Genomic DNA, 57,671 nt, shown 5'->3' on the forward strand with positions numbered 1-57,671 from the left:
TAAAAGGGATCTTAATTGGCGCACCAACTTCGATTACATATGGTCAGGATGGTAGTGTTAAAAGTAGCGACAGTGAGTTAGTACGTAACCTAAAGGCGTAGCCACGCCAATCATATTTCAGTATTGAAGAACAACCGAAATGCAGCATATTAAGTAAGCGACATGTGATGAGTGCTTACTTAAAACTATAAGATATCTTCTTAATTTTCTGCGGCTTGACTTGAGTAATATACAAATCATAAACGCGTTTCATATCAAGCTCTAATTCCGTCGTGTAAGTATCACCAACAGCGTAACTTTTCAGCACCTTAGCCCCTCGAACGAGTCCATTTACTTGGCTCTTAAGGCCGTCGTTTTGCGCAACCGCCCCTTTTACCGTAATAGTGGATGTCAAATTCTGGCCATACAGTTGCTCAGCCAATTCACGATACGCTTCTAATTTTGAGACTTTAATAGCCATTAGTTGCTTCTCACCCGCAGTTTTACCCGGCTGAGCACTCAAAGGCGCGTACCCCACAGCCCGTAAAACAGGAAAGGTTTCCGGTTGCACCGTTTCATATTCAATGTGCTTGTCAACGAGGCTTGAACAGCCACTGAGTCCCGCTAACGAGCAAACCATAACAACTGCACTGATAGAATTAGTGATACGCATTTCACTACACTCCGCTACAATAAATACCAATCAAAATTTAACGCTTCCCCAGCATCTTGGTCTCGCAAGGGTTGTTGTGGTTTCATCGAGTATTGGCAATAAATAAGATTAACTTTCATAAAATATGATTATGCACGAACCTTGCCAAAATTTGGCACAGGTATTGCTGAGTTAAAAGGTAGTTTTTGATCTGGGCATTTAAACATGAAAAAGCAATTCACGATCAGTCTATCACTGTTGTGTATCACCTTAACTAATCCTGCTTATGCCGAATGGTTTGAAGTTACCGGCATGGCTGACGTTAAAAATGGCGATCATCAAAAAGCCAAAAGAAAGGCCGTAAACGACGCCATCACACAAGCATTGCTGTTTTCTGGTGCTTCTGTGAGTAGTGTACAAACCGTCACCGATGGTGTGCTCACCCAAGATCAACTTAAGATCCGCTCAAATGCCGAAATCCAGAGCGCCAACGTGATTGCTGAAGCAAAAGTCGGTGACTCATGGCAAGTAACATTGCATATCGATATTACCCCACAAAGTGCTCAGTGCCCAACTAGTGCATACAATAAACAGGTTGCAGTCACACAAAGCCAGTTAAAAAATAAACATCAAGCAACTTTAGGTCAAATTTTTGACGTAAATAAAGCGGTGAGCGAGCGCCTATACCAGACTATGACTGAACAAAAGTCGAGCTTAGAACCCGTTCCCTATTTTGCACAGACCATAGATGTTAGCCGCTTTTTCAGTCAACGTTTTGATTATAATGAACAGCTAATCGAGACCATTACAGCAAATACCAACAGCCAATTTGTACTACTGAGTCAAATTACTGATGTTGCTAGTGTCGATAAACTTAATAGTGACCTCGCATTTTGGCAAAGCGATAAATACTTAAGAAGCTTCAAGGTAGACTTTGCGCTGTTTGATGCACTTTCTCATGAAAGGGTGTGGCAAAAACAATATGCCACTCAAGGCGTGTGGCCGTTTAAGAAAACCAAATTAATTGATGTGTACAGTGAGCGCTTTTGGCAGACAGATTATGCTGATGAGATCCAAACCACGCTGACACAAATCGCAACTGATTTAAACGCAGCGGTCGCCTGCTTACCTACCAATGGCAAAATCCTACATATCGATGATGAACAAGTCGTTATTAATTTGGGCCGCATGCATGGCTTAGAGAATGGCCAGATCCTTAACGTAGCACATAGTAATCCGCTGACTAATGTCGATGGTAAAATATTTATGCATCAAATTAAAACCATTAATAAGCTGCAAGTGATCCAAGTGAACGCTCAAAACGCCATTGCGGTAAATATCAGTAATCGCCCACTTCACAATGTGCAAATTAATGATTTGGTTGAAATTCAAATAGAAAATGAAAATGAGTTTGAATTGTAAGGCAGAGCCTTCCTGCAGCAAAAGGCAAGAATTTCGATGACTTTACCCCCTCTGCATCATGCTTCCACCTCCCATTTACTTTGGTCATTCCACACAGAAATGATACCAATGGCGTCCCCAGTAGGAATCGAACCTACATCTAAGCCTTAGGAGGGCCTTGTTTTATCCATTAAACTATGGGGACAATCTCTAAAGTCAGATAACAATCGCCTTTTTTGACCTTCACTAGCGGGATCTACATTACTTAATACCCATGAAAGTCTGGAGTTGTCGATTCTCTGTTGTACTGCATCTCAGTGACTTCGCTTTAGTATACTGATCTTAATGAACTTTTAAAGATTAATAGTCAATTTATTCGCGATAATAAATGAGGTGGTTCAGTAGGTGAATACGCAGCAGTTAAGACCCACTACTGCGCTATCAGTTACTTCGCTTGAGGTGTGAGTAAGAAGTAGGATAGTTCTTCGTTTAATAAAACCTAAACGGTATTTCTTCTAAAAACGCTATTTGAAGTACTACCTTGAAGCGGTTGCCTGATCATCAAGGATAAAATACGGGATGGTCACCACCGTGCTTGCGATCACTAAGTTAGTGTTAAACTCTAACAACCTTGCGTTCACCTCCACGCCTCGTGGACGATAAACCATAGTGCCTGTCAGCAAATGACTGGGCGATTGCGTGTTTTTCAAGCGGCTTGCGTTACGCGAAAAAGTCAAATCACCACTGGATGTCACTTCAATTTTCCCCAATGCTTTAAAGTCTAATGCTTGATAACCCAGCTTTTGCATTTGATGCATTAAAGACTCAGCCAATTGGTTTCCTAGCTGGTTTGTATCCCTTAATGATTCATTAAAGTTAACAAAACTAGCTACCGCTATCGACTCAGGCTTTTGCCCTAACACAGTATCTGACAGTTCCAACGCAATTTGATTGGCGTAGTTAGCAATTTCTTTGCGATGACGATAGCTAACGAAGCCAATATCTTGCGATATCGCCGCTTGTGAATCTTCATTACGCTCTTGCTCTTCCATCATGGCATATAATATTTCCATATCGGATTGCTGCGTTTCTGTAGATTCAGGAGTCGCCTGATTTGTCACTTCGCAACCACCGAGTAATGCGAGTGTCGTCGCGAATAGCACTACGTTTTTCATCATCGCCTCCGAATTAGTTCGCACGCTCTATACGAATGCCATCGTATGCCGCACCATCTTGTAGGGCGTTAACTACGTTCTGCGGTAAAAAGCCTTGAGCAGAACCCACGACACTTTTACTTCTAAGCCCAACCACTCTGGCATTAACCATAACTCCACCCTGATGATTCACCAAAGTACCACCTAGCACATACAAAAAAGGATGGTCGTCAGATAGCTCTAAAAAGTCACGACTAAAAATAAAATCGCCTTCAGGTGTCACCCGGATATAGTCTGTTGTTTTAAAGTCCACAACAGGGATCCCAAACGCATGAAGCTCATGGATAAAGCTTTCAGCCAACTGGTTACCCAGCAAGGAACCTTTATCAAATTCTTTATCTAAAAATACAAAGCTTGTCACTGCTACCGGTGTTTTCTCATTCACGTGTTTCAAGTTTGCAACCATGTCTTGCATAATAGATTGGACATAGTGAGTGACATTTTTACCAGCCATTTGCTGAGAAACAGAAAATTGCTTCATACCGTTTGGGTTACTTTGATACATCGAAGATTTTTCAAAGCCATTACGCACGGGCTCAGCCTGAGCATTATCCACCGCAAAAAAGTTACTCTGAGCACAGCCAACCATCAATGAAAGCGGCAAAACCAAACTTAATACTTTTTTCATTACTTTCATCTCCACTAATATTGGCTTCGTATAATCTGACCGTCACGATTTGTGACACGCTCCGTACCCCACATCACAGCTTTAGGTATGCTGATTGATGCGGCTGAGACGGCTCGATTATGTAACGTATCAACCAGCCGCGCATTGACCAAATAGGTATCTCGACTTTCTACGATTGTCCCAACCACCACGAGGTCAATTTTCTGGCGCTGATTCAGCACATTCAATTCTCGACTTAACATACTATCGGCAGAACTTTGTAAAGATAAAGCGTTTCTGAGTCGATATTCCACGACATCTGCCCCCATTTGACTTAAATGGGTCATGAGGGATTCTTGCAAGGCCACGCTCAAGCCTGAACCTTGCCCAGCAACGGTATCATCCAGCTGATTTGCTTTAAAAAAGCTCGTCACAGCAAGCGTTGAATTCGGCTTGAACGGCCGTACATACTGCCCGAGTTCCGCGGCTAACTGAGCGCCAAACCCATCTAAGTCAGGTAAGATTTCTTGCTGCTGGGTCGCTTCTCTTTTGCCGACCAGTTGGCTGTTTGTACACCCCGCCAACAACATAATCACTATGAGTGCTAGATATTTCATTTCACCAAGCCCACGATAAACTTATTGGATAAAATGCAAAATACGCACCAAGTTTTAAAGTCGATGACTGGTGTAATGACTAACCAAACAGATTAAACCTGCACGCTTAAGCTGCTGGCAACCTTTGTATGCAGAGGCCTTATCTGCAAATGCACCTAATTTGAGCCGATAATATTTCGTATTTTGAATATCTATTTGCTCGATATTCACTTCGCTTGTTGCAAAGTCTTGCGGTAACTTATCCTTGAGTTGCTCGTAGGTTTGCCTAAGCTTGGTATATTCCGTTGTAGAGGCCAATTGAATTGCAAATTCAGCTATCTCTACAGGCTGTTCTTGTTTCTCGGTGGGCTTTGTTTTTTGCTCTATCACTTGCTCGGGTTGCTCTGCTAAAAGCTCAGCATCCTTTTGCTTTGCAAGCGAATTTGATAGCTGCATCGCAATAACATCTAAATCTTCCTGCACTTCTTCAAACCTAGCAACCTGCTGTTTTAGCGCTCTGAGCTGCTCTACTTCTTGTTGTAAGGTGCTTACCTGCTGTTCCAATAAAGATATCTGCTTCTTCATTTGTAATGAGTCAAGTTGACTCTTGCTCGCAGTTGCTTGGCAACCACTTAACGCAACGAAACTGAGCATAATGAGGTGCCACTTAATTGATTGCATTGTTTTCTCTTTCATAAATAGTTAAGGCTTCCACTGTGCAAGAAACTTTGAAGGGAAGTAGATTTTGGCAAATATTTGCCGCATTTTGTGTGGCGTCATCTCTTAATATAAGTAAATAAGTGGCGTCGCCTTCTTTTTGCGCATACCCAAAACCACCGCTTAATAACGCGGGATAACGCTTAGCCAAAATCGCCGCATACACTTTTAATATCGTTAATGTCTTGAAGCGTCCAGCTACAGCAAACTCTTGCGTGGTTGCGCGCTGTCGTTGTAGTTCGTGATTTACATCAAGCAGTAAGTCTCCCTCTGCACTTAACTCCACTTCTATCTGTTGAGTACTGGCTACCGCGAGCCTTTTCGCATCACTTATCGCTGTACGGTAAGTCCCAGGCTTCAAACCAGTAAATACATAGTAGCCGTCATATGCCGTCTGAGTGCGCGCGACTTCGTTACCCGTTTCATCAAGTAAACTCACGGTGGTGAACCCTGCAGGTCGGCGCTCAGTACCCTCATTGATTTCAACAATACCTTCAACTTCCGACGAGTTTACAAATGGTATTTCAACATATTCAATATGACCGGGTCTTGGAGTGAATGAAAAGCCATCGTTAGCGGGAATTAAAAAGGGTTCGGGGATCGTTTCTTTGTCAACAATAATATCTGTTCGTTTGTAATTAACCATTGCGGGTAATAGAGCCACACCATCGTCGTTAGTTTTACCTTGTGCAAAGTTTTGTAATGCTTTTATAGTTACCCCCTTCAGCGGTAACTCCCCATCGTCAAGATAGCCGTTATTATTTTGGTCGATAAAAGCACGAACCATCAAAGAGCCAAACTGCGACAAGCGTTTGCCAGTTAAAAAAACCTGATCTATGGATTCGCCCGCTCCGATACTTACTTGTCCAGAGAGGCCTACTTGCCAGTTATCATCGTTATCGTATTGCAAGTCTGTTAACAACCTAAACTTCTCATGGTTCCAGCTCAATCCAAGTTCAGTTTTATTGTAATCGGCAGCAAAGTCTTTGTATAAGGTAATGCCAAGATCAAGCTCAGGACTTAGTTCTTTGCTCAACTCTAGCTCTGCGGATGTAATTTCATTAGAAGGTTTTATGTCATACCAAGTAGTAAAGCGACTATATATCCCAAACACCCTGCGCTGCCAGCGCAAGTAGCCACTCACATCGCTGGCTTGATTTGTCTGCTCTTGCCACACAAATTGGTTACTGAAAGTGCCCCAATAATTACCCGTACTAAACAGTAGCGACGCTTGCTCGGTGGTGTCTATATTAGCTCTATTAAGCTGAAAGTATTCAGCACGATAGTAAATCTTAGCGGCATCAAAAAGAGACCAATCTCCCGCCGCCGTTAATTTTATCTCGGTCGCATTTTCATCCCGTTCTAAATCTTCCTTTAGCTCAAATTTAGCACCTACCTGCTGGCCAAATAGACGGGTTCGAGTATTTGCAGATAGACGTTGGTTCGCTTCGCTCTTACTATAGTCAACATCCAGTAATAGTCGTTTATTAATATTGGTGTTAAACCCTGTAGAAAAGTACTGTTCCGAGGCGCTATTTTTCACACCTTGACGATGCTGCAAACCTGCATACACCGCAAAGTTTTTAGTAAGACCGTAGTCAAATCGACCATTTACTTGCCAGCTTGATGCTCCTGATTCCGCAGTCTTGTCGCCCAGTATACTTTTGCCCGTCTCAGTAATTGATACGGCAAAAAAGCCTTCACCTTCATTTACAGTGCTCTGTTCAACATAATAGGTCTGCACTTCTTTTGATACTTGACCTTGGCCTCCATACATCACCAGTTCAAAGGTATTTTCACCAAATAGTAAATCAATATTTTCAAACTCATAGCGCCCAGATTGGACATTATTTTCTTGTCCTATTAGCAATCCATTTCGATAAAGCTCTACGTCCCACCCTACCTGAACAGGACCTGAGATGACAATGCGCTGACGGTTCGTACGCCTATCTAACGGCGCGTTACTGAAGCTCACTCCTCGCCCTTCTTCATTTAGCGCATCAATTCCAACTTGAACACTCTGGACATCACCGAGCGATACCTTGGTAAAGTTGCCAAACGGTAAAACATCGGCTTTTTTAGAAGCACGGTTGAGGGATAATCGCGAACGATTAATCACATCCCCTTCTCTACCAGCAATAAAGTACTGAGCTTGCCAATAGGCGATGTCTTGCGAGCCAATAAGGGAATAAGACATCTGGCTAATGTCTTCAGTCACCTGCGCATTTATCTGAGCATCCAACACTGGTTTACCGATGCTTTGATAAGGACTTGACCGCCACGGTAATGTTGCGCTGGCATTGCGGTCAAAGCTAACAACCTCTCTTCCTAATCGCTGTTGCTGCGCTTCTATTGGCAGAACTTGCCTACTTTTAACCGTAAGAGATAAATCCTGTATATCGGTAAACAGGCTCACATCGAATAAGGTCGCAACGATATAATCGGCGAGAAATACCTCACCATTGATAACCTGAACGTCCTTATCACTCAATTGTGTTCGCTGTCCTTTGCTCTCAACTAAAAGCGCTTTGGCATTAAGACTAAAAGTGTTTTCAGGTGTGAAGAACCAGCCATCAAAAGTTCCTGACACATCTTCTGATACCACAAACCCCAAAGCTGAAAACAAGCTCAAGAGTTCCACATTGACGCCTTGTTCCGACGTCACCGCGATCACTTCACCTAAATATAAATTCCCTTTATAGGCGGATAAAAACAGTTCCGTACCAACATCAACCCGAGAGACCACCCGCTCACTTTGCTGTATCGCAAGTTTTGCTTTCACTCGTTCAACCCGTTCAAATAGCTGTTGCAAAGTATCAACCTGCGATGCCATAGCAGGTTGATAGCATAGTATGCCTATTAGTAACGTGCGCCAAATAGCGGGGGCTCTCATTACGTTCGCTTACCCTAAACTACAAAGATACCGAATCATCTACAAAGGTGCGGTCAGTGTACTCCTCATCACCCACATACTTGATTAAGACCTTGCCTGATGGCCCGAGCTTGATTGCAGGGTCTATCGAAAATTCTACACTCCTTTGATTAAGCTCTGGATATACGGCAAACTTATTTAATACTCCGATCCGCACTGGTTTAACGTCATTTTTCCCCTGCCAATAAGCGGATAGTTCGCCAAAGCTACTATATTTCCCAGTTCGATTCAGTAGTACCGTAATTGCCTGACGACCATTTTTCGCGTTGCTTACAATGACATCCTCAAGCTGTACTTGCGGGTTCGCATCGCCAACTCGTAGCATCACCGGAATGCTATAGCTCATCAGCACGTCAATATTGATACCTTCTTGCAGCTTGCCTTTATTATTCGGCAGCTCCCTAAAAAGCAAATGTGAGCGATACTCTCCTTGTTCCATATTCGCCTTTCTGCGCACAGCCAGCTTTATTACCTGACGCTCACCAGGCCCTAGTGTTACTTGCCTAGGTGAAATACGGATGAAATGGCTTGCAGCCATAGGGTTCATTTTTTGCTCGGCAAAGTTGGCATAACCACCTTCTTTAAGTGCTAGCTTCTCTTGAAATTCAAGTCGATAAGATTTGGTCACATCACCATTATTAATGATTGTAACCCTCTCAATTCTCTGACGCTCTTCGAAAGCAACCCGTGTTGGGGTGATCATCAGATTGGCGCTTACTTTACAGCAACAAAACAAAAGCAGCGTTAATATTAATTTATTCATAATTTAGTAAGACAAAGTTATTTCAACGTTCAAGGTTTGCACCCCATCCGATAGCGATTTACCGTTGCCAGCAAAGCGCAATTGACCACCGACCTTAAACCCACCAGACCCAACACTATCGGTGTAAATCGCCTTCTCGTGATACAGCTCAGTCAATTGGAAGGCATCGGATGCACCAAGATTCCAATAGCCAAACCAGTCGTTGTAAATGGTAGATTGGACGCTAATTTGGCGATTGTGAGGAAAATCGGTCAAGAGGATTTCTGCCGCATGACCAAACTCTACGAATAGAATATTGCTTGAGGTTTGTGGCCTAACATTAGGTTCTATTGTCACAGTGCCTGCGCTATTTTGGTCAATAATCGCAATAGTGCCAAAGCTCAATTTCTTAACGACCGATATATCTTGAGCTTTGGCCAAGTGACTGGCAAAAAGCAATGCCAGTACCATGTAACGCCACATGTTTTAGTAAGCGATTTCGATATCAACTTTACTGGTGTATACACCACCACCATACGTATCTGTTCCAGAAAGTGCTTTCGTACTTAATGTCGCACCAACGGAAAGCGTTGCGGCACCATTTGCATCAACCCTAAACTTGTTGTTTGTCACTTCACTATTAGGCTGTGCACCACTTACCACATAAAACTCAAAATCCTTTAAATCAAAAGAGGCATTACCCACGCTATCAACCGTAGTTGCGGCCGGAACCGTAATCGTTAGCTCAGTGTTTGGCGCTGCATCAGTGATATTGATAGAGCCTGCTCCACCTGTACTAATAAGGTTTATTACTGCGTCACCAGTATTCTTAATTTCAGGATCGGTCAGTGTTGGATCCGCCTCAATCTTCATCGTGGCGACATCAGCTGCATCGCCCTGCACTCGAATGATACCGAAATCAAGCGGATCACCAGCTTCCGCTGAAAATAAGTTTTTAACTTCTACTTTAACTTCAAGACGGGCAGTATCTTTAGCAATTGCTGAAGAAGTAAGTAAAGCAGCGGAAATAGAGCTTGCAACAAGCGCAGATTTAATCAGTGTTTTCATCTTTAAATTCCTTTAGGAGTCATTTTTATCATCACCGCAATGCCATTTTTTTGGTGACTTATTGTTTATCGTTCCCAAATGGGAAAACTTTAGTAAAAATTAAAGCATTAATCTCCTACAATCAATGCTTTGGATAGAAAATAGTCTACAGTAGATTTTTGCTTCTTGAGTTGATCTTAATCCAGAAACTGTTGCCCAATCCCGCATTTCAAATGCTTGAATTCGAAATTCGGCCTCAGAGAATATACTAGGAAACTTTCGCTTTACTGCCGCTAATAGCGCTTGATGTTGCTCAACTTGAGGCATGGAATTGATAGATAGGGGAAACAACTTAAGTTGAATTCCAGTCGTTTGATTCGCCTTTTGTTTACTGGCGGAATAACGCTTAACCTCTACGTCAGTAGTCGATGCTGCTTGGATATTATCGACGCTAGCTTGAGACTCTAACAAAGTCAGCAGGTTTGAGAGATCCTCTTCTAACGAGCTCAATCGCTTAATACTTTTGAGCTGTTGCTCACTTAACTGCGAGGGCTGCTGAACTGAATGACTACAGCCACCTAAGGTGATTACAGAGCCGAGTAGTAAAAGTTTAAAAAACTGAATATTCACAATAAGTTATAACAAAAATCCATTTTCTGCTATGGTACATAAATCGCGGTAAATAACCAAATGCTTTTACCGCAAATATCGGTACATTTAACTTTTTGCAATAGAATCGATAAGAGAAGCAAGCTCAGTCGAATACTCTTCTCTTCGCATCGCGTGCTCAACTATCGCTTTTAAATAGCCAATTTTACTTCCGCAATCATGGCTTTTTCCACGTAGCGAGTATGCATCCACTTGCTCTCGCTCCATCAACATAGCAATCGCATCGGTCAGTTGAATTTCACCACCAGCACCTAACGGTGTTTTTGCCAAAAGTGGCCAAATAGATTTGTTAAGTACGTAACGACCAACAACGGCTAAGTTTGAAGGTGCACTTTGCAGTTCAGGCTTTTCGACAATAGACTGCATGGCGCCCGACTCTCCTTGCGCGAGCGCTGCTCCTCCCAAGTCCACAATACCAAACTGGGAGACAAGTTCAGGCGCTACCGCTTCTACCATCACTTGGCTATTACCTGACGTTTTAAAACGCGCGATCATGTCAGCAAGATTATCTTTTGTTAGATCGCATGCAGCATCATCAACCAATACATCGGGCAGCATAACCACAAAGGGCTCATCGCCAATCACAGGGGCTGCGCAATTGATGGCATGACCAAGGCCACGAGCCTCACCTTGACGCACATGGATCAGCGTAACGCCTTTGGGGCATATAGATTGTACTTCTTCTAGCAGTTGACGCTTAACCCGCTTTTCCAGTGTCGCTTCCAGCTCAAAGCTCTTATCGAAGTGATTTTCAATTGAGTTTTTACTTGAATGAGTTACCAGTACAATTTCTTTGATGCCAGCCGCAGCTGCTTCATCTACTACATACTGGATCAAAGGCTTATCGACAATTGGCAGCATTTCTTTGGGAATGGCCTTCGTCGCGGGTAACATGCGGGTGCCAAGACCCGCCACTGGAATAACGGCTTTCATAAATGCTCCTAAATCGCGACCGGTGCCTTTATATGCGGGTGACATTCGTAGTTCACCAACTCAAAGTCCTCAAACTTAAAACCAAATATGTCTTTTACTTGAGGGTTGATCTGCATTTGTGGCTTCGCAAACGGCGCTCGGCTTAGCTGCTCTTCAACTTGTTCCATATGGTTGAGGTATAAATGGGCATCGCCGAAAGTATGTACGAAATCACCCACTTCTAAGTCACAAACTTGTGCAATCATCATCGTTAACAGTGCATAGCTTGCGATATTAAAAGGCACGCCTAAGAAAATATCCGCGCTGCGCTGATAAAGCTGACAAGAAAGCTTGCCATCAAGTACATAAAATTGGAATAACGTGTGGCAAGGTGGCAACGCTTGTTTGCCCATCGCTGCATTTTCTTTGGGTGAATAGTTAGTATCAGGCAAAAGCGCAGGGTTCCAAGCACTCACAATCAGGCGACGAGAGTCAGGGTTGGTTTTGATTTGCTCTACAACGTCTTTGATTTGATCTATAACTTCACCATTTGGCCCCGTCCAAGAGCGCCACTGGCTGCCATAAACTGGCCCTAAGTCCCCTTCATCCGTTGCCCAGCCATCCCAAATGCTAACGCCATTTTCCTTTAGGTATTTGATGTTAGTATCGCCTTGCAAGAACCAAAGTAGCTCGTGAATAATCGAGCGTAGATGACACTTTTTCGTCGTTACAAGTGGGAAGCCTTCTTGCAAGTTGAAGCGCATCTGGTATCCAAAAACACTCACAGTGCCAGTGCCCGTGCGGTCTTCTTTTTTTGTGCCATTATCACGCACATGGCGCATCAGTTCTAAATATTGCTTCATTGTTCGCTACTCTTTAACTTTTAACTTGCCCGGTAGATGGGTTGCTACCTTCTCGCTTATATGCCCACACCATAAGGATAGCGCCTGCAATCACCATAGGGAGGGATAAGATCTGACCTTGAGAAATAAAGCCACCATATAAGCCAATATGTGCATCTGGTTCACGGAAATACTCGATTGAGAAGCGGAACACACCGTAGCCGGCTAAAAATAGACCAGCTACACTGCCCGCTGGGCGCGGCTTTTTCCTAAACCATACCAACATCACAAACAATACCAACCCTTCAAAAAACGCTTCATAAAGTTGTGATGGGTGGCGCGGCTGTGGTCCGCCCGTTGGGAAAATAAATGCCCAAGGAACATCCGTTACGCGACCCCATAATTCGCCATTAATGAAGTTACCGATACGACCGGCAAAAAGCCCAACAGGCACCATAGGAACGACAAAGTCGCCTACCGATAAAATCGAACGTTTGTTTTTAAGCGCATACACGATAATCGCCGTGATAACGCCTAATGCACCGCCATGGAAAGACATACCGCCTTGGTCCACCCTAAACAAATAAAGCGGGTTTTCAATAAAGTGAGAGAATTGATAAAACAACACGTAACCAATTCGCCCGCCCAAGATCACGCCGAGCATACAGTAAAAAACTAGGTCGCCAACTTGGTCTTTATTCCAACCAGAGTTTGGTTTTTTTGCTTCTTTCCCTGCCCACCACATGGCGAACATAAAGCCGATCAAATACATCAATCCATACCAACGAACACTTAACGGTCCGATGGAGAAAATCACAGGGTCTATCTGTGGAAACTGCAAAGCCATAGCCTTTCCTTAATTCATTAACATATTGCCAGCGATAACAATGAGTAACGCCGCAAACACTTTCTTAATCGTTGTGACTGGTAAGTGGTGCGTAGCTTTAGCACCAATAGGCGCCATAAACCATGAAGTTGCCACTATACCAAACAAAGCCGGTAAATAGACAAAACCTAAAAATCCATGTTCAATGTCCACATGTTGGCTGCCTGAGGCGATATAGCCAAAGGAGCCAAAGATAGCGATAACGATACCACTGGCAGACGCACATCCTATCGCTTTTTTCATATCAACAGAGAAAAATGTCAGTAGTGGGACGATTAATGCTCCCCCGCCGATACCAATCATTGCAGACAGCGCCCCCGTTACAGAGGTTAGCATCGCAAGTATCGGTCCTTGCGGTATAACTCTGGTTGATTGTGGCGGTCTTCTGGAACTCCACGCCATTTTCAATGCAATGCCCACAACACTAACCACAAAAATAATTCTGACGAGTTTTTCAGGCAACATCACTGCGGCAAAACCACTGCCCAACGCGCCGACTGCCACACCTAACATCACCCATGGAGCAATGTGCCATGGAACATTGTCATTTTTATGATGCGCTTTGGCTGAAGATGTCGAAGTGAAAATAATGGAGGCGAGAGACGTCGCAATTGCAACCAACACCACTTGATCTGTGGGTATAACATTAAATTTGGTCAAGATAACAGATAAAATAGGGACTATCAGCAGCCCGCCGCCAATACCAAGCAGACCTGCCAAAAAACCAACTGCACAGCCAAGCAAAGCGCAAAGTACAACGATGAGTATAATAGTTTCCATCAACAAGCTCTTATTCTTATAGCGCCGTAATGGTAGCGTAAATAGCTTTAAGAAGCACCCTTTGCTTGGTGGCTGGTATAGAGTAATTCTGCAAAATGATGTTCTATCATAAATTCTTTAATAATCCGGCGCACTTGCTTAGATGAAGGTTGTGCTAAACAATTTTCAAGTAGAGCTTCCATATCCGTTACTCTCAGTCTGCGCAGCACCCATTTTACTTTGTTCAGTGATGAAATATTCATGCTCAAACGGCGATACCCCATTGCAATAAGCAAGATTGCTCCCTCAGGCTCACCGCCTAATTCTCCACACAGGCTAAAAGGCAGCTCGTGTAATTCACACTGCTGTGCAATCTGGTTTAACACTCGCAATACACTGGGATGATAAGGGTCAAAAAGATCTGCCACTTGTGCGTTGGTTCTATCCACTGCTAATAAATACTGCGTCAAATCGTTACTGCCCACAGAGCAAAAATCGATTTTTTTCGACCACTCAGGTAACAAGTACACGCTAGACGGTACTTCAAGCATTACGCCGATTTCTGGCCGGTCGATGGTATAAAAAGGATCAGCCCATTCATCTTGCAGCTCAAAACAAGCCTGCTCAATGAGTGCCATCGCTTCATCTATTTCCTCACTATGACCCACCATAGGCAACATGATCTGTAAATTGCCAAGACCTGCGTTTGCTTTGATCATCGCTTTGATTTGATCCAAAAAAAGCTCGGGATGATCCAACGATACACGAATGCCTCGCCACCCTAAAAATGGGTTTTCTTCTTTGATATCAAAGTAATCTAGAATTTTGTCGCCACCGATATCTAAAGTCCGCATTACTACGGGCTCAGGGTGATAACGTGATAGCACCTCGCGATACCAGACTTCTTGCTCCGATTGTGTTGGGAATTGGCCTTTTTGCATAAACCAAGACTCAGTACGATAAAGACCAACGCCATCACAATAACTGGCGCTTAATGTCTCGGTCGATAGATCAAGCCCAGCATTTAAGAGTAAATTTATACGCTCACCATCGAGTGTAATAGGCGGCAAATCATGTTCCGCCTCAAACTTATCATGCAGAATGTTGTCTTTACGTTTAATTTCAACGTACTCATTGACCAACATTTGCGAAGGCGAAATATAAAGCCGTCCAGAATACGCATCCATGATCATAGACTTACCATCAAACTGTAATAATGGAATGTCTTCTATGCCCCAAATAGCGGGGACGCCCATCGCGCGAGTGAGAATGGAAGCATGAGAGTTGGCCGAGCCATGCACACTGACTACCCCTTTGAGCTTTTCTTTTGGTACTTGCGCTAACATAGTTGGGGTCAAGGTATGGGCGATTAGAATCGTATTATCTGGATAGTGTTTAACAGCTTGCTCAGTTGAGACTAAATGCTGGAGCACGCGCAGGCCAATATCATTAACATCAATCGCACGCTCTTTGATATAAGGGTCGCTCATCATATCAAACTGAGCCACTAGCTTTTCGATAACAAGCTTTAGCGCGGTTTTTGCGTTCCAGCCTTGTTGTATTTCAGACTCCACTTGTTTACCTAAACTCTTGGCATCCAAAAGCTGTTGGTAAACCTCAAACACAGCTACCGCTTCTTTTGGAATATCATCACTCAGAGTTTTGGCTAAAATATGAAACTCTTGCCGAGTCGCGGCCACCGCTTGATGAAACAGCTGAATTTGCTGCTGAATATTGTCACTATGCTGCGGTTCAATACTCGCAAAATCAATATGGGGTAACACCACATAACCATCACCTAAGGCAATACCTGGTGCACTCGATACCCCTTTTAACACTGAGGTTCTGTGACTGCTTGCATCTTGTTGAAGTAAAGTTTGGATCTCGGTGTTGGCAAGCTGTGAAGCCAATTGCGCTGAAAGCGTAATAAGAAAGGACTCTTCATCATGGCTAAATACACGAGCAATCTTTTGCTGCACCACAATAACCCCAAGCACTTTACGCTGGTGTACAACGGGCACTGATAAGAAAGCATTGTAGCCTTCTTCATTGACCTCAGGTGACAGTTTGAATCTTGGGTGTGATTGGGCGTGGGCAACGTTAATTGGCTCTTCACGCTGGGCAACAAGACCGACAAGGCCTTCGGTAAATCCCATTCGGAATTTTCCGATTGCTTCAGGGTTTAAGCCATCCGTTGCCATCAGGATAAAGTTATCTTGACTGTAATCGGCAAAATAAACTGAGCAGCATTCAGTGTGCATGGCATCTTTGACCATAGTAACAAAGCAATTTAACGCGCTTTGTAGGTCACTTTGCTGTGCCACTGACTCAGCAATCGATCTTAACGTTGCTAACACCTGCTGCTCCTATTTTTATCGTTTTGTGCGCCAGAAATCCTTCTGCCCTTGCTGTTCACGTTTACCAAATGGCATCGCAAACGGAGCGAATTCCTTCATCACTCGACGATAGACATCACGCTTAAACGATACAACTTGACGTACTGGATACCAATAGCTGACCCAGCGCCAATCATCGAACTCAGGGTGATGCGTACGTAATAAGTCTACGTCTTCATCTTTACACCTAAGTTTCAATAAAAACCATTTCTGCTTTTGCCCAATACAAACTGGGCTTGAATCTCGTCTAATTAACCTTTTTGGTAGTTTGTAACGTAACCAATGTTTAGAACTTGCTACTATTTCAACATCTTCTGGCCTAAGTCCAACTTCTTCATGAAGTTCACGATACATCGTTTGCTCAGGTGTTTCCCCTTGATCTATTCCGCCTTGAGGAAATTGCCAAGAGTGTTGTCCGTAACGACGGGCCCAAAAAACCTGCCCCTGATTATTACAAATCACTATTCCGACATTGGCACGAAACCCTTCGGCATCAATCACCTTAGTGCCTCATTTATAAGTCGATTTTTAATGATTGTTCCACAACTCCCGCGTCACGGCAAATTTAATTCCATTCTATACCTAAATTATCTCAGCATACTCTCAAGTTACCCACAACTTGTGCATAACTAAGTATTTTCCAGTTCAAATTACGAACAAATCCACAATTGCACACTTCAAACCTCAGGTTTTCCACATATTCTGTGGATAATTATGTTTATAGTCTTGTATTTATCCAAAGCCATACGTTTTCCAAACCGCTCTGACTGTAGCAAAATAAAAATAACCTCATATTTATCATATAGATAATAAAGTTATTACTTTAACCATATGTTGAAATAACAAGCCACACTTAAGTTGAGTGTAAAATAACCAACTTACTTCACCACATGATTTCTTTTATAATCGTGTTTTTAAGGGATAGACTCAGGAGTATCGCTTGCCATCAGTTACACCACCACGCTCTGTGGGCGAACTTATGCAACGTGTTGAAAACATAGCCGGTTTAACATTGGGAGAACTCGCTCAGCAGCTCTCGTTTAAAACACCACAAGATTTGCTCAAAGAGAAAGGCTGGGTAGGACAACTCATAGAAGCAGCCTTAGGTGCTACCGCGGGCTCAAAGCCTGTACCTGATTTTGAGCATATTGGCGTTGAACTCAAGACTTTGCCAATAAGCTATCAAGGCAAACCGCTAGAGACCACCTATGTTTCTGTCGTGCCGCTGACTCAGTTAACAGGATTAACGTGGGAAGCGTCGAGTGTTAAAAAGAAATTAGCTCACGTTCTTTGGCTACCCATATTAGCCGAACGAGAAATTCCTTTAATAGATAGGGTTATTGGACACGGCTTCTTATGGCGGCCAGACGCGCATCAAGAGCAGTTGTTACGAAGAGACTGGGAAGAGCAAATCGAGTTAATTGCTACAGGTCATGTAGACCAAATCTCAGGGCATCTTGGAGAAGTCATGCAAATAAGGCCAAAGGCAGCAAATGCCAAAGCGCTCACTGACGCCATAGGGCCGAACGGTAAAATAGTGCAAACTTTGCCAAGAGGTTTTTATTTGAAAATCAATTTCACTCAATCGATATTAGCGCAAGAGTTTGGTGCTTAAAAACACCTGTTGACTTTTTGTACAAAAAGTACAAATGTAACACAACCAACATTTTGTATGGATTTGGTTAACATTTATATTTTTTATAGAAGGAAACGACAATGAAATTAAAGTTCAACAAAAAATCGATTAAAGAGCTTAGTGTGAACAAAACACTTGCTACTAAGATAACGCCGGCAGTTGCTGGAGGTAATGGTCCTGCAACGATGGGTGATGCTTGTAATTCACTTCAAGTCTGTTGGACATTTAGAAATGGCCAAGCAAATTGTGAAATTTGGGGTGATGACCGTTAGCAATAAAAAACGCCAGTAACTAAACTGGCGTTTTTACAATACATCAAGTAATGCTAATTACTGACCTTTGATTTCACTACGGCCTTTGTATACCGCTTTTTCACCTAGCGCTTCTTCAATACGTAGCAATTGGTTGTACTTAGCTACACGGTCCGAACGGCAAAGTGAACCTGTTTTAATTTGACCTGCCGCTGTCGCCACAGCTAAATCAGCAATGGTAGCGTCTTCAGTTTCACCAGAGCGGTGTGAAATAACGGCAGTAAAGCCAGCATCTTGCGCCATTTTGATGGCATCAAGCGTTTCAGACAGTGAACCAATCTGATTGAATTTAATCAAGATTGAGTTACCAATGCTCTCTTCAATACCACGCTTTAAAATCTTAGTGTTAGTAACAAAAAGATCATCACCCACTAGCTGAACTTTATCGCCAATTTTATCTGTTAGGACTTTCCAGCCAGCCCAGTCACTTTCGTCTAGGCCATCTTCGATTGATACAATTGGGTAACGTGCTGCAAGATCGGCCAAGAAGCCAGCAAAACCTTCCGAGTCGAATGTTTTACCTTCGCCCTTTAGGTCATACTTGCCATCGACATAAAACTCAGACGCTGCACAGTCAAGTGCTAGTGTTACGTCTTTGTTCATTTCGTAGCCAGCTGCTGCAACCGCTTCAACAATTACTTCTAGCGCCTCTTCATTTGACTTAAGGTCTGGAGCAAAACCACCTTCATCACCAACAGCAGTGTTCAGGCCACGTGACTTAAGTACGTTTTTCAGGCTATGGAAGATTTCAGCACCCATACGTAACGCTTCACGGAAGCTCTTTGCGCCAACAGGCTGAACCATAAACTCTTGAATATCAACGTTGTTATCCGCGTGCTCACCACCATTGATAATGTTCATCATCGGAACTGGCATTGAGTACTGACCTGCTGTACCGTTGATGTCTGCGATATGTTCGTATAGCGCCACGCCTTTGTCTTGTGCAGCTGCTTTTGCTGTTGCTAGAGATACCGCAAGGATAGCGTTCGCACCTAGTTTTTCTTTGTTTTCAGTGCCATCTAAGTCCAACATGATTTGGTCGATTGCACGTTGCTCTAGCGCGTTTTGACCTTCAAGTGCTGCCGCGATTTCGTTATTTACGTAGTTTACCGCTGTTAATACACCTTTACCTAAGTAACGAGACTTATCACCGTCACGTAGCTCTAGTGCTTCACGGGTACCCGTAGATGCACCTGATGGCGCACATGCACGGCCCCATGCACCTGACTCTAGGTGTACGTCCGCTTCTACTGTTGGGTTACCGCGTGAGTCCATAACTTCACGGCCAATCACTCTAACGATTTTTGACATCTTGATTCCTCTTATTCCCAAAGTGGTGTGTGTTGCACTGCTCTGTCGCAGGCGAATTCAGGGTCAATAAACCCGCTTTAAAGTTTGCCTTATCTCTGTTGCTTCGCAAAGTGAAGAATTTACACGTATCACATCGACGCGCCGGTAGATAAGAAAAAGTTTGGCGATAAACACTACACTTAGCGCCTATTGCAAAACCTTCTGCAACAAAAAAGCCGTGCAAGAGCACGGCTTTTTCTTATTACGAAGATGCTTTTTGGTGGCTGTATGCCGCCGCAACAAAGCCTTCAAATAATGGGTGACCATCACGAGGCGTTGACGTGAACTCAGGGTGGAACTGAGCCGCGATAAACCAAGGGTGATCTTTATTCTCGATAATTTCAACTAGCTTCTTGTCTTCTGACAGACCAGTAAATTGCAGACCCGCTTTTTCAAGCTCAGCAACATAGTTGTTGTTTACTTCATAGCGGTGACGGTGACGCTCAACGATTTCGGCATTACCGTATACTTCACGCACCTTAGAGCCCTCTTTTAAGTGGCAAAGCTGCGCGCCAAGACGCATAGTGCCACCAAGATCAGAATCGTGGTCACGTACTTCAATCTTACCGTCAGCATCTAACCACTCAGTGATCAGACCTACTACTGGGTGTGGGCTTTCAAGATCAAATTCAGTTGAGTTAGCACCAGTCAGACCTGCAACGTTACGCGCATACTCGATTAACGCAACTTGCATCCCTAAACAAATGCCTAAGTATGGTACTTTGTTTTCACGTGCATACTTTGCAGCTAAAATCTTACCTTCAACGCCACGGTTACCAAAGCCACCAGGCACTAAGATAGCATCAAGGTGCTCAAGTAACTCAGTGCCTTTGCTCTCGATATCTTGAGAGTCAACATATTCAATATTCACCGTTAAACGGTTTTTCAAACCAGCATGCTTCAACGCTTCGTTGACTGATTTATATGCGTCCGGTAATTCGATATATTTACCAACCATACCAATTGTCACTTCACCAGTAGGATTTGACTCTTGATAAAGTACTTGTTCCCACTCAGATAAATCCGCTTCTGGACGTTCAAGGTAGAAACGACGACAAATGATGTTATCAAGCTCTTGCGACTTCAATAGCGCAGGGATTTTGTAAATACTATCTACGTCTTGTAGTGAGATAACTGCTTTTTCTTCCACGTTTGTGAATAGTGCAATCTTCGCGCGCTCGTTCGCTGGTAGTTTACGATCTGAACGACAGATCAAAATATCAGGTTGAATACCGATTGAACGAAGCTCTTTCACAGAGTGTTGAGTTGGCTTAGTTTTCACTTCACCCGCAGGGCCTAAGAAAGGCACTAGCGTCAAATGCATAAACAAAGCGCTCTCACGACCAAGCTCTGTGCCTAGCTGACGAATTGCTTCTAGGAAAGGTTGTGACTCGATATCACCAACCGTACCACCGATCTCTACGATAGCAACATCATGGCCTTCCGCGCCTTCAAGCACGCGACGCTTGATGTCGTTTGTGATGTGAGGAATAACCTGAATAGTGGCACCTAAGTACTCACCTCTGCGCTCTTTGCGCAACACGTCTTCAAATACACGGCCTTGTGTAAAGTTGTTACGCTTGGTCATTTTAGTGCGAATAAAACGCTCGTAGTGACCAAGATCAAGGTCGGTTTCCGCGCCGTCTTCGGTTACGAATACTTCACCGTGTTGGATAGGGCTCATGGTCCCAGGGTCAACATTGATGTAAGGATCCAGCTTTAGAATCGTTACTTTCAAGCCACGTGCTTCTAAAATAGCGGCTAAAGAAGCAGCTGCAATACCTTTACCCAAGGAGGATACTACTCCGCCCGTTACGAAGATAAATTTTGTACTCATGCGAACCCTAGAAATTTCAGGAAAATTGGAATTTAAATAAGAATCAAGACGGGGCGATAGTATAGCAAAAGCACCTAAGTCATTCCAGCTAAAAATGACTTAGCACGGTAATATATTTTATCAGGAGGTCGTTTTAAGTAACGAACAAACCGTAAAGTCAGTCTCTGTTTTTACTGCGTTGACGACGTTTCACTGTCTCCCAAGCACCATCCATCTCCTCCAAGCTCGCATCTTTAAGTGATAGTGAGGACTCATTCAAAACGGCTTCGACTTGCACAAAGCGATTTCTAAATTTCTCGTTGGCTTGACGTAGCAGCTGCTCCGGATCTCGTTTTATATGTCGGCTCACATTCACAGTTGCAAACAACAAGTCGCCCACCTCTTCCGCCGTATGTTCAGAGAGTGGATCAACTTGCAGCGCCTCGCTCACCTCTGCGACTTCCTCTTGTACTTTATCCCACGCGCCGTGGTAACTTGGCCAGTCAAATCCGAGTTTGGCTGCTTGCTTTTGAATTTTGTAGGCTTTTGATAATGCAGGCAAGCTGCTTGGAATATCCGCCGCGAACGCCCCTTGTTTTTGTGCCTGTTTTTCTTGCTGTTTAATGGCGTGCCATTGCTGCTCAAGCTCTGCTTCGCTTAAGCTTTCATGCTTTTCAAATACATGAGGGTGACGTCTCACTAATTTGTCATTGAGAGTTTGCACTATGTCAGCAAAATCAAACAACCCCTGCTCTTTTCCAAGCTGAGCATAAAAAATCACTTGGAACAGCAAGTCTCCCAACTCTTCTTTTAAGTGAGCAAAGTCGCCTTGCTCGATAGCATCGGCAACTTCGTGTGCTTCTTCTAACGTATGGGGTACAATGGTATTAAAGGTTTGCTTCTTATCCCAGTCGCATCCAGTGCTTGGGTCGCGCAGCTGCGACATAATCTCTAGCAGCTGCTCTATCCCCATTGCTGTAGAAGGCTTAGAGTCGTTTAGCATCAAAAACACCTTCGATTTGCATCAATTTAGTCAGCAAGCGATGCATAGCAGAAAGGTCATCCACCTCTACCTTCATCATAAATACTGCTACGTTTTTATCGTCTTGTGTTTGTACGTTCATATTGAGCACATTGACTTTTTCATTGGCAAGCACAGAGCTAATGTCTCGGATCAGCCCTTGACGGTCGTGCGCTTCAATTTTTAATGTAATGGCGTACGACGCTTTAACATCATCTGACCAACTGACCGCAATCTCACGCTCTGGATGTACATCCGTAATATGAGCAAATGACTCACAATCAGAGCGATGCACAGCAATACCTCGCCCTTGCGTGATGTAACCCACAATTTCATCGCCCGGTACCGGCTCACAGCATTTCGCCATATGACTCATCAAGCTGCCAACCCCATCAACCACCACTGCGTTTTTGTCGCCTTTAGTGTGTTTTGGCGAGGAGATTTTTAACTTAGGTGTATCCTCAGGTTTATCTTGAACGTAGTTCAGGAATTGGTTGATACGAATATCACCGGCACCAATCGCCACCATTAAATCGTCGAGCTCTTTAAAGTTAAAGCGGTCAATCGCGGGTTCTAAATCTTTATAGGTAATATCTAGTTTTTGCAGATGACTATCTAAAATCTCCTTACCCGCTTGAAGATTTTTGTCTCTATCTTGCTGCTTAAACCAGTGATGGATCTTACTGCGCGCTCTTGAAGAATGAATATATCCCAGCGACGGGTTTAACCAGTCTCGACTTGGCGAAGCATTTTTCTGGGTAAGAATTTCTACCTGATCGCCGGTGCGCAATGTGTAAGTGAAAGGCACTATTTTACCAAACACTTTTGCACCAATGCAGCGATGTCCAACATTGGAATGAATGTAGTATGCAAAGTCGAGCGGCGTCGAGCCTAACGGCAAATCAAAGATATCGCCCTTGGGCGTGAATACATAAACGCGGTCCTCGACAACCTGATTCTTTAGCTCATCAGCTATTTCACTACCATCTACCACTTCTTCTTGCCACTGCAACAGTTTGCGTAGCCAGCTAATTTTTTGCTCGTATCCTGAGTTTCTGCCCGGCAATGCACCTTCTTTGTACATCCAATGTGCCGCTACTCCAAGCTCTGCATCTCGATGCATGGCCTCGGTGCGAATTTGGATTTCTACCGTTTTGCCCTCAGGACCAAATACCACGGTGTGGATAGACTGATAGCCGTTTTGCTTAGGCGTAGCAATATAGTCGTCAAACTCTTTGTTTAAATGTCGCCAACTGGTGTGCACAATACCCAAAGCGGCGTAGCAATCTTGAATTTCATCTACCACCACTCGCATCGCGCGAATGTCGAACAACTGTTCGAATTCATAGCTTTTCTGCGCCATTTTTTTATAAATGCTGTAAATATGTTTAGGGCGACCGTAGACCTGCGCTTTAATGCCTGCATCCGCAAGTTTTTGTGCCACCGAATTAACCATATTTTCCATATAAGCTTCGCGGTCTAGGCGTTTATCAGAAAGCTTCTTGGCAATAGACTTATACGTATCCGGATGTAAATAACGGAACGAGAGATCTTCAAGTTCCCATTTTAATTGACCAATCCCCAACCGATTCGCAAGTGGCGCAAAAATATTTGCTGCGGCTTTTGCAGCAACAACTCTTTCTTCTTCCGATGCTTTCTTAACCGCACGCAAATGGCAGATTTGCTCAGCAAGTTTAATCACTACAGCACGCACATCTTCCACCATAGCGAGTAACATACGGCGGATATTATCGACTTGTACCTTACCCGAGCTTTGGTGTGCCAAAGTGCTAATGGTGTCCATGTTTTCCACCCCTCTTAAAAGCAGCGAGATGTTTTTGCCAAGCGCTTCCTCTACTTGCTCAAGGGACAACTTTCCAGCAACAAAATAAGGAGTTAAAAACGCGGTTGCTAAGGATTCGCTATCAAAATTTAAGTCTGCAAGGATCTCTACCATTTCGATGGCATTATTGAGATGTTCCGTTGACTCATCCGCGGGACAAAGTTCATAGGCCTTTTGCAGCCATTCTCTTTGATCCTCAGACAAGTTTAAGATAGTGAGTCGCGCATCAAACTCTAGTGGCAAAGTGGTTTGATGCGACTGCCGAGTAGCAACCATGTTTTGATACCTCCTTAAAATTACTTACCCGCCTCATTTTCGGGTAAATTATTTAACCTAATGCTCGGGCAATAACGGCCTCAAAGCTCAGGTTATTTACACTGTTTTTTAAACAGCGCCATGGTTTCGATATGTCCCGTATGAACAAACATATTCATTAAGCCAAGCTTTTCTAATTCAAAGCCTGCCTGCGCTATTACCAAAGCATCGCGCGCCAGTGTCACAGGATCGCATGACACGTATAAAATACGGGTAAACTGCGTCAAGGGTAATTGCTGCAGAACCTCAAGTGCACCAGGCCTTGATGGGTCCAGTACCAACACATCCAGATTTGCGTCGAACCAAGCAGCCTCTGTAATCGACTGGGTTAGATCAAAACAGTGAAACTGAACATTACTGATTTGATTAGTTTGCGCATTTTGCTGAGCCATTGCAACCGATTGCGCTTCACCTTCTACCCCAATCACATTTTTTGCTTGTTTTGCGAGCACCAATGAGAAATTTCCCACCCCACAGAAAAGATCGAGGACACTTTCATCGTTACTCAGCTGCAGCCAGTCTGTCGCTTGGCGCTGCATTGCTTCGTTTACTGATTGATTCACTTGAATAAAGTTGTTCAATTTAAACTCAAGTGTTAAGCCGAATTCATCAAGGTGATAGTATGGCAACTGAGAGTACACAACTGGCGTCTCGCCATCGTCGAAAAGGACCTGACAATTTTCCAGCTCATTTTGTAACGTTTCGCGAGTCGAAGCGGACAGTGGCTTTGTATGACGACACAACACATAATTATGGTTGTCGGCCTGACAAAGCTGAATATGACTGATCAGCCTAAACTCACTTAGCGACTGTGCAAGCGCACTTAACGTATTAACAATACGATCAAAAGGCGACACCAATACGTCACACTGCGCTATTTCGATAATCTGCTTCGACTGACTTGCTCTAAAGCCCAACTTCACGCTTTTGCTTTGTTTATCATAAATACACGCCAAACGAGCTGCACGGCGATAATGAAGCGGCATAGAGGTGATCGGTGCTTGCCAAGGTAAGTGTTTGATATTTGCAAAACGTGCAAAAAGTTTTTCAACTGCATGTTGCTTTTCATTGAGCTGACCATCAACACTTTGATGCTGCAAGCTACAACCACCACACTGCTGGTAATGCGGGCAAAACGGCTTAACACGCTCTTTAGAGGCATTAAGTACTTTGGTCATCTTCGCTTCCAACAATTTTGACTTGGCCTGTACAACCTGTGCTCTCACTCGCTCGCCAGTCAAGGCACCTGCCACAAAACAGACCTTACCTTCGTGACGAGCAACACCTCGCCCCTGATGATCCATTGACTCAATGTTTAATTCTATTTGCTTTGACGGCTTAGCAGCTTTCTTAGCACGAAAAATCTGTGCCATTGGGTTCCTCATTTGTTTGCTTATCACGTCGGTAAAAGATAATCTTAGTTACAGATTTCTCTGCACTTTTTTGACCCTATGACAAAATTAAACCTGCGTGACAGTATTTTACTACTCACTCTTTTGCCAACTCTTTTGGTTGGCTTGCTACTTGGTGGTTATTTTACTATAAATCGCTACGTAGAGCTTGAGGAAATTCTGATAAGTCAGGGAAATCGCATTGCAGATTCTCTGGCCATGTCAGTAGAATACCCAATAGAAAAACAAGATAAAGCACATTTACACCGCATTTTAAGCCAAGCACACAATAAACACGCACCACTGGTAAAAAGTATCGCGCTGTTTGATAAGCAAAATCAGCTTATTCTTACCAGTAATTATCATAGTGAATTCGACAAATTACATTATTTTGGTGAAGTGCAAAAGCTACAAACCACCGAAGTTACTACACTAAAAAATACCTTTGTGTTTTATTCACCAGTTAAAAACCATTTAGCCAAAAAAACCGATTGGCACAGTGCAGAGCCAGCTACGCTCGCGATTTTAGTTGTAGAGATCAGTAAAGACCAAGCGTTGATATCGCAGCAGCGCGCGCTGATCTTGAGTGCTATTGTTATTATTTTCTCCTTTTTACTTAGTGTTATGTTGGCCATGCGATTATCACGTATGCTGACCAAACCGATTGCCAGTTTGATTTTAGCCACAGACAAGCTCAACGAAGGTAAACAAGACATCGCTATCAATGAGCCGATGCGGGGTGAGTTTGAGCTGTTGCGCCAAGGCTTGATTGTTATTGGCAGAAAGATGGCCAATCAAAAAGACGAAATGCAAAAGCACATTGATCAGGCAACTAGTGATTATCGCGAAACCCTAGAGCAGTATGAAACGCAGAATATTCAGCTCAATATTGCCAAAAAAGAAGCACAAGACGCTAACCGCGTAAAATCGGATTTCTTGGCTAAAATGAGTCATGAACTTAGAACGCCGCTCAATGGGGTCATAGGCTTTACTCGTCAACTTTATAAAACACCATTAAATAAACACCAAAAAGATTATTTAGATACCATAGAGCTATCTGCAAATAGCCTGCTTACCATCATTAGTGACATCTTGGATTTCTCAAAACTAGAAGCCGGTGCAATGGAATTGGAGAATATTCAATTCGAGTTACGCGATGCAGTCAATGAGGTCATGACCTTATTAGCACCAAGCGCCCACGACAAACAGCTAGAATTTTCGATTTCTGTTAATCGCCAGGTGCCCGACAACTTAATTGGCGACCCAACGCGATTTAAACAAGTATTGACCAATCTAATTAGTAATGCCATCAAGTTCACGGAAAAAGGCTCAGTCAAAGTGGATATTAACCACCGCTTGATGGATGAATCTCAGTCCTCCTTGTTAGTGTCTGTCAGCGATACAGGAGTTGGTATTGCGCAGGATAAACAAGACGCGCTATTTACACCGTTTGCTCAAGCCGATACCAGTATCACCCGTAAATTTGGCGGCACCGGCCTAGGTCTTATCATCACTAAGCACATTGTTGAGGCGATGAATGGCCGTATCACTCTGAACTCAGCACCTGGAAATGGTACCTGTTTCTCATTTAATGCCGTCTTTGCCCTGCCAAACCGTCTCTACAACGACGATTTACCAAGCAAGCCGCTGGAAAATAAGCGCGTGCTTTACTTTGAACCGCAAGAGCATACTCATCATGCTGTTATGGCTCAGCTACAAGCATGGGACATGCAAGTAACACGCTGCCTCACCGAAGAAGAGTTTGATACAGCCTTGGCGCAAGATTTTAATTACGATATCTGTCTAATCGGCTCTATGGCAAGCGTCGATCAAATGCAGACGGTTAAGAGTTACATCAAGCAAGCACGCGGCTCCGCAGACTACTTATACTTGATGGTTAATACAGTGTCTCATAATATGCGTGAGGCGCTTATTGGCAGTGGTGCTGACGCTTGTTTAAGCAAACCGCTTAATCATAGAAAACTCTGCGAAATGCTTGCAGCACCTTATCGTTTAGACCACCCAGACATGAGTGCCAATGAAATCGAAGCTACCAGTTTACCACTTAAAGTGCTCGTTGCAGACGATAACGATGCTAACTTGAAGTTGATCTGTACTTTGTTAGATGAGCAGGTAGAGGCAATAGATACCGCACATAATGGCGCTCAAGCAGTCAGTTTATGTAAATCAAGGAAATACGACCTGATATTTATGGATATTCAAATGCCCATAATGGATGGTATAAGCGCCTGTAGAAGCATAAGAGATTCGTCCTTAAATGAGGATACCCCTATCATCGCCGTCACCGCACATGCGCTTGCGGGCGAAAAAGAGCAATTGCTTAAAGATGGTTTTAGTAACTATATGACTAAACCCATAGATGAAGATATGCTCAAACAAATTATTTGCGACCATAGCGCATCTTCACCAGTCGCGAGACAAAAAAATATCGAGAGTCATCAGCACAGTGTGCCGCCATTTAATAGCCAAATGTTAGATTGGGGATTAGCGTTACAGCGCGCGGGTAATAAACCTGATTTAGCATTGGAGATGCTTAACATGCTGCTTTCTAGCGTGCCCGAAACGTTGCAGCAGTTGGAGTCTGCACAAGACGCAGAGGATCTCCCAACGTTGCTCAAAGTAGTGCATAAGTTTCACGGGGCATGTTGTTACACTGGCGTGCCAACCCTGAAGAAATTGGCCGAAACCATTGAAACAGGATTAAAACAAGAAAAACCACTCAGTGATATCGAGCCTGAGCTATTTGAGCTGGTTGATGGACTCACTTTATTGCTTTCTGATTCCGAGCCCACACAATCCAACTGACCTTTATGTTCACACTCTTCTATTCGCTACTTTTATGCAAACAACCATAGAAATAGCGAATAGAAGAGTGTGGCAAATGCCTCCTAGCACACCAGACAACGCTTCCCGACAATTTATTACACTTTCTAACAGCACTTTTCCAAGTCTTGTAACAAACTTCTTACATTCTAAATTCTCGCAACCTTTAACTTACGAAAGGAATTCTGTATGTATCCCATCAAGTCAGCACTTACCTCTGCTGCCATCTTCACTCTCGCTTTTACTTCTTGTAGCCACGCCATTGAAACGTCATCTGACGAATGGCAAGTTCGTCTAGGAGGAGGAGCTGCCGCTGCAGATTTGCCATGGAAAGGCATTGAAAGTGAGCTGATCTCAATTCCCATTATCGATATCCAAAAAGGAAACTGGTTTATCAACAAAGACAGCTTAATTGGCTATCGCTTCCCTATTACCGAGGATTTATCTGTCTACTCCGGATTGGGCTATCGTCAAGACGGCTATGACGGCGTGTTCCGAGATGCGAAATCTGAGGACGAGGTTTTTGAAGGGTATGACGCACCGGATGGCGATGTTACCGTTAACTATGGCGTCACCTATTTGTGGTTTACGCTCGCTGGTCACAGTGATATTTCCGATAATTCAGATTCAACCACGGCTACTTTTTCGGTATCAATCCCACTGTACAACGATGGTCGAGGATTTAAAATCTCGGCAGTAGGTAACGTAGAGTGGCAGCAATCTGATTACGTCAATTATATTTACGGGGTAAGCGGGAAAAACATCGATATAAGCCGTGGTCGAGTGGGCTATTTAACTGCTGATGACGCCGTGAATTATTCGGCAGGGTTTACCGCACATTATCAGTTAAAAACACAACTCAGTTTGGTTGGTGGGATAACACGAACTAAGCTCGATGATGCTATCGCCAATAGTCCTTTGCTAGACAGAGACACCAGTGACCTCGCTTATGTTGGCCTAGTCTATCAATTTTAGGCTGTTGCCTGAGTTAAAATTAAATAAAAAACCCAAGTTAAACTTGGGTTTTTATCATAATGCTTATTCACATCATCAAATAGTTTAATCGCTTTCGGCGCTTTCCGCTTCTTGATTATGTAACTCAAGGCTTGCAGACATCGCAGCTTCACGATTAGACTTTGCCGAATCGTTTCGCAATTCATCAATGTGATTGAGGTAGTTTTGGTCAACATCACCTGTGATGTATTGACCATCAAATACCGAAGTCTCAAAGCGAGCTATCTCTGGGTTTTCTTGACCAACGGCTGCAATCAAATCACTTAGTGATTGGTAGATCAAACCGTCCGAGCCAATACTCGCATTGATATCTTCCACTTCACGACCATGAGCGATTAGCTCTGATGCAGAAGGCATATCGATACCATATACGTTCGGGAATCTTACCTCTGGTGCTGCTGATGCAAAGTACACGTTTTTCGCACCCGCTTCACGCGCCATCTCAACGATTTGCGCTGATGTAGTGCCTCGTACAATCGAATCGTCGACAAGTAGCACGTTCTTACCAGCAAACTCTCTGTCAATTGCGTTAAGTTTACGACGTACAGACTTCTTACGCAGCTCTTGGCCTGGCATAATAAAAGTACGGCCAATATAACGGTTCTTAACAAACCCTTGGCGATAAGGAAGCCCTAGCACGGAAGCAATTTCAAGTGCGATATCACATGATGTTTCAGGAATTGGGATAACCACGTCGATATCTTTATCGCCCCACTCAGTTGCGATTTTCTCACCGAGCTTGGTACCCATATTCACGCGAGTTGCATAAACAGACATTTTATCAATGTTTGAATCTGGACGGGCAAAATATACAAACTCGAAGATACAAGGTGCAAGCATCGTTTTAGCTGCACAGATCTGAGAGAAAAACTCACCTTTTTCGGTTACGTAAATAGCTTCACCAGGTGCAACATCTCGCACAAACTCAAAGCCATCGGTTGCCAATGCAACACTCTCTGAAGCGAACATGTATTCCATGCCACGCTCAGTTTCTTTCTTACCGAAAACAAGCGGACGAATACCGTGAGGGTCTCTAAATGCCAAAATACCATGGCCGATGATCATCGCGATACTCGCGTAACCACCAGAAACAATAGACACAACCTCCGTTACTGCCGTAAACATGTCTTCCGCGTCTAATTTCATCTTGTCTGTTTTGCCAAGCTCGTGAGCTAAGATGTTCAGCAGGATCTCAGAATCAGACGTAGTATTAACGTGGCGACGCGCTTGAGTAAACAAACGCTCTTTTAATTTTTCTGCATTGGTTAAGTTGCCGTTGTGCGCAAGGGCAATACCAAATGGAGAGTTTACGTAGAAAGGTTGAGCTTCTGCTGAGCTTGAAGAACCAGCAGTAGGATAACGTACATGACCAAGACCAATGTTGCCCTGTAGGCGTTTCATGTGTCTTGTATGAAATACGTCTTTCACTAGACCGTTTGCTTTTCGTAAGCTAAACGTATTGTTGTCAATGGTAATAATGCCAGCCGCATCTTGGCCGCGGTGTTGCAAAACAGTTAAGCCGTCATAAATCGCCTGATTAACAGGAGATGTTCCGACTATCCCAACGATACCACACATTAAAAATTTCCTCGCCGATTAACGGTTTACTGAATCTAAAAAGCTCGAGTTATGTTCAAGATAGGAGAAAAACCACTCTATCACAAAGCCAAATTCAGGAATTAAGTTTGATGTTTTCCACCACTGCGTGTCTGGTGCACTGGTAAACGCATCAAGGAAAAAGAGTAAGGCGCTAACGACCAACACACCTCGAAGTCCACCGAATACAATCCCAAAGATCCTATCGGTGCCTGAGAGCCCAGTTCTTTGAACCAGTTCACTCAAGACATAATTAACAAGCCCACCTAACATCAAGGTCGCAAAAAAGAGTATGGCTATTGCGGCTGCATTTCTTAAAAGGGGTTCTGAAATGAATGTTAGGAAGGTTGCGAGATATTGGTAAAAAATACTAGAGATGAAAAAAGCGCCGATCCATACGACAAGTGACATCGCTTCTTTGACAAAGCCTCGAAGCAAGCCAAAGATAGTCGATAAACCAACAATACCAAGAATGGCGTAATCAACCCAGATCATAGTAACCAATAAGTCGTTAATGTGGGGCGCATTCTAAAAGGTTTGGCATCTAAATGCCAGATCATTTTGTCACTTCAAATTGCGTCAAACGACCATTTAACTTAGTTAATTTCTTTAATTCTGGTAACTTAGCTTCAAGTTCAGCTTTATTTAAATCTGGTCCGACAAACACTTTTGTCAGTGTACCATTGGGCGTTTTAACGGGTTTAGTAAAGGTTTTAAAGCCATTATCTGCAAGCTTCTTCGTCAGCGCATCGACGTTCGACTTATGTGAAAAGCTACCAAGCTGAATAACGTAAGCCATTTTTGAAAAGTTAGCAGTCTCAGGACGCGTTAATTTTGCCACCTCAACTTTGTCGGTCGTTACGACGGGTTTCGCCTCAACTTGTGTAGGTGACGTATCTAATTGCTGCGTATTGGCTAGCGTTGCCTCTTCTGTGCCTTCCAGCTTAGCATCATCGGCGTCAATATCTTCCAGCGGCTCTGAGGGCAACTCAGGCGCAAGCTTGGCTTGCGCATCTACTTTTTCTTGCAGATCAATGGTTTTGAACTCAGGTCTTTCAGGGATCGCTTGAAATCCTTCCTTGTAGTGGACCTTTTCACCATCAAGGATATTAGGAATAAAGATCACCGCAGCTACGACGACGATACTTGTTCCAACAAGGCGATTTATAAATACTGAGTTCACAACTTTACTCTCTACTTTACATTAAATCATCTATAACTATTTTCGCCAGTACTCCATTGCCTCAGCAACGGTAAAGAACGAACCAAATATCACTAGTACCTGCTCGCTCGCAAATGTATCGAGCTGAGTATCAAGTGCTGCTGTAACGCTATCGAATAAGGTGACATTGCAACTAGAGTCAAGCAATGGCTTAAGGTTTTCCGCACGCTCTCCACGAGGCCCTGAAAGTGAAGCTAAACTCCAGCTATCTACATATCGGCTGACTTCTTTCAGCACACTGGCTTTGTCTTTATCCGCAAGCATAGCGACTAAGGCATGAATTTTAAACCCTTTTTGCTTGAGTTCTTGTAACTTAGTTGCTAAATATCTTGCAGATTCTGGATTATGAGCAACATCGGTATACACCAGCGGCGTGGTATTGAGTTGCTGAAAGCGGCCTTCTACTTGCAAATTTGCCAAACAAGTCTTCACTACATCATAGCTAGGTAGCAACTCTAGTTTAGCTAATACCGTTAACGCTGTCGCAGCATTTTGTGCTGGAATAGCTGGTTTGTCGAAGTGCCAATCAAAATCAAGATATTGCCATCTAAACTGAGAACCTAGCGGGGTAAAATAAAAATCGCGCTTTGATAACACCATATCTGCGGCAATTTCATCGCCATAGTCTATAACCGTATGTGGAATATTTAAATCACCAACGATTGCAGGCTTACCACTGCGGAAAATGCCAGCTTTGTCATAGCCTACCAGCTCTCGGGTATCACCCAGATACTCTTTATGATCTAAATCGACAGTCGTGATAACAGAGGCAAATGGCGAGACTATATTTGTCGCATCAAACCGCCCGCCTAAACCCACCTCAAGCAAAATATAATCAACCTTACAGCGCTTGAAAATACTTAACGCGCCAAGCGTACCAAACTCAAAATAGGTCAGCTGAGTGTCTTTGCGGGTGTCATCGAGGAATTTAAATGCATCGATATGATACTGATCTTCAAGCTCTGCCCCATTCACTCGGACACGCTCGTTGTAGCGTACTAAATGTGGTGAAGCGTAGGTGCCAACAGAAAACCCTTGTGCGAGCAACAACGACTCTAAGCACCTGGCTGTTGTGCCTTTACCATTGGTTCCACCAATTAGAATAATTTTACTGAAAGGCTCAAGTAATCCGGCTTGCTCGGCAACTTGTGCTACACGCTCAAGTCCCATTTCAATGGTGGCTGGATGAATTGCTTCTAAATAACAAAGCCAATCATCAAGGCTTGATGATTGGCTAGGCTGGTTAACCGTCATAAGTTGAGTAGCTCAATTTGAAAAATTTACGCTACTCTATGCTCTTGTTCAGTGGAAGGCAAGTCCATAAACTTCGCCAAAATACGCGCTAACGTATCACGCATTTCACGACGGTCGACGATCATGTCAATCGCACCGTGCTCTAATAAGAACTCACTGCGCTGGAAACCATCTGGTAAGGTTTCACGTACAGTTTGTTCGATAACACGTGGACCCGCAAAACCGATAAGTGCTTTTGGCTCTGCAACGTTGATATCACCTAGCATCGCTAATGATGCTGAAACACCACCCATTGTTGGGTCGGTCAATACTGAGATAAATGGCAAGCCTTTGTCACTCATTTTTGCCAATGCAGCACTTGTTTTTGCCATTTGCATCAATGACATAAGTGCTTCTTGCATACGTGCACCTCCAGATGCAGAGAAACAGATTAATGGCATGTTATGTTCTAAACAAACGTTAACTGCATCAACAAATCTCGCACCAACAACTGACGCCATTGAGCCACCCATAAAGGAGAACTCAAAAGCAACAGCAGCAACAGGAATACCCTTTACACGACCTTTCATTGCAACTAAAGCGTCTTTCTCACCGCTTGCCTTTTGTGCTTGAACAATACGATCCGAGTATTTTTTAGAGTCTTTAAACTTTAATACGTCTTGTGGCTCATGCTCTGTGCCAAGCTCTTGACGATCTGCATCATCTAAGAAACTTTCAAGACGTTTACGTGCCGTAATACGCATGTGATGATCACACTTCGGACATACGTTTAACGACTTTTCTAATTCCGCTTTGTATAGGATTGAATCACAATCTGTACACTTTGCCCAAACCCCTTCTGGGATCTCTTTTTTACCAGAAGATTTAGTGGTTTTAGGTAAGATCTTTTCTAACCAACTCATTTGCAACTCTCTATCGTGCTTTATTCTGTTCCGTCAGCAAAGACAGACATCTTTTCCCAATTAAATCATGATTTAGCTATAGGTGATATAAAAAACTGGTCTTAAGAGTATAAGGTACTACATAAATATGACCGTTACACTAATTCCTCAGGCAAAAATAATGGCCCAAGCGGCATCTTTTCTATTTGCCATTGTTCAGGGTAGTCCACATCAACTAAATACAATCCGTTAGGTTTTGCCGTAGCACTTGCTAAGGTGCGGTCTTTGGCAACAAGCAGCTCCGCCATCCACTCAGGCTCTTGCTTACCGACACCAATATCAAGTAAACAACCTGTAATATTGCGCACCATATGATGTAAAAATGCGTTCGCTTTAATATCAATGACGATATATTTGCCAATGCGTTTCACCTCTAAGTGATGGATATTACGAAACGGCGTATTAGACTGGCAATGTACCGCCCTGAAAGAAGTGAAATCTTGCTCCCCTATCATCACAGGGCATGCTGCTTTCATTCTTTCAACATCAAGCTCGTGGTGAAAATGCGTTACGCCACTGCGTAAAATACCCGGCCTGTAGGTGTGATTATAAATAACGTAGCGGTATCGACGAGCTGTCGCAGAAAAACGAGCATGGAACTCAGGGTCGACTTCTTTAGCAAATCGTACCGCAATGTCGTCAGGAAGCTGAGAGTTCATTCCTAATGTAAAGGCACTCATATCGCGAGCAGAATCCGTGTCAAAATGCACGAGTTGACCCGTTGCATGAACGCCCGCATCAGTGCGCCCCGCGCAAGTTATCTCAACGGGATGATTACAGATATTCGATAGCGCTTTTTCTATTTCTTCTTGGACACTGCTGACATGATTTTGCCTCTGCCAACCACTATAATTTGCACCATTATATTCAATGCCTAACGCTACTCGCATACTTTTTCTATCGCAACCCATAACAAAAACGACATTTTATGCGATTGGCGATGTGAATTAAAGCGCTTAAGCTAAGAAGTAGATGATGATACCGACCAAACAAGGCAATTACTTTGTTTGGTCGGTATCGTTGATGTGAGTATTAAGACTCTGTAAGACTGGATTTAAGCGACTTTGCCTCAGCTTGCACTGAATCCGGGCCGTTCTCAATAACATCGTTGAGCGTTGATATCGCCGAATCATAATCTTGAATTTCGATGTAAGCTTTCGCTAAATCTAATTTAGCGGCAAACCCTTCATCCTCTAAATCAACATCCGTGGTATTTTCACCCGCTAATAGCTCTTCAAAATCGCCAAGCCCAACGTCCATATTTGCACCAACGTAAGGTTCAACATCGCCATCAAGGTCGTCGCTTTGTTCAAGTAAGTCTTCAATTTCTAAGTAATCTTCTGTACCTTCGGCATCCGTTGGTAGCGCTTGGGCTTCCCCTGCGACCAATTCGTCTTGTAACAAGCTATCGAAATCTACTTCGAAATCTTCTGCATTTCCGGCGTCAAAGTCACTGGGATCATCCAGTTCGCTGAGTAGAGCATCGAAGTCTGCTTGGGTGAAGTCAGCCATAAATTCTTTTTCAATTTCGGCTTCATTGACCTCTGGTAATTCAGATTCTGTTTGTGGCTCAGAAAGTAGAGTTTCCAAGTCATCTTCATCGTTGAATTCAGACAGAGTCTCTTCGCCAAAATCTGCATTTAATTCAGGCAGCTCGTCTTCGATTTCAAGCCCAGGTTCAGACTCAAACGTGTCACTTTCTGCTTCTTCAACCTGCGCTTCAGGCTCGTCTTCAAGCAAAGCCTCTTCATCAAAATCTGCAGTTAACTCTGGCAGCTCGTCTTCGATTTCCAGATCTGGCTCGGACTCTAGCGTGTCACTCTCAGCTTCTTCGACTGGTGCTTCAGGCTCATCAGCAAGCAAAGTCTCTTCATCAAAGTCTGCTGTTAACTCTGGTAGCTCGTCTTCAACTTCCAGTGCAGGTTCAGACTCAAGCGTATCACTTTCAGCTTCTTCGACTGGTGCTTCAGGCTCATCAGCAAGCAAAGTCTCTTCATCAAAGTCTGCTGTTAACTCTGGTAGCTTGTCTTCAACTTCCAGTTCAGGTTCAGGTTCAGACTCAAACGTATCACTTTCTGCTGCTTTGACCGGCGCTTCAGGCTCGTCTTCAAGCAAAGCCTCTTCATCAAAATCTGCAGTTAACTCTGGCAGCTCGTCTTCGATTTCCAGATCTGGCTCGGACTCTAGCGTGTCACTCTCAGCTTCTTCGACTGGTGCTTCAGGCTCATCAGCAAGCAAAGTCTCTTCATCAAAGTCTGCTGTTAACTCTGGTAGCTTGTCTTCAACTTCCAGTTCAGGTTCAGACTCAAGCGCATCGCCTTTAGCTTCGTCGAGCGGCGCTTCAGGCTCATCAGCAAGCAAAGTCTCTTCATCAAAGTCTGCTGTTAACTCTGGTAGCTTGTCTTCAACTTCCAGTTCAGGTTCAGGTTCAGACTCAAACGTATCACTTTCTGCTGCTTTGACCGGCGCTTCAGGCTCGTCTTCAAGCAAAGTCTCTTCGTCGAAATCCGCAGTTAACTCTGGTAGCTCGTCTTCAACTTCCAGTTCAGGTTCAGACTCAAGCGCATCGCTTTTAGCTTCGTCGAGCGGCGCTTCAGGCTCATCAGCAAGCAAAGTCTCTTCGTCGAAATCCGCAGTTAACTCTGATAGCTCGTCTTCGATTTCAAGCCCAGGTTCAGACTCAAACGTGTCACTTTCTGCTTCTTCGACCTGCGCTTCAGGCTCGTCTTCAAGCAAAGCCTCTTCATCAAAATCTGCAGTTAACTCTGGCAGCTCGTCTTCGATTTCAAGTGCAGGTTCAGACTCAAACGTATCGCTTTCTGCTTCTTCGACTAGCGCTTCAGGCTCATCTTCAAGCAAAGCCTCTTCATCAAAATCTGCAGCTAACTCTGGCAGCTCGTCTTCGATTTCAAGTGCAGGTTCAGACTCAAACGTATCGCTTTCTGCTTCTTCGACTAGCGCTTCAGGCTCATCTTCAAGCAAAGCCTCTTCATCAAAATCTGCAGTTAACTCTGGCAGCTCGTCTTCGATTTCCAGATCTGGCTCGGACTCTAGCGTTTCACTCTCAGCTTCTTCGGCTGGCGCATCAGGTTCGTCTTCAAGCAAGGTTTCTTCATCGAAATCTGCAGCTAACTCTGGCAGCTCGTCTTCGATTTCAAGTGCAGGTTCAGACTCAAACGTATCTGCTTCTGCTTCTTCGACTAGCGCTTCAGGCTCATCAGCAAGCAAAGTCTCTTCATCGAAATCTGCAGTTAACTCTGGCAGCTCGTCTTCGATTTCAAGCTCAGACTCAAACGTATCACTTTCTGCTTCTTCGACTAGCGCTTCAGGCTCATCAGCAAGCAAAGTCTCTTCATCAAAGTCTGCAGTTAACTCTGGCAGCTCGTCTTCGATTTCAAGCTCAGGTTCAGACTCAAGCGCATCACTTTCTGCTTCTTCGACTGGTGCTTCTGGTTCGTCTTCAAGTAAGGTATCTTCGTCGAAATCCGCACTAAATTCAGGTAAATTATCTTCATCAAAGCCTGAGATTTCATCGTCGAGAAGATCGTCATCAAGCCCATCCTCTATATCAAATTGAGCGTCATTGGATAATGCTTCTGATAGTGCTTTTTCAGTTTCGCTTTGCGAGTCAGTAGTTTCAAGCTCTTCGCCAAGTTCCAGCTCAGGGTAACTATCTAGCTCTGCGCTTGGTTGCAGATCTTCTTCGTCAAGAAACTCTTCTTCTGCCAGTAAATCCACTTCGTCATTAAGTGGATCATCTCCCAGCTCAATTTCAACTTCTTCATCCGAAAAGTCGTCTTCAAGTTCAGCATCCAACTCAAACTGTTCTTCGGCTTGAAGCTCCTGTAATAGCTCATCAACACTTTTTAAATCAGGATCTTCAAATTCACTGTCGTCGTCAGCTTGAACATTCTCATCACTAAAATCTGCTTCATTGGCTAGATCGGACTGTAATGTATCTTCCACCGGTTCTTCAGATGATTCAGGAATAGCATCCTCTTCATCCAACATACCAGACAAGTGTCCTGACTCCGTTTGCTCAGACTCTGCTAAATGCTGTTCAGACCCCAGTTCAGGCTCGTCAGATTCTTCTTCCAGCTCCGGCAAATCACCTTCTGGTGTTTCGTCAACTAATGCATCTATTTCGTCATTGGCCAGTTCATCAGATTCTTCTTCCAGCTCTGGCAAATCACCTTCTGGCGCTTCGTCTAGTAATGCATCAAGTTCGTCATTTTCCAGTTCATCAGATTCTTCTTCCAGCTCTGGCAAAACATCTTCTGGTGTTTCGTCAACTAATGCATCTAGTTCGTCATTTGCAAGTTCATCAGATTCTTCTTCCAGCTCTGACAAAACATCTTCGGGTGTTTCGTCAACTAATGCATCAAGATCGTCATCGGCCAGTTCATCAGATTCTTCTTCCAGCTCTGGCAAAACATCTTCTGGTGTTTCGTCAACTAATGTATCGAGTTCGTCATTTTCCAGTTCATCAGATTCTTCTTCCAGCTCTGGCAAAACATCTTCTGGTGTTTCGTCAACTAATGCATCTAGTTCGTCATTTCCCAGTTCATCAGATTCTTCTTCCAGCTCCGGCAACGTATCTTCTGCAGATTCGTCTAGTAACTCATCTAGATTGTCATCTGCAGGCTCACCAACTTCTTCTTCAAATTCTGGTAATGCGTCTTCTGGTACTTCGTCTACTAATGCATCGAGCTCGTCCTCTGCAGACTCACTACCTTCCTCTTCAAGATCCGGCAACTTATCTTCCTGCGCTTCACTTAATAAAGCATCAATATCATCGCCAGCTAGATCATCGGACTCTTCTTCCGGTTCCGGCAACGTATCTTCTTGCGCTTCATCCAATAAAGCATCGATATCATCACCAGCTAGATCATCGGACTCGTCTTCTAATTCCGGCAACGTATCTTCCTGCGCTTCACTTAATAAAGCATCGATATCATCACCAGCTAGATCATCGGACTCTTCTTCTAATTCCGGCAACGTATCGTCCTGTGCTTCATCCAATAAAGCATCAATATCGTCATCAGCAAGATCACTAGGCTCTTCTTCTAATTCCGGTAACGTATCTTCCTGCGCTTCATCTAATAAAGCATCAATATCATCACCAGCAAGATCACCGGATTCTTCTTCTAATTCTGGCAACGTATCTTCCTGCGCTTCATCCAATAAAGCATCAATATCATCACCAGCAAGATCACCGGATTCTTCCTCTAATTCCGGCAACGTATCTTCCTGCGCTTCATCCAATAAAGCATCGATATCATCACCTGCAAGATCACCGGACTCGTCTTCTAATTCCGGCAACGTATCTTCCTGCGCTTCATCTAATAAAGCATCAATATCATCACCAGCAAGATCACCGGATTCTTCTTCTAATTCCGGCAACGTATCTTCCTGCGCTTCATCCAATAAAGCATCGATATCATCACCGTCGAGCATATCTGACTCTTCGTTAATTTCAGCTAACGTATCGTCTTGCACTTCATTTAACAGGGCATCAATATCATCACCCGCAAGCTCAGTACTTGGTTCCTCAAAATCAGGCAATGCATCATCGTCAGCATCTTGAGAGGCATCAAGTAGCGCATCGATATCATCGGCATCGACTAAGCTCTCACTATCAAAATTGCCGCTAAATTCGGGCTCTTCATCTAGCGCACCGTCAAGAATTGAATCGATATCATCATCGTTTGCAACAGCACCAGCTTGCTCATCAGCGAGTTCCTCGCTCAGGGCTGCAAGGGCATCATCACTAACATCAATTTCTTCATCTTGAGACTCATTGAACAAATCATCAAGATCGCTGTCACTTAAAATATCTTGGCCATCATCAACATCAAGCGAAACTTCATCACCAGTCTCGTCAAAGCTCTGTTGCATAAAGTCTTCGTCATGATCATCATCAAACGAAATATCTTCATTTAGTAAGCTATCTAATTCATCTTGGTCTAACGTATCACTTCCTTCATCGAAGTCGTCATCAAGTGAGTCAAAGGTAATTTCATCGTCTTCAGGTAAGATATCGTCATCTAACTGTACGCTTGCGCCCAGAGCGTCTTCATCGTCGCCCATTCCGATATCAAGTGGGTCTGGCTCAGGGTCAAATGCAGTCGCAGCGGTTGCAGCTCCCGCCGCCGCAGCGCCTGCAGCCACAGATGGTGTTTGCGGAAGAAAATCGTCGTCATCTGTCGACGCTTGAGATTGATTTCTTCGGCGTAGAAACATAACGAATCCAGCAATTGCCAGTAGTGCCGGTAATGTGGCAAGTAACGCAATGCCAGCTGGTGAGCTAAAGAATGTGCTTAACTCGCTACTTTCTTGCGCTTTTGCCTGAGCTGCCTGCTGATCAATCATTTCATTTTGCAAGTCAATAACAGCCTTGAGCTGTTGCTGGATTTCGCTGTCTTTACCAAGTTGGGTACGAACCGTTTGAAGTTCAGTAGAAATAGCGCCGAGCTGCTGTTTTAATTTATTGTTTTCGGATAGGATTTCTTCAACATTACGCACCGAGGATTTGAACTCTTTTTGTAAGTCCATCAGGCGCATGTCCTGTTCCATTTTTAAAGAGCGCAGTTGATTAGTCAGGTCTTCTTTTGCTTCTTCTACATCGACTTTACGAGCTTGTGTAACCTTTTTTTCGGCTTCGTTTATTGCATTTGGATTCAATAATCCCTTACGCTTCATTTCCCAAAGTTTGTCATCTTGATCCGACTTTTGCTTTGCCAACTCAGGGTTAACACTGCGAATTTCATTGATGGTAGGAATACGTAAATACGCCCCATCCTGCATATGGTTGAGGTTTTTATCTAGAAATGAATTAGGATTTTTATCGTAAAGCGCCTTCATCACCTGATAAATGGTGACCGAGTCATCTGGTCGCACTTTTTGTGCTATACGCCACAATGTATCCGTGGGTCTGATAGGCCCTATTGACCGACCTTGAGCCCCATAATCAACCCCTTTAGGGCCTTTTAGCACTACCCCCTCTTGGGTATATACTGGTGTGGCAATCAGTGCGAATACAAAGATACTAAATAAGGCTAAACCGCGCATGCCGATCCTTTACTCAAATGTTTAACACCCGTTAAACGACGTTTTATTATTATGGCTTTGAAGCAAGCTCTATTCCAAATGCAAACTATAAACCAGATATGTTGGAATATCCATTGCAACGTATTGAAAGTTAACATGGTTATAATGCTTTTTATTGATTTTGGAATAGCTGATATAGGTGAAGAATAGTCAAGTATTTGACTTAACGGCAAACTTCTTGGCAGAAGTTTGCCGTTATAGCGCAGAAAGGTAAGCAAAACTCTGCTTACTTTGCGATATCAATGGGTACTTATAGATAGCTTTCTATCAGGGCTTCTGCAATTTGGATGCTATTTGTTGCGGCACCTTTTCTAGTGTTGTCTGATACCACCCATAAGTTTAAGCCTAGTGGATGTGAAATATCTTGCCTTACACGACCTACATAGACGGTATCGTTACCACTTGCATCACTTACCGGTGTTGGGTAATCATTTTCGTCTTCAATTAGCTCAACACCCGGCGCATCAGCAAGTAACTGCTTAACATGTTCAAGATCATAAGGCATGCGCGTTTCAAGATGAATGGCTTCAGCATGACCGAAAAACACAGGAACGCGAACCGCAGTCGGGTTAACCAAAACACTCGAATCGCCCAAGATTTTTTGCGTTTCCCACACCATCTTCATTTCTTCTTTGGTGTAACCATTTTCTTGGAACGCATCAATTTGAGGAATGACATTAAAAGCGATTTGTTTGCTAAATACTTCGTTTTCCATCGGTCTTGCATTCATTAAGTTTGCAGTTTGCTTAGCCAACTCATCTACCGCTTCTTTACCTGCGCCAGATACCGCTTGGTAAGTTGAGACATTAATTCTGTCAATGCCATAGGCATCATAAATTGGTTTAAGTGCCACTAGCATTTGGATTGTAGAGCAGTTTGGATTAGCAATGATGTTACGATTTCTAAAATCTGCAAGACTGTCTTTATTCACCTCAGGAACGACTAATGGAATATCAAAGTCGTATCTGAAATGTGAGGTGTTATCTATCACAATGCAGCCAGCTTCAGCGGCGATTGGTGCATATTTCTCTGACACGGCACCACCCGCTGAAAACAAACCGATATGGGCATTAGAAAAATCGAATTCTTCAACATCCAGAACTTCGATTTTTTCACCCATAAAGTCAATTTCTTCACCCGCGCTTCGGCTACTCGCGAGTGGGTACAATGTGTCTACAGGAAATTTTCGTTCCGCTAGTAATTCGATAATTTGCTTGCCAACAAGACCTGTTGCACCAAGTACCGCAACATTATATTTTTGCGACATTATTTTTCCTCATTCTGTAATATACCAACCATTGCACTTAGCTCTTGTGCTCAGAAAAGCCAAGTTGGTAAAGCTTTTCACTGATTGGTGAGTCATTATTGACTGCAATTGTACTAAATTCTCGACGCACGGGATATGCCTTACGCAAGGTATCAAAGCCCAATGTGTTTAGCTGTTTTCTCATGATGCCATCATCGCGACGAATGTCGTAAACAAGATGCGCTAAGTTGACAATATCCTGCTCGTTGGCTGTGCTTTGCAATTGGCAGCCAGTGACACTTGGCTTAGGAAGAAAATCACTAATCGTTTTGTTGGCTGGTAAATCGAACTCTCGGCATACGGCTTCGTATAACATTTGCGTGCCTCGTGCCTTGCCTTCTAGCGTATGGCCGGCAATATGTACAGAGGCAAAACGAGTATATTGCAATAATGGCTGCAAAATATCCGGCTCATTTTCCCAAACGTCTAAGATCAGCTCAAGCGTTTGCCCCTTCTCTACCGCGTGCAAAAGCGCTTGATTATCGATAACATCTCCACGGCTTGCATTGATTATCACCGTACCCGGCTTTAATGCCGCTATCCGCGGTGCATCAAGTAGGTGAACCGTTTTATGCGGGCCCTGCTTAACTAATGGAACGTGAAATGTCACGATATCCGCGCGCGCTAAGGCTTCATCTATGGCTACATGTGAATCCAGTGTCCCCGCTTGCTGCCTTACTGGGTCACACAATAGTATCGTAAGACCAAGCCCTTTAAGCTTTGATGCCAAACACGCGCCAATATTACCAACACCAATGATGGCAATCGTTTTATCTTGAAGTGGCGTGGAGGTTTCTTGTGCGTACGCAAGTAAAGCGCTTATCACGTACTCGGCAACAGCTATCGCATTACAACCCGGTGCGCTGCTAAACGAGATATTGGCGCTGTCCAGCAACGAGGTATCAATATGATCAATCCCTATTGTCGCAGTCCCCACAAATTTCAGTTTATCGGCTTTTGCTAACAGGGCCTTGTTGACCTTAGTGACTGAACGAGTCAACAGAATATCGACATTTTTTAGCTCATCAGGTTGAAGGTTACGGCCATCAAACCGAGTTACCTCACCAATTTCACAGAAGAATGACTCAACTAAGGGCATATTTTGATCGGCTAATATTCGCATGCGGGTTTCCTGTCACCTATTGTCTCGAGTACTCAGGCGATAACACATCGCCTGAGTCGAGTTTAACATGGCAAGGTAGGCGACTAATAATAAAACCTTTTATTTTGTGTCACCGTTTTATTGCAACCAAAGGCTATTGCGAAAAACATCACACAGCATACAAAAACGACCGCTCCCTTAAGACTTAACCAACCTCCTGAATCAAGTAAAGGACAAAACGTCATGGCCAACACATTAATACAACACAATAATAAAGCCCAACGGGTATAAGCACGGTAGCCAAGTAATGCGGCAAACAAGCTGCTAAAAACATTAAAAATTACCGCCTCAGGAAAGAGGTGAAAGGCCGACAACATAGCCGTGAAGGCCAAAATAGTGACTAGATAAAAAATACTCTGCTGCATCTTGTTTCTCCTTAACGTGGACAGCTATATCAACCGCTACACTAGGGCGTGGCGGTGAATCCTAACTCACATAGCGACCAAAAAAATGGACTGCATTTGCTACTCCTTAGCAATTCTTAAAAGCACCATTTCGTGGCTATGCTTAACCCAATTGTAGAAACATTAACGTGTATTTCAATGCAAATCAGACATGAAGTTTTGGCAATTATAATGCACAGATAACGAACTTCTCTGAAAGAAATTTCATGTGCATTTTCGTCATATTGCACTACGTTCATTACACTTAAATATCGATCAGTAATTAATAGCGTTGAAAATTCTCTCAGGTTATAGCTGGGGGTGTAATCAATAACTTTTAAATTACTGACATGAGAAGCATGACTCATTTAACACTCAGATTAAGTACAAAACGTAAATAATATGTCACAACAAGGCATCAACTAATTCGCATACAGGATATGAAGACGCTTGAAATATCAGCGTTAACCAGCTAGTCTAACTGGGTGGTCAGACCTCTTATAAGGAAGAACAACATGACACTTATATTTGTTCTCGCGTTGTTAGCCTTGCTCAGCGCAGCAAGCTATCATCGCGCAAGCTGGAATACCGCTCTAGGTATTGCAGCAGTTACAATGCTAGTTGGCACCTTTGCTGGTGCATTTGGCATTATATCTTGGTTAGTTTTCTTAGCGATTGTTATTCCGCTTTCAGTAACGAACCTGCGTCAGCAGTACATCGTGGCTCCGGCATTTAAAGCGTTCAAAAAAGTTACGCCGACAATGTCAGAAACCGAGAAGTCAGCGATTGATGCAGGTACTACTTGGTGGGAAGCCGATCTATTTTGTGGTAACCCAAACTGGGATAAACTTCATCAGTTTCCAAAGCCTCGTTTGAGCGTTGAAGAACAAGCGTTTTTGGATGGTCCGGTGGAAGAAGTGTGTGCCATGCTTAACGATTGGGAAGCAACACACGAGCTGACTGACTTACCGCAAGACGTGTGGCAATACTTAAAAGACAACAAGTTCTTTGCGATGATCATCAAAAAGCAATACGGTGGTCTTGAGTTTTCAGCTTACGCGCAATCTTGTGTACTACAAAAGCTTACCAGTAAATCAACTTTACTTTCGTCTATCGTGGGCGTACCTAACTCGTTAGGCCCAGGTGAACTACTTCAGCACTACGGTACTGACGAGCAAAAAGAGCACTACTTACCTCGCCTTGCTGTGGGTGATGAAATCCCTTGTTTTGCATTAACGTCACCGGAAGCGGGCTCTGATGCTTCATCGATCCCTGACTTTGGTGTGGTATGTAAAGGCGAATGGGAAGGTGAAGAAGTATTAGGTATTAGCCTAACGTGGAACAAACGTTATATTACTTTAGCACCTGTTGCGACTGTACTTGGTCTGGCGTTTAAGATGCGCGACCCGGACGGCCTATTAGGTGATAAAGAAGAGCTAGGTATTACTTGTGCGCTTATTCCTACAAACACGCCTGGCGTAAAAATTGGCCGCCGTCACTTCCCACTGAATGTGCCGTTCCAAAATGGTCCTACCCAAGGCGAAAACGTGTTTGTACCACTCGATTTCATTATCGGTGGCGCAAAAATGGCAGGACAAGGCTGGCGCATGCTAGTTGAGTGTTTGTCGGTTGGTCGTGTTATTACGCTACCTTCAAACTCTGCCGGTGGTATTAAATCCCTTGCAGTTGCAAGTGGCGCATACAGTCGCATTCGTCGCCAGTTCAAACTTCCTATCGGTAAGATGGAAGGGATTGAAGAGGCACTAGCGAAACTGGGTGGCTATGCGTATAGCTCCGATGCTGCGGTGACTATGTCAACTGGCGCGGTAGATTTAGGTGAAAAGCCTTCGGTTGTTTCTGCCATTTTGAAGTACCACTTAACCGAACAAATGCGTGCTTCAACCATCCATGCCATGGATATTCATGGTGGTAAAGGGATTTGTCTAGGTCCAAACAACTATGTTGGCCGTGGTTACCAAGGTGCACCAATTGCAATTACGGTAGAAGGTGCAAACATCCTAACCCGTAACATGATCATCTACGGTCAAGGCGCTATTCGTTGCCATCCTTTTGTACTGGCTGAACTTGAGGCTTGTTCTATCAAAGATAAACAAGAAGCGCTTGATAGCTTCGATAAATCCTTGATGGGTCACATCGGTTTCACTATGTCGAACTTGGTAAGAACTAAGTGGTTAGCGCTAACCGGTGCACGTTTCACCAAAGTACCATTTAACGATGAAACTGCGGTTTATTATCGTAACGCTGCTCGTTACAGTGCATCATTGGCATTAATGTCTGATATTTGTATGGCTGTATTTGGTGGTTCACTTAAGCGTAAAGAGCGTATTTCTGCACGTTTAGGCGACCTATTAAGCTACCTTTATCTGGTTTCTGCAACGCTTAAGCGCTATAACGATGAAGGTCGCCGTAAAGAAGACTTACCGTTTGTTCAATGGTCTTGTCAGGAGCACCTGTACCTTTGTCAACGTGCCCTTGCTGACTTAATCAACAACATGCCTTCTGCTGCATTACGTGGCCTGTTGAAAGTGGTCCTGTTCCCATTTGGTCGTCCGGTTCGTAAACCAACCGACAAAATGGAGCACAAACTTGCTCAGTTACTTCAAGTACCTAGCGAAACGCGTGACCGCCTTGCAACACATATCTACTTAAAAGATGAGCCTCTGTGCTTGCTTGGTAAGCAAGAGCAAACGCTAAAAGACATTCTTGCCGTAGAGCCGTTATTTGAAAAGGTATGCCGTGGTACTGGTAAAAAGTTACCGTTTATGCAACTTGATAAAGTGGCAGCAATGGGACTTGAAGCAGGTGTACTGAGCGAAGACGAAGCAGCTAAATTGACTGCCGTTGAAGCAAAACGTCTTGCCGTTATCAACGTTGATGACTTTGACCCTGAAGAGTTACTTGCCGGTAAAGCAAGAACTAAGGAATCAAGTAAAGCAGACGCAGCATAACTATTTTTGTTTAGGTAGTGCTATCCATACTACCCTAGCAATTAGCGTGGATATAAAGGTCAGAATTTTCTGACCTTTTTTCTTGGCAGATTAGAGCCGGGGGAACACAGCTCTAGTGATTTAAAATAAATATCGCACCTTAAACGTCACTAAGTCTTGCACTGGTTGCTGCCATAAATCGGCGACACTCCCAAACCAGTCTCTGCGCCCTACTTGCGACTTTTCAAGTGTCGAAAAGTTTGCACCTCCTCGCTGATATACTAAAAAAATATCTGAATATGCACCCATGCGATAACGCAGTTTTATCTGGCTTGCTAAGCGCCTGTCGTCAAAGCTGGTATCAGCATGAGCTTCACGAAGCTCACCGTTGGTAATTTGATAAATCGTCTTACTTTGCGCTTCAAGTATCGTCCACTGTAGCGAACCACTGAGTTCAAGGTTGTCGGTGATCCGGCCATTAAATTCAAACTTATTGGAAAACTCATCTCTGTCGTATTCACTCAAGCGGTTTTGCCCGTTCGCCATCAGCCAGCCATCACCGCTTCTAAAGAAATTACTCAACTTAAGGTTCCAGTTGTAGTGTGGCATCCAAGTCAAATCCACGGCGTATTGCTGTGCTGAGCCTGATATTCCTTCTTGGTCAAGCTCAACACTTGCTGCCCAAGAAAAGTCTCCCACATAAGGGCTTTGATAAAATACTCGAGACTCCACACGGCTTGGCATCTCAAACACCTCAGTGCCTCGCCCTAAGTTGTCTTGTTTACCACTGGTGTAATAATCTAGCCCGAGGTTGAGCTGACCACCATTTGCCAACAAAAACTGCGCTAAATATGCTTGTCTGGCCGCTAAACCTGTTCCAGCATTATTTTGCTCATGCCTCAGTGTGAGTGACTGCTTTAATCTGGTAAACCAGCTGTCTTTTGGGTGCACCGAGTATTCACCATAAAGCTCGCTCACCTGCCAATCATTGCGTTTCATATAGCCGAGATCACGGTTATCAAATTCGTCATCCACAGCAAAGTAGCGCGCAGCGAACTTCGTCTGTAACGAATGTTGATACTCCGCGTCTAGCGATACACCTTGACCTGTAACACTTTGCTTTTGTGTTTCTACCTCAGTTTGTAATAGCGCGCCTTTGAAAGACCAAGTATCACTACGATACTGACCATCAAGGGCATAACTCATGGCATCGCGCTTAAGAAAAGGTCGGTCCGTTTTGGTCGCAAGCACACCCGCTTGCCAATCTTGCGTGCGATAATTAGCTCTTGCTGCAAAAAACTGCTTGCCAATATCGTCCGAAAAGTCCGACTCAGACACGGCAAAAGTACCAAATTGTACCGACTTTCCTTTATGTACAAATCGTAGCGCCGCATCTATAGGGGTGATCGCGCGTGAACCGTCATCACTTGATGCCCCTATACGACGAGTATGAATAAGCTTAGTGCTTTCAAGTGCAGCAACTTCAAAAAGGCTGATATCTTGGGTGAAAAATGGACGTTTGTCGGTGCGCAACGTTTCTACGGCCGAATAATTCACGTCAACATCATCGATATCCACCTGACCAAAGTCAGGATTCACTGCAAGACTCACCTTCTGATGATGAGAAGGCTTGTAGAACAAATCAAAGCCAACATCGGACTGGTGCTGGCGCTCTGAAGGCGAAGTGCCTACAGGTGCAAATTGAGCCTGATGCGCAAAGTAAGGCACAAATGCCAATTGAGAATGCGCGGGGATCTGTGCTGTGATCTTTGGCATGGTCAGGAAGAAGTCGCTATTTGCTGTTGTATCCTCATGGTTTGCATAGATAAAATTACTTTTAAGCTCATACAACTGTACCGAAACCCCAATTTTTGTAAGCCCCTGCTCATCTCCTGGCTGAAACGACACGGTATGCCAAGGGATCAATAATTCCGTGGTCCAATACGTATCGTCAATGTGATTGGCATAGTGCCAGTCCCCATCCCAATCGTAATCCACGTTTAAGCTTGGGGTTACAACACCATCTTGCGAGCCACCACCTAATGTCACCGAAAATTGATATGCACTACTACCGTCGCCTGAAAAGTCCACAACTACCCGATTGAAGTCAGCTTGCATAAAGCGGTCATGGATATTGAATTGTCGCTTGCGCTCGGCTTTATTCTGGAAATTTTTAATACCAATATAAACGCCATCAGCAGTGGCAAAGGCTTTTGCGGTAATTTTGTCATTGGCAGATGCCAAAGTTACAGGCACAACCTGAACAAATTGTTCAAAGTGCGTAGCAGAACCCCACTGCGCTTCATTCAACTTACCATCAACCTCGATAGGTTCCGCAAGTACAGCGCCTGCCATCATGGGATAACTTAAACCGAGCCAAAATTTATTGCTTTTATTCATACATACTTTCCTCAGAGTTATGCCTGCTATTGCAACAAACTTTGCCGTAAAAAGTTCTTAACTTTTTCTGAAGAAAGCTGACTTAACCTTTATAAACATTGACTTAATCTTAAGAAACGCTAACGTTATGGGAACAATTGGTTTTGATTATTGAAATTGGTACTCGGCGTGCAGGCACAGGAAGTAGAGATGATTTGTTTTGGACATTGGCAGTTTGATCTCCAGCAAGATTGCCTAACACATAGGCAAAGCCAAAAAACCGTAAAACTTGAGCCACAAATGGCAAGGTTACTCGCACTTTTTATTGAGCATCATAACGAAGTGCTAGAGAAATATTGGCTTACCGAACAACTGTGGCAACACGCGGTTGTCGAACCCAATAGCCTTTATCAGCTTCTGACTAAACTGCGAAAAGTGCTCGGGGATGACCCTAAAAACCCGATTTACATCAAAACCATCCCAAAACGGGGCTATCGCTTTATCGCACCACTAGAAAGACATGAAATAGCGCCTCGTCATACGGCAAAACCAGTCAACGTAATCGCCAAGTCTCGTATTTTCTCACTCAGTGCCGTCGCAATGGCGGTTCTATGCTTTGGCGCAATCGCCTTTTTTAATCAAACGCCAACTGAAAAAACACCATCACGCTACGAAACCTCAAACCTCAGTCATGAGCTTGGCCTTGAATTTGACGTTGATGCCCACCAAAGCAAAAATCTCATCGCCTATGTAAAAGATTTTACTCACCTTATTATTGCCAACAAACAAGGCTATCAATTAAATAAACACCGCTTTGATTCGAGGATCAGCTTTCCAAGTTGGAGTCCCGGCTCAGACAAGCTGGCTTTTTGGCAATATCAAGGTAGTGGCTGCCAACTTCATGTTATGACTGCCGCAGGGCAATTTTTTCATAGCTCGCAAATTCTTCCGTGCCAAGTTGGTACTAAACCCGTTTGGAAAAATGACAAAGAGCTCATCTTAACGTTCGGCCAATATAATGCCAAAGCAGCACACCTTTACCGGCTTGAGTCCCATCAAATGGTTAAGCTGCCACTTGCTTTGGCAGCCAATGAACAATTAAAAATGGCCCTTCGAGCGTGGCAAGACAAAACCTTTTATTTGATTCAAGATAAACAGCGGTTAGCAAGGCTACAAACGCTTGATGGCACGGTACATCTGCAGTGGTCAGCTCCAGTCACTTCGGTTGCGTTTGATGTTTATCATCAAGCCGTGATTGCGAGTCAATATGGCAGCCTATCACGACACTTTAGAGACGGTGACAGTCAAGCCATCAAAGAAACGGAAATTGGCTTATACACGAGCTTCTCAAGCGATAATCGCGGCGATATATTCGCAGCATTGGAGAGTTTTCAAGTTAATATCAAAGACCGAGACGATCTCCCCTTATTTTCAAGCTCAAGCATCGATTATTTACCACTGACCAACAGCTTGGGAGAAACGGCATTTATGTCGAGGCGCAGCGGCGTATGCGAGGTGTATCTATATCGCGATGATAAAATCAGTCAGCTTTCCTTTCATCAGGGGCATGAGTACGTCGGTTTTTTAGTATGGAGTCCAGAGCTGAGTTATTTGGCCTCAAACCGTGATAACGATTTAGTGATATACGACCGAAAACGCCCACTCACCCAGTTCAATTCACAGCTGAGTCAGCCTATCAAAAGCATGGGCTGGATAGATGAGCAAACACTATGGGCTTATGACGGTGAGACATTAAACCAATACAGCTTGTCTGGGGCGCTTATCAGCAGCCATGACAGTACAGCTGACTTTGTCTTTTATCACCCCGAAAGGCAAACTTGGTTTGTGCTACAACAAAACCTACTGCTGGAGTACGAGACGCTCTTCGAAAGCGACTCGGAAGCGTTAAATAAATATGCGCTAAGTCAAAAGCAAACCAATCAATTTAGTAACTTAAGAATTCGCGGCAACGACATCTATTGGCAATCCGCTTGGTCAAAAGAGGACTACATTTGGCAACTCACATTGATGCCAGAGCAAAACCCTACGCTTAAAAAAGTCGGCCACTTGATTTGGCACTACGATATCGACGCGCTTGGGGATCTACTCATAGCAAAAATGGAAAGTGTAGAAGGCGATATCAAGAAACTGACTCGCCTATCTGAAGCTGCCAACTAACGATTATCATTACAACAGCACATACGCGGTATAGCTCAGCACTAAAGTACTGAGCCAAGTCATAGCTAAATGCTGTGGACTTTTTAATGCACTTAACACTAAAAGTGGTAGAAAGGCATAAGGTAATAGACTCACTACACTCAGTCCCAATAACATATAGACAGGCACTGAAAAACAGACGGCGGCCGTCAGAACAATAATCCAAATACTCTGCTTTGCCGATTGCAGCTTATCTATACTCAACCAATATGCAGTGCGGTCGTAGACTTCAGGTTTGAGATCAATGGCTAGGCTCGACCACCATAATAGATTTAACGTCACCAGACCTGGAACGTAATTTGCCATCAGATCGGGGCGCTCTGCGCTTAAGATCGCGCCAAACCATAGCACCAATACACTCATCACAATGCGCCAAAGCAACACAAAATAGTGGTTGTAAGCAAAGCTCAGCCAAAATGTCGTCAATCCTTTAACCATTATCGATAGCGTCACTTTACGCGGTAGCAAAACTGCACAGCCAAGTGCTATTAGATTGACAGCAACCAAATACCAAGTAATTTCGATAACAGCAAAACTGATAATAGCTGTTATCAATAACCCAATACTGGTCCCCAAGGGTCGATAAATAAAACAAAGGGCAATGAAGAATTGCGTCACCGCAAAAACCAGTAATTGCCACGCTTGTGTGATTTTCTCAATTCCAATCGAATAGCAGAGAATTAGAGTCATCAATAATAAGGGATGAACAACAAGCACGGACAACCCATCTGCCACTTTTTGATGGATGGCACGATGGAGGATTGTGTGGTGGTAACTTCTGTGCGCTTTGTCCAAAACCGCATCTCTAAACACAAATAAAATAAAGCTTTGCGCCGCAAGTAATCCCCATGCAATTTGTACCTGTGCAATGGGATTATCACTTTCTACAATTTTACCTATACCTATAAATAGTATTGCGATAAAACCTAGCAGATAAACTTGAAACAATGCAGCTATCATCAAGCCAAATTGCTGAAGTTGCTGGCCTATCGCTTGCAGCGATAGGGAAAGTGATGCTTTTCTGTAACGATAGTAATAAAGCATATTAACTACCCTGCTTTGGTGCTAAGGGAACAGAGTAAAATCCAACTTGTAAAAAAGGTTCAGGCTCATGACTTGTCATCAGCACCATGCCAGCGTAGTTTTGCGCAAGCTCAACGATATACTCGCAGCCTGCCGCGTCCAAAGCCGCAGTAGGCTCATCGAGCAATAAATAAGGGGTATTACGCATCAAGGCATTAATAAGCTGAAGCTTCTTTTTGTTACCAGAGGAGAGATCCGCGTAGCGCGTCATTAAAAAGGTTTCAAACTGAAAGTCGTTTATAAGCTGCGAAGGAAAATCACATTGCCATGCGGTTGATGTGAGAGTTAATAACTCTTTTGCACGCAAAAAAGCAGGAAATGGAATATTGTCTGACGCAAGTGCAACAAGTGTTTGGCGTTTATCGATTTTTTTGCCTTGTAAAAGAATGTCGCCTTTGAACGCATCATCAAGCCCAGCAATCATACTCAGTAAGGTGGTTTTCCCTACGCCATTCGGCGCCGCTAAACAAATTCTATTATGATCAAACTGTTGTGAATAGTTGTCAAACAGTACCTCTTTGGAGAAACTTTTACTTAAAGATTTTATCGTTATCATCTTGCTCTACACTATAAATCCAAATAGGGATTTATATTTATGTTTAAAAATGTAGTTGTCATAAAACTTAACTTATTACAAAAGCCAATATTTATCACCTAGTTAGAAAGTAAAATGGCGAATACCACGTACCTTATTTTGTAACAAAGCCTTACATACTACATTTTTTAACATCTTATAAACATCATTAAGTAACCTTTCATTTTTCCATCCTATACTCTTGCTCCGAAATCGCTTGAATAACGACCTATGTTCAAAATATTGATAAAGGAGATCAACTATGAACTTTCGTATCCTAACTGCAGCCACCCTATCCCTATTAGCGGTTGCCTGTTCGTCTGAAGATGTCGAGACCGCCAACTTCGGTTCTGACATCTATAAAAACCAATATAACTTGGTTAATGCCACCGATTATGAAATTGCATTTCACCTTGCTAACACTGAACTAGACGGTGATGAACGAAATGTCGCTGACGATAAATATCGCGTCAAAGTACTAGCTTCCGGTTCAGAACCCGTACGCATAACACACGAACATAACACCAACCGTGAAATCAGTTTTTATGCTGAGTCAGTCAACAAGCTTGGCATGGTAGAACAAGAAAAAATTAAGGTGAGTAATGACCGAGATTATCACTTTGTGGTAATGCAGGATAGCAACGATACCTTAGATATAAAGGTTGTTAGAAAGTCTAAAGATGATCACGATAATAAATTTACCGTACGAGTATTAGCTGCTAAAACAATGACATTAAATATTAACGGTTCAGACGTTGAATTTGATAAAGGAGAAGTCAGTAGCTGGTATCAAGTGGATGACTGTAATCAAGATATTATGATGGGTGATGAGGTTATAAGTCTTTGCAATGCATCGCTAGACCGCTCTTACTTACTCGTCGTCGGTGAAACTGGATTAATGAGCACCGTTTTAGAATACTAATTAATCACCGTCTTTGAGGCTGCCGATATTCCGGCAACCTCAACGGTTAGCCGTCTAGATTTATATTTATAACGCATTTTTTATTCACAAAAAATTCAACTTTCTGTCGAAATAAGTCAATTCTATTCATTTTCAGATCCGACCATACAAAATAGTGACATTTGTCATAAGTCAGTTTTATTAAACTTTCCACGTACAATAAAAATAGAGTTTTAGCTTTAAAAATCAATTAATTCTTTATATCTCATAGAGATAAAAAATAGCTATTAACAACTCCAAATTGCAATCATTTTATAACATTTCAATTATGTTAACGTTAGATTTAATTAACATTAAAATGTCAAATTTTTCGTGTTGACACCCTGAAAACTCAGGCTTAACCTAGCCGCCGTTCTTAAAACACAACAATCAAAAAATCACATTTAATATTTTTTATTTACAAATAAAATAATCTTGTAACAAAGATAGCGACAATAGTATCGCGACAAAGCCGGCCAAGTTAACGGGTTGGCACACACGGGACGTTGGTTAAGTAGTACTCGCCTCTAACAAGTATGATTGGGTTTTCTAAACAGTTTCCGGTCATACAAAAATATAAGCATTGTGAAAATCACAATCGGATTCATTATTTTAGTCAGAGTAGGAAAGTCATGAACCAGTACAACACAGAAAAGGAAGCAATTCAGGTCGAGAAAAAGCTCGGTAGTATTGTTTTCATCTCGCAAGATCAATCACTTTCTCTGGAGTCAGTGCAAGATTACGCAGCTCAGCCCTTATCCAAAGTAAAATTGGACGAGTTGGCATTAAAAGCTAGAATCGAGCAAAACCGTCAATACCTGGACAATAAATTAGCAAATCAAGAAGATATATACGGCGTGACGACTGGTTTTGGTAACTCAGCAAGTAACCGTATTTCGACTTCTCTCTCTGAAGAATTACAACAAAACCTCATTGCTTATCATGGCTGTGGCGTTGGTGATTACCTTTCAGAGTCTGATTGTGCCGCGACTTTATTGATCCGCATGAACTGCAATGCCAAAGGCTTTTCAGGCGTTAGTTGGGAATTGCTGGCGCAGATGGAAACCTTCCTAAACAACCGCATCATCCCAGCTATCCCTTCTATGGGTTCTGTGGGTGCGAGTGGCGACTTAACACCACTTTCTTATGTCGGTGCCGCACTTGGTGGTAAGCGTAAAGTGTACTATCAAGGACAACTGCGTGAAACCGCTGAAGTATTAGAAGAGCTAAACATTGCGCCATACAAGCTAAAGCCGAAAGAAGGTTTAGCTATCATGAATGGTACTTCGGTTATGTCTGCTATCGCCACGAATGCACTAAAAGACATCCGCCGCGGCATTGATTTAAGCTGTAAACTGATCGCGCTTTATGTCGAACTTATCGAAGGTCGAGCATCACCATTCCATAAACGCGTACACGAACTTAAACCACACCGCGGACAGCAGATCTGCGCAGAGAAAATTCTAGAACGCTTAACTAACGTCGATCAGCGTTTAGGTCGCAGAAACCGCACCGATGACAACATTGAGTTTGGCAAGCAAGAAACGTTTAGGTTACAAGATAGCTATTCAATTCGCTGCTCTCCGCAAGTGTTAGGTCCATTAATTGATGCTGAGATGTGGGCATCACAGATCCTAACGACTGAAATCAACTCAGTGAACGATAACCCACTATTTGATGATGAGAACGACCTTATCCTCAACGCGGGTCACTTCTACGGTGGTCACGTTGCAGCGGTGTGCGATACCCTCAAACCACTCGTTGCAAACATGGGCGCGTTACTAGAGCGTGAATTAGGCATTTTGGTTGATGATCGCCTTAACGGTGGAATTTCTAACAACTTGGTTGCGCGTGAAGATCTTGGCGACAAAGCTTGGGTACACCACGGTTTCAAAGCAATGCAAATTACCTCTTCTTCTCTTGTTGCAGAAGCACTTAAAAATGCAGGCCCTATGTCAGTATTTTCACGCACAACAGAAGCACTAAACCAAGACATCGTCAGCATGGGCACTATCGCTGCACGTGACCTTCGTCGTATTACAGATCTTATCAAGCCAGTTATTGCTATTCAGGCAATGGCGATCCGCCAAGCATTTTATGTTGACGGGAAAGATGCGAAAGCAGAGAAACTCAACGCGCTTTCTCGCGAGTTTTTCGACGAAATTAGCAGCAACTTCCAACCAGTCATTGAAGATAGACCGATGGATGTCGAAATCAACAATATGGTTAACGCCCTATTTAATGAGCAGTAACCCTCTCTAAGTCATTTTTGAGATGACGATAACGCTATAGCTGGCAGCTTCACTGCAGCCAGCTAGGGCTTGTTGTTGCTCAAAAACCACTAATGAGACGTAAACTACACACCAAAGAAACTAAAAAGGATATAAAAATGAGTAGCTTAGAATCAATAACACAATTTATTAAACAAGACATCATTGTAGACAATTTAGAAGTGGTAGATAGCATTGATGAAATCGAAGATGATGCTCAACTTATCGGTGACGGTCTAGATCTAGACAGCATCGAGGTGCTCGATCTTGTGGTATCTATCGAGAAAAAATACAACCTTAAGTTCAAAGATTACCCAGAACAAACCATTCAAGAAAAAATGAAAAGCGTCAGTACCTTAGCTAGCTTTGTTCACGAACAAGTTGAAGCACAAAC

The 57,671-nt window shown here is 43.5% G+C and carries 45 protein-coding genes and 1 tRNA gene (2 of these 46 running past the window's edge); 11 read left to right on the forward strand and 35 right to left on the reverse strand.

Annotated features, from left to right (window positions below; genetic code table 11):
* Positions 1-101, forward strand: the 3' end of a protein-coding gene (gene flgN, locus A587_RS0114005) for a flagellar protein FlgN (protein ID WP_010369300.1). The gene continues 328 nt to the left of window position 1, outside the view; 101 of the gene's 429 nt are visible here — the last part of the coding sequence; the start codon falls outside the window, past its left edge; its stop codon occupies positions 99-101.
* Between the two features lie 74 nt (positions 102-175).
* On the opposite strand, the gene A587_RS0114010 is transcribed toward flgN, so the two are convergent.
* Positions 176-652 (reverse strand): LPP20 family lipoprotein, encoded by a 477-nt coding sequence (locus A587_RS0114010; protein ID WP_010369302.1) that lies wholly within the window; start codon positions 650-652, stop codon positions 176-178.
* A gap of 204 nt (positions 653-856) precedes the next feature.
* Between A587_RS0114010 and A587_RS0114015 the strand changes: the two genes are divergently transcribed.
* Positions 857-2,053, forward strand: a complete 1,197-nt coding sequence (locus tag A587_RS0114015; RefSeq protein WP_017218091.1) for a flagellar assembly protein T N-terminal domain-containing protein — start codon at positions 857-859, stop codon at positions 2,051-2,053.
* Between the two features lie 109 nt (positions 2,054-2,162).
* Here A587_RS0114015 and A587_RS0114020 read toward each other — a convergent pair.
* From A587_RS0114020 to rppH, 16 genes are all read right to left on the reverse strand, one after another.
* Positions 2,163-2,237 (reverse strand) — tRNA-Arg (locus tag A587_RS0114020).
* Positions 2,238-2,568: 331 nt separating this feature from the next.
* Positions 2,569-3,210, reverse strand: coding sequence for a FlgO family outer membrane protein (locus tag A587_RS0114025; RefSeq protein ID WP_232288070.1), 642 nt, complete (start codon positions 3,208-3,210; stop codon positions 2,569-2,571).
* A gap of 10 nt (positions 3,211-3,220) precedes the next feature.
* Positions 3,221-3,874 (reverse strand): FlgO family outer membrane protein, encoded by a 654-nt coding sequence (locus A587_RS0114030; protein ID WP_017218092.1) that lies wholly within the window; start codon positions 3,872-3,874, stop codon positions 3,221-3,223.
* Positions 3,875-3,888: 14 nt separating this feature from the next.
* Entirely contained in the window at positions 3,889-4,470 is a 582-nt protein-coding gene (locus A587_RS0114035; protein ID WP_017218093.1) for a FlgO family outer membrane protein, read from the reverse strand.
* Positions 4,471-4,524: 54 nt separating this feature from the next.
* Positions 4,525-5,130, reverse strand: coding sequence for an SPOR domain-containing protein (locus A587_RS0114040; RefSeq protein ID WP_017218094.1), 606 nt, complete (start codon positions 5,128-5,130; stop codon positions 4,525-4,527).
* Positions 5,117-8,059 (reverse strand): hypothetical protein, encoded by a 2,943-nt coding sequence (locus A587_RS0114045; RefSeq protein ID WP_232288071.1) that lies wholly within the window; start codon positions 8,057-8,059, stop codon positions 5,117-5,119. The genes A587_RS0114040 and A587_RS0114045 overlap by 14 nt, the downstream gene beginning before the upstream one ends.
* A 19-nt stretch (positions 8,060-8,078) precedes the next feature.
* Positions 8,079-8,801: a fimbria/pilus periplasmic chaperone gene (locus A587_RS0114050; protein ID WP_017218096.1), complete on the reverse strand. Its 723-nt coding sequence runs from the start codon at positions 8,799-8,801 to the stop codon at positions 8,079-8,081.
* Positions 8,802-8,864: 63 nt separating this feature from the next.
* Positions 8,865-9,311 carry a DUF4402 domain-containing protein gene (locus tag A587_RS0114055; RefSeq protein WP_017218097.1) on the reverse strand — a complete coding sequence of 149 codons (447 nt, stop codon included), beginning with the start codon at positions 9,309-9,311 and terminating at the stop codon, positions 8,865-8,867.
* A 15-nt stretch (positions 9,312-9,326) separates the two neighbouring features.
* Positions 9,327-9,908 carry a DUF4402 domain-containing protein gene (locus A587_RS0114060; protein WP_010606289.1) on the reverse strand — a complete coding sequence of 194 codons (582 nt, stop codon included), beginning with the start codon at positions 9,906-9,908 and terminating at the stop codon, positions 9,327-9,329.
* Between the two features lie 99 nt (positions 9,909-10,007).
* Positions 10,008-10,517, reverse strand: coding sequence for a hypothetical protein (locus tag A587_RS0114065; protein ID WP_017218098.1), 510 nt, complete (start codon positions 10,515-10,517; stop codon positions 10,008-10,010).
* Between the two features lie 87 nt (positions 10,518-10,604).
* Positions 10,605-11,489, reverse strand: coding sequence for a UTP--glucose-1-phosphate uridylyltransferase GalU (galU, locus tag A587_RS0114070; RefSeq protein WP_017218099.1), 885 nt, complete (start codon positions 11,487-11,489; stop codon positions 10,605-10,607).
* 8 nt (positions 11,490-11,497) lie between these two features.
* Entirely contained in the window at positions 11,498-12,331 is an 834-nt protein-coding gene (locus A587_RS0114075) for a thymidylate synthase (protein ID WP_010369327.1), read from the reverse strand.
* Between the two features lie 13 nt (positions 12,332-12,344).
* Positions 12,345-13,157 carry a prolipoprotein diacylglyceryl transferase gene (lgt, locus tag A587_RS0114080; RefSeq protein ID WP_017218100.1) on the reverse strand — a complete coding sequence of 271 codons (813 nt, stop codon included), beginning with the start codon at positions 13,155-13,157 and terminating at the stop codon, positions 12,345-12,347.
* Positions 13,158-13,166: 9 nt separating this feature from the next.
* Entirely contained in the window at positions 13,167-13,976 is an 810-nt protein-coding gene (locus A587_RS0114085; protein WP_010369329.1) for a sulfite exporter TauE/SafE family protein, read from the reverse strand.
* Between the two features lie 47 nt (positions 13,977-14,023).
* Positions 14,024-16,312: a phosphoenolpyruvate--protein phosphotransferase gene (gene ptsP, locus A587_RS0114090; protein WP_017218101.1), complete on the reverse strand. Its 2,289-nt coding sequence runs from the start codon at positions 16,310-16,312 to the stop codon at positions 14,024-14,026.
* A 15-nt stretch (positions 16,313-16,327) separates the two neighbouring features.
* A complete protein-coding gene (rppH, locus tag A587_RS0114095) occupies positions 16,328-16,852 on the reverse strand; it encodes an RNA pyrophosphohydrolase (RefSeq protein ID WP_010369331.1) in 525 nt (174 codons plus the stop codon).
* A gap of 439 nt (positions 16,853-17,291) precedes the next feature.
* Between rppH and mutH the strand changes: the two genes are divergently transcribed.
* The gene (gene mutH, locus A587_RS0114100; protein WP_010369332.1) at positions 17,292-17,966 is read left to right on the forward strand and encodes a DNA mismatch repair endonuclease MutH; all 675 of its coding nucleotides are present in this window, start codon (positions 17,292-17,294) and stop codon (positions 17,964-17,966) included.
* Between the two features lie 101 nt (positions 17,967-18,067).
* Positions 18,068-18,259 (forward strand): hypothetical protein, encoded by a 192-nt coding sequence (locus A587_RS0114105; protein ID WP_017218102.1) that lies wholly within the window; start codon positions 18,068-18,070, stop codon positions 18,257-18,259.
* A 57-nt stretch (positions 18,260-18,316) separates the two neighbouring features.
* Here the strand turns inward: A587_RS0114105 and eno are convergent, their stop codons facing one another.
* The 5 genes from eno to rlmD form a co-directional block, all read right to left on the reverse strand.
* A complete protein-coding gene (gene eno, locus A587_RS0114110; protein ID WP_010606280.1) occupies positions 18,317-19,609 on the reverse strand; it encodes a phosphopyruvate hydratase in 1,293 nt (430 codons plus the stop codon).
* 241 nt (positions 19,610-19,850) lie between these two features.
* Entirely contained in the window at positions 19,851-21,485 is a 1,635-nt protein-coding gene (locus tag A587_RS0114115; protein WP_010369341.1) for a CTP synthase, read from the reverse strand.
* Positions 21,486-21,642: 157 nt separating this feature from the next.
* A complete protein-coding gene (gene mazG, locus A587_RS0114120; protein ID WP_017218103.1) occupies positions 21,643-22,467 on the reverse strand; it encodes a nucleoside triphosphate pyrophosphohydrolase in 825 nt (274 codons plus the stop codon).
* A complete protein-coding gene (gene relA / locus A587_RS0114125) occupies positions 22,451-24,604 on the reverse strand; it encodes a GTP diphosphokinase (protein WP_017218104.1) in 2,154 nt (717 codons plus the stop codon). Before relA ends, mazG begins: the two co-directional genes overlap by 17 nt.
* 92 nt (positions 24,605-24,696) lie before the next feature.
* Entirely contained in the window at positions 24,697-26,016 is a 1,320-nt protein-coding gene (gene rlmD, locus A587_RS0114130) for a 23S rRNA (uracil(1939)-C(5))-methyltransferase RlmD (protein ID WP_017218105.1), read from the reverse strand.
* Between the two features lie 78 nt (positions 26,017-26,094).
* On the opposite strand from rlmD, the gene barA reads away from it, so the two are divergent.
* Positions 26,095-28,860 carry a two-component sensor histidine kinase BarA gene (barA, locus tag A587_RS0114135; RefSeq protein WP_017218106.1) on the forward strand — a complete coding sequence of 922 codons (2,766 nt, stop codon included), beginning with the start codon at positions 26,095-26,097 and terminating at the stop codon, positions 28,858-28,860.
* 207 nt (positions 28,861-29,067) lie between these two features.
* On the forward strand, positions 29,068-29,853 hold the full coding sequence (locus A587_RS0114140; protein ID WP_017218107.1) for a MipA/OmpV family protein: 786 nt from the start codon (positions 29,068-29,070) through the stop codon (positions 29,851-29,853).
* A gap of 84 nt (positions 29,854-29,937) precedes the next feature.
* On the opposite strand, the gene purF is transcribed toward A587_RS0114140, so the two are convergent.
* The 10 genes from purF to A587_RS0114190 form a co-directional block, all read right to left on the reverse strand.
* Positions 29,938-31,470: an amidophosphoribosyltransferase gene (gene purF, locus A587_RS0114145; protein ID WP_017218108.1), complete on the reverse strand. Its 1,533-nt coding sequence runs from the start codon at positions 31,468-31,470 to the stop codon at positions 29,938-29,940.
* Positions 31,471-31,488: 18 nt separating this feature from the next.
* Positions 31,489-31,983 (reverse strand): CvpA family protein, encoded by a 495-nt coding sequence (locus A587_RS0114150; protein WP_010369359.1) that lies wholly within the window; start codon positions 31,981-31,983, stop codon positions 31,489-31,491.
* 61 nt (positions 31,984-32,044) lie between these two features.
* Entirely contained in the window at positions 32,045-32,671 is a 627-nt protein-coding gene (locus A587_RS0114155; RefSeq protein WP_017218109.1) for an SPOR domain-containing protein, read from the reverse strand.
* Positions 32,672-32,707: 36 nt separating this feature from the next.
* Entirely contained in the window at positions 32,708-33,964 is a 1,257-nt protein-coding gene (gene folC, locus A587_RS0114160) for a bifunctional tetrahydrofolate synthase/dihydrofolate synthase (RefSeq protein ID WP_017218110.1), read from the reverse strand.
* Positions 33,965-33,990: 26 nt separating this feature from the next.
* A complete protein-coding gene (gene accD, locus A587_RS0114165; protein WP_017218111.1) occupies positions 33,991-34,866 on the reverse strand; it encodes an acetyl-CoA carboxylase, carboxyltransferase subunit beta in 876 nt (291 codons plus the stop codon).
* A 134-nt stretch (positions 34,867-35,000) separates the two neighbouring features.
* On the reverse strand, positions 35,001-35,795 hold the full coding sequence (truA, locus tag A587_RS0114170) for a tRNA pseudouridine(38-40) synthase TruA (RefSeq protein WP_017218112.1): 795 nt from the start codon (positions 35,793-35,795) through the stop codon (positions 35,001-35,003).
* A 142-nt stretch (positions 35,796-35,937) separates the two neighbouring features.
* The gene (locus A587_RS0114175; RefSeq protein WP_017218113.1) at positions 35,938-41,976 is read right to left on the reverse strand and encodes a FimV/HubP family polar landmark protein; all 6,039 of its coding nucleotides are present in this window, start codon (positions 41,974-41,976) and stop codon (positions 35,938-35,940) included.
* A 289-nt stretch (positions 41,977-42,265) separates the two neighbouring features.
* Complete coding sequence (locus A587_RS0114180; RefSeq protein WP_010369374.1) at positions 42,266-43,282, reverse strand: aspartate-semialdehyde dehydrogenase; 1,017 nt, start codon at positions 43,280-43,282, stop codon at positions 42,266-42,268.
* A 37-nt stretch (positions 43,283-43,319) separates the two neighbouring features.
* Positions 43,320-44,444 carry a 4-phosphoerythronate dehydrogenase gene (locus A587_RS0114185; protein WP_017218114.1) on the reverse strand — a complete coding sequence of 375 codons (1,125 nt, stop codon included), beginning with the start codon at positions 44,442-44,444 and terminating at the stop codon, positions 43,320-43,322.
* 83 nt (positions 44,445-44,527) lie between these two features.
* A complete protein-coding gene (locus A587_RS0114190; RefSeq protein ID WP_010369380.1) occupies positions 44,528-44,848 on the reverse strand; it encodes a DUF6419 family natural product biosynthesis protein in 321 nt (106 codons plus the stop codon).
* 533 nt (positions 44,849-45,381) lie between these two features.
* Between A587_RS0114190 and fadE the strand changes: the two genes are divergently transcribed.
* The gene (fadE, locus tag A587_RS0114195; RefSeq protein ID WP_017218115.1) at positions 45,382-47,835 is read left to right on the forward strand and encodes an acyl-CoA dehydrogenase FadE; all 2,454 of its coding nucleotides are present in this window, start codon (positions 45,382-45,384) and stop codon (positions 47,833-47,835) included.
* A 120-nt stretch (positions 47,836-47,955) separates the two neighbouring features.
* Here the strand turns inward: fadE and A587_RS0114200 are convergent, their stop codons facing one another.
* A complete protein-coding gene (locus tag A587_RS0114200) occupies positions 47,956-50,214 on the reverse strand; it encodes a DUF5916 domain-containing protein (RefSeq protein ID WP_017218116.1) in 2,259 nt (752 codons plus the stop codon).
* A gap of 150 nt (positions 50,215-50,364) precedes the next feature.
* Here A587_RS0114200 and A587_RS0114205 point away from each other — a divergent pair, with 150 nt between their 5' ends.
* Positions 50,365-52,371: a winged helix-turn-helix domain-containing protein gene (locus A587_RS0114205; protein WP_232288072.1), complete on the forward strand. Its 2,007-nt coding sequence runs from the start codon at positions 50,365-50,367 to the stop codon at positions 52,369-52,371.
* A 9-nt stretch (positions 52,372-52,380) separates the two neighbouring features.
* Here the strand turns inward: A587_RS0114205 and A587_RS0114210 are convergent, their stop codons facing one another.
* Together A587_RS0114210 and A587_RS0114215 are read right to left on the reverse strand one after the other, a co-directional pair.
* Complete coding sequence (locus A587_RS0114210) at positions 52,381-53,454, reverse strand: DUF6136 family protein (RefSeq protein ID WP_017218118.1); 1,074 nt, start codon at positions 53,452-53,454, stop codon at positions 52,381-52,383.
* A 1-nt stretch (position 53,455) separates the two neighbouring features.
* A complete protein-coding gene (locus A587_RS0114215) occupies positions 53,456-54,049 on the reverse strand; it encodes an ABC transporter ATP-binding protein (protein WP_017218119.1) in 594 nt (197 codons plus the stop codon).
* A gap of 280 nt (positions 54,050-54,329) precedes the next feature.
* On the opposite strand from A587_RS0114215, the gene A587_RS0114220 reads away from it, so the two are divergent.
* The 3 genes from A587_RS0114220 to A587_RS0114230 form a co-directional block, all read left to right on the forward strand.
* On the forward strand, positions 54,330-54,989 hold the full coding sequence (locus tag A587_RS0114220; RefSeq protein WP_017218120.1) for a hypothetical protein: 660 nt from the start codon (positions 54,330-54,332) through the stop codon (positions 54,987-54,989).
* 650 nt (positions 54,990-55,639) lie between these two features.
* Entirely contained in the window at positions 55,640-57,259 is a 1,620-nt protein-coding gene (locus A587_RS0114225; protein WP_010606259.1) for an HAL/PAL/TAL family ammonia-lyase, read from the forward strand.
* Positions 57,260-57,396: 137 nt separating this feature from the next.
* Positions 57,397-57,671: the 5' portion of a phosphopantetheine-binding protein gene (locus A587_RS0114230; protein WP_017218121.1), read on the forward strand. The gene runs 19 nt beyond the window's last position; the window shows 275 of its 294 coding nt (coding positions 1-275); it begins with the start codon at positions 57,397-57,399; its stop codon lies beyond the right edge, outside the window.

The organism is Pseudoalteromonas sp. NJ631 (assembly GCF_000276645.1).
In the GTDB taxonomy this organism is placed as follows: Bacteria; Pseudomonadota; Gammaproteobacteria; order Enterobacterales; family Alteromonadaceae; genus Pseudoalteromonas; species Pseudoalteromonas piscicida.

What these genes read in the sequence shown, in the direction of transcription:
- fadE (WP_017218115.1), top strand. Translation starts at nt 45,382, where the DNA reads ATGACACTTATATTTGTTCTCGCGTTGTTAGCCTTGCTCAGCGCAGCA.
- A587_RS0114225 (WP_010606259.1), top strand. Translation starts at nt 55,640, where the DNA reads ATGAACCAGTACAACACAGAAAAGGAAGCAATTCAGGTCGAGAAAAAG.
- A587_RS0114055 (WP_017218097.1), bottom strand. Translation starts at nt 9,311, where the DNA reads ATGGTACTGGCATTGCTTTTTGCCAGTCACTTGGCCAAAGCTCAAGAT.
- A587_RS0114185 (WP_017218114.1), bottom strand. Translation starts at nt 44,444, where the DNA reads ATGCGAATATTAGCCGATCAAAATATGCCCTTAGTTGAGTCATTCTTC.
- A587_RS0114085 (WP_010369329.1), bottom strand. Translation starts at nt 13,976, where the DNA reads ATGGAAACTATTATACTCATCGTTGTACTTTGCGCTTTGCTTGGCTGT.
- A587_RS0114140 (WP_017218107.1), top strand. Translation starts at nt 29,068, where the DNA reads ATGTATCCCATCAAGTCAGCACTTACCTCTGCTGCCATCTTCACTCTC.
- purF (WP_017218108.1), bottom strand. Translation starts at nt 31,470, where the DNA reads ATGTGTGGTATCGTTGGGATAGTCGGAACATCTCCTGTTAATCAGGCG.
- barA (WP_017218106.1), top strand. Translation starts at nt 26,095, where the DNA reads ATGACAAAATTAAACCTGCGTGACAGTATTTTACTACTCACTCTTTTG.
- rlmD (WP_017218105.1), bottom strand. Translation starts at nt 26,016, where the DNA reads ATGGCACAGATTTTTCGTGCTAAGAAAGCTGCTAAGCCGTCAAAGCAA.
- A587_RS0114050 (WP_017218096.1), bottom strand. Translation starts at nt 8,801, where the DNA reads ATGATCACCCCAACACGGGTTGCTTTCGAAGAGCGTCAGAGAATTGAG.
- A587_RS0114025 (WP_232288070.1), bottom strand. Translation starts at nt 3,210, where the DNA reads ATGATGAAAAACGTAGTGCTATTCGCGACGACACTCGCATTACTCGGT.
- A587_RS0114075 (WP_010369327.1), bottom strand. Translation starts at nt 12,331, where the DNA reads ATGAAGCAATATTTAGAACTGATGCGCCATGTGCGTGATAATGGCACA.
- A587_RS0114175 (WP_017218113.1), bottom strand. Translation starts at nt 41,976, where the DNA reads ATGCGCGGTTTAGCCTTATTTAGTATCTTTGTATTCGCACTGATTGCC.
- A587_RS0114030 (WP_017218092.1), bottom strand. Translation starts at nt 3,874, where the DNA reads ATGAAAAAAGTATTAAGTTTGGTTTTGCCGCTTTCATTGATGGTTGGC.
- mazG (WP_017218103.1), bottom strand. Translation starts at nt 22,467, where the DNA reads ATGCTAAACGACTCTAAGCCTTCTACAGCAATGGGGATAGAGCAGCTG.
- truA (WP_017218112.1), bottom strand. Translation starts at nt 35,795, where the DNA reads ATGCGAGTAGCGTTAGGCATTGAATATAATGGTGCAAATTATAGTGGT.
- A587_RS0114035 (WP_017218093.1), bottom strand. Translation starts at nt 4,470, where the DNA reads ATGAAATATCTAGCACTCATAGTGATTATGTTGTTGGCGGGGTGTACA.
- lgt (WP_017218100.1), bottom strand. Translation starts at nt 13,157, where the DNA reads ATGGCTTTGCAGTTTCCACAGATAGACCCTGTGATTTTCTCCATCGGA.
- folC (WP_017218110.1), bottom strand. Translation starts at nt 33,964, where the DNA reads ATGACGGTTAACCAGCCTAGCCAATCATCAAGCCTTGATGATTGGCTT.
- A587_RS0114150 (WP_010369359.1), bottom strand. Translation starts at nt 31,983, where the DNA reads ATGATCTGGGTTGATTACGCCATTCTTGGTATTGTTGGTTTATCGACT.
- relA (WP_017218104.1), bottom strand. Translation starts at nt 24,604, where the DNA reads ATGGTTGCTACTCGGCAGTCGCATCAAACCACTTTGCCACTAGAGTTT.
- A587_RS0114220 (WP_017218120.1), top strand. Translation starts at nt 54,330, where the DNA reads ATGAACTTTCGTATCCTAACTGCAGCCACCCTATCCCTATTAGCGGTT.
- A587_RS0114045 (WP_232288071.1), bottom strand. Translation starts at nt 8,059, where the DNA reads ATGAGAGCCCCCGCTATTTGGCGCACGTTACTAATAGGCATACTATGC.
- A587_RS0114180 (WP_010369374.1), bottom strand. Translation starts at nt 43,282, where the DNA reads ATGTCGCAAAAATATAATGTTGCGGTACTTGGTGCAACAGGTCTTGTT.
- eno (WP_010606280.1), bottom strand. Translation starts at nt 19,609, where the DNA reads ATGTCAAAAATCGTTAGAGTGATTGGCCGTGAAGTTATGGACTCACGC.
- A587_RS0114190 (WP_010369380.1), bottom strand. Translation starts at nt 44,848, where the DNA reads ATGCAGCAGAGTATTTTTTATCTAGTCACTATTTTGGCCTTCACGGCT.
- A587_RS0114115 (WP_010369341.1), bottom strand. Translation starts at nt 21,485, where the DNA reads ATGAGTACAAAATTTATCTTCGTAACGGGCGGAGTAGTATCCTCCTTG.
- A587_RS0114040 (WP_017218094.1), bottom strand. Translation starts at nt 5,130, where the DNA reads ATGCAATCAATTAAGTGGCACCTCATTATGCTCAGTTTCGTTGCGTTA.
- A587_RS0114215 (WP_017218119.1), bottom strand. Translation starts at nt 54,049, where the DNA reads ATGATAACGATAAAATCTTTAAGTAAAAGTTTCTCCAAAGAGGTACTG.
- accD (WP_017218111.1), bottom strand. Translation starts at nt 34,866, where the DNA reads ATGAGTTGGTTAGAAAAGATCTTACCTAAAACCACTAAATCTTCTGGT.
- A587_RS0114200 (WP_017218116.1), bottom strand. Translation starts at nt 50,214, where the DNA reads ATGAATAAAAGCAATAAATTTTGGCTCGGTTTAAGTTATCCCATGATG.
- A587_RS0114105 (WP_017218102.1), top strand. Translation starts at nt 18,068, where the DNA reads ATGAAATTAAAGTTCAACAAAAAATCGATTAAAGAGCTTAGTGTGAAC.
- A587_RS0114060 (WP_010606289.1), bottom strand. Translation starts at nt 9,908, where the DNA reads ATGAAAACACTGATTAAATCTGCGCTTGTTGCAAGCTCTATTTCCGCT.
- A587_RS0114015 (WP_017218091.1), top strand. Translation starts at nt 857, where the DNA reads ATGAAAAAGCAATTCACGATCAGTCTATCACTGTTGTGTATCACCTTA.
- A587_RS0114210 (WP_017218118.1), bottom strand. Translation starts at nt 53,454, where the DNA reads ATGCTTTATTACTATCGTTACAGAAAAGCATCACTTTCCCTATCGCTG.
- A587_RS0114010 (WP_010369302.1), bottom strand. Translation starts at nt 652, where the DNA reads ATGCGTATCACTAATTCTATCAGTGCAGTTGTTATGGTTTGCTCGTTA.
- galU (WP_017218099.1), bottom strand. Translation starts at nt 11,489, where the DNA reads ATGAAAGCCGTTATTCCAGTGGCGGGTCTTGGCACCCGCATGTTACCC.